Genomic DNA, 56,139 nt, shown 5'->3' on the forward strand with positions numbered 1-56,139 from the left:
CCGCACCGGGGTGCGGGTGGCACGCGGGGAGTCGGCGGGAAGCATGATCGCGCACAGGATGGCGCCGATGAGCATCAGCAGTGCGGTGCCGCCGAACGGTGCGCGCCAGGTCCACTCACCGAGCGTCGCGCCGAGGAGGGGGCCGACGGCCAGGCCGATACCGAGCGCGGCCTCGTACATCATGATCGCGCTGTGGCGGTCGCCTTTGGCGGAGGAGACGATGAAGGCCAGGGCGGTGGCGAGGAACAGCGCGTTGCCGAGACCCCACAGCACGCGGAGTGCGATGAGCTGGTCGATGTCGCTGGCGAGGACCGAGATGCCGGAGGCGAGGACGATGCACACCAATCCGACGGTGAGCGTGCGCTTGGGGCCGAAGCGGTAGGCCGACCAGCCGGTCACGAGCATCGCCACACACTGGACGCCGACGTACACGCCGAACAGCAGCGTGAGCTTGTTCGGGGGAGCGTTGAGCGCCTCGGCGATGCTGTGCAGGATCGGATCCACCAGGCCGATGCCCATGAAGGCGATGGTGGCGGCGAACGCGGTGATCCACACGGCGCGCGGCTGCATGCGGAACATCTCGAGGAGCGAGGCGTGCTTCTCCGGGGTTGCCGATCCCGGCGTGGATGCGGCCTTGTCTTCGGTGACGGTCATGAATGTCCTCTGAATCGGGCGGTGGGACAGGGGGATTGCGCTGACGGACGGCTCGGTGTTGAACCGGGGGTCAGTGGTCGGCGGTGGTCGTCGCGGGTTGTGCGGGACGTGCCGGTTGTCGGTCCAGCGCGTCGCGCAGGGCGGCCAGAGCCGGTGCGGCCGCCTCGAGCGCCTCGAGATGCTCGGGGCTCAGGTCCGCCAGGGCGTCGGTCAGGGCGACGTCGCGGCTGAGGCGAATCCGCTCGACCACATCGCGTCCGTGCTCGGTGAGGCCGACCAGTACTGCTCGCCGGTCCGCGGGATCGGGTCGGCGCTCGACGAGGTCGTGCTTGGTGAGTCCGTCGATCACCGAGGTGGCGGTGGGCATCCGGATGGCCTCGCGCTCGGCGAGCTCGCCCATCCGCATCGGACCGTGGTCGGCCAGGGTGTTGATCGCGGACGTCTGCGCCGCGGTGAGTTCCACGACGGGTGCGTGCCGCCGCAGGGTGATGTAGAGCCGCGTGATCGTCGGCCGGAGGGCCGAGGCGAGCTGGACGGGATCAGTGGCGGGCACGTTTAGAAACTCTAATACTTAGAAGATCGAACGAAAAGTTGAGACGGGTGTGAGATCGGCGACACGAATCCGGAAGGGATACGTGAACGCCACCTCCCGGAAACCGGGTTTCCGTGTGGAGGTGGCGTTATCGTCGATGACTTGCAGTCCGCCGCCCGGGCGTCACCTCGGACCGCCGGCCGCGAGGGTCGTCGCCCCGGGGCGGTGCGGAGCGTCGTTCAGAACCGTCCGCCGGTGCCGATCCGCCCCGAGGACCCGGACCCGCCGAACGAGCCGGGACTGCGCCCTCCCGAGCTGAATCCGCCGCCGAATCCGCCCGAGTGGCCGCCGCCGCGGTAACCACGGCCACCGCTGATCGTGCCCCGCAGGAAGCTGTCGACGAGGATGCCGCCCAGCACTGCGCCCGCGGTCGACCCGCCCGACCGCGGTTGCTGCGACTGCTGCCAGTTCACGACGTCGCCCTGCGCGGCCATGAGGGCCCGGTCGGCGAGCGCGCCCGCCTGCCGGGCCGTCGAGATCGCCGCGACGGGATCGGTTGCGGCGGCCTCCTGTGCGGTGGCGAGGAGCCGTTGGGCCTCCGCAAGTCGCGTGCGGGCCGTCGCCTGCACGGCGCCGCGGCGGGTGCCGATGAAGTCCGCCGCCGCGGTGACCTTCGCACTCGCCGATTCGAGCGCGGCGGTCAACACCTGTGCGCGCCGGGTGCGTTCGGCCGCGGTGTCGCGGGCGGCCGCGAGGGCTTCGTCGAGATCGGCATCGGCGTCGACGAGGGCGGCGAACGTGCCGAGGGGATCGGCGTCGAAGCCGGTGCGTGCGGCGGCCAGCGCGGCGCGGGCCGCCTCGGTCGCCGACGCCAGCGCCGGCCCGCCGTCGGCGGTGAGTGCGGCGGCCTCGACGAGTTCCGCGTCTACCTCGTCGATGAGTGCGGGCATGCGCATGCGTGCGGTCGCGATGTTCGCGTCGGCGTGGTCGATGGCGTCGAGGAGCGTGGTGGCCTGCTCGATGGAGCCCTCGGCCGAGCGGATGGCCGCGACGGCGGGACCCTGCTGGCCGACCGGCGCCGCGACGGCCGCGCGGCCCTGATCGGCGGCCGCCTCGGCGAAGTCGATCTGCTGTCGTGCGAGCTCGACGTTCGACAGGATCGAGGTCAGGGTCTGTTCACCGTGCTTCTCGATGAGGTCGGCGAGCTTCTTCTCGGCCGGTTCCAGCCGCGCCCGCAGCGCGATGAGCTGCTGGGTGATCGAGTCGAATCGCGGCCCGGCGTTGATGAGCAGATTGCGCATCGCATCGAACGCCTCGACCTGATCGTCGAGTGCGGTGTCGGCCGCCGTGCAGTCGGTGATGATCTGCACGAGCATCGACCGCTGCTCGTCGACGGTCTCCGGGATGTCGTCGTCGAGTCGCTGACGGATCCGGAAGGACTCTGCGAGTGCCCGCTTGGCGCGTTCGACGATGTCGCTGAAGGGTGCGGTCTCGACCGGCCCGAACTCGTCGCGGGCGAGTCGCAGTTCCTCCTCGCTGGTCCGGATCGCGTTGTCGAGATCGGTCAGCACCTCGCGCGACCACGGGTCGAGCACGTCGAGGGGCTGCTGGGCGAGCTGGTCGACGGTCAGTTCCTGCTCCCGCAGCGTGTCGACCCCCTGCTCGATCCGGCGGCGCTTGCGGCGGCGCGAGTACAGGTACGCGCCGCCACCGCCGACGACCACCGCACCGCCGACCACGCCCGCGGTGATCAGGCCGGCGTTGCTGGGCTCGAGGGCGTTGGACAGCCCGTTCGCCGCGGCGAGCCCGGCCCCGGCCCAGTTGCCGTCCTTCAGCTGGGGCACGACATCGTTGTGGGCGACGTCGTCGAGGGTCGACTGGTCGAGTCCGCCGATGTTGTCCAGCGCGGTCAGCCGGTAGGCCCGGTCCTCGGTGGCGACGGCCAGCAGGACGTCCCGGTCACCGAGCTCGCTCAACGTGGCGGTCTGATCCGCCCACCGTTCGCTGGTGAAGCCGTCGAAGCCGCGCACGTACACGATCCACAGCTGGACGCCGTGCTCCTCGTACAGCTTGTCGATGGCCTCTTCCAGCTCCGCCCGTTGTCCCGGCGTGATCACCTCGGCCGGGTCGACCACGAAGGCGGGCAGGCGGGCGGGAGGCTCCGCGGCGGCGGTGGGCGCACTCACCGTCCACAGGAGGAGGGCCGTCAGGAAGCCCAGGAGGAGCCCCAGGGTCCCGAGACCTGCGCCGGTGCGGCGTGTCATAACGAGCGTCGACTTCCCCCGGGGGACCGGTACCCGATGCATGGTCACCAATCTAGTCAGGCGCCCCATCCGGGGAGAGCATGGCCGCGGCGGGTCGCATCCGTTCCGATGTCCGCTCACCGACGCGAGTCGCGCCAGCGGCACAGCGCCTCGACGGCGGTGAGATCGTAGTCGGGTCCGGTCACGCCGACGGTCAGCAGCGTGACGCCCTCGGCAGCCAGCGCCTCGGCGTCCCGTAGGAGCTGGTCGGTGTCGCCGGAGTACTGCAGTCCCGACGAACGCTCGATGGTCTCCGGGTCGCGTCCCACCGCCGCGCAGTGTTCGGCGAGGACCGCGGACTTGTGCCGGTAGGCCTCGACGTCGTTGAAGCCGTGCCAGATGTCGCCGTGCTCGGCGATGTAGCGCAGGGTCTTCTTCTCGCCGCTGCCCCCGATGAGGATCGGGATGTCCCGGGTGGGCGCGGGGTTCAGCTTGGCCAGGCGCGACTTGATCCGCGGCAGCGCCGCACCGAAGTCGTTCAGGCGCGACCCGACCGTGCCGAAGTCGTATCCGTACTCGTCGTAGTCCTTCTGGAACCAACCCGCACCCACACCGAGGATCAGCCGGCCGCCGCTGATGTGGTCGACGGTGCGCGCCATGTCGGCGAGCAGTTCCGGATTCCGGTACGAGTTGCACGTGACGAGTGCGCCGATCTGGACCCGCGAGGTCTGTTCGGCCCACGCGCCGAGCATGGTCCAGCACTCGAAGTGGGCGCCCTCGGGATCGCCGTACAGGGGGTAGAAGTGATCCCAGTTGAACGCGATGTCGACACCCGCGTCCTCGGCGCGGCGGACCGCGTCCCGGATCAGGCCGTACTCGGGAGCGTGCTGGGGTTGGATCTGGACACCGATACGAATGGGAAAGGCCATGGGCACCAGTCTGCCTGCTGAGGCTGCCGGCGTCGATGGCCGAAGCGGGCAGCCGTGGTACCACTGACCTCGTGACACCCCGACCCGCCGCACCGCCCCTCGACGAGCTCCGCCGCCGTACCAGCGCCAAGTGGACAACCCATCCCGACGACGTGTTGCCGCTGTTCATCGCCGAGATGGACTATCAGCTCGCGCCGGTGGTGGCCGAGGCCATCATCGACCGCGTCCGCGCGTCGGACCTCGGCTACGCCGGCGATCCGGGCCGCGTGGGAACCGCTTTCGCGGACTTCGCCGCGCGGCGGTGGGGCTGGCAGGTCGACGCCGGCGACGTCGCCCTCACCACCGACGTCGGCGTCGTGATCGTCGAGACCCTGCGTGCGGCCATCCGACCGGGCGACGGCGTCATCCTGATGCCGCCGGTGTACCCGCCGTTCTTCGAGCTCATTCCCGAGGCCGGCGGGACCGTGGTGAAGGTGCCGCTGGTCGAATCCCCGCGTTGGCGCATGGACCTCGACGGGATCGAGAGAGCGCTGGCCGCGGGCGCGCGGGTCGTCCTGCTCTGCAGCCCGCACAACCCGGTCGGGCTCGTCCACGACCGGGAGGATCTCGCGCGACTCGCCGAACTCGCCGCGAGCCACGACGCGATCGTCGTCAGCGACGAGATCCACGCCCCACTCGTGCATCCCGGCGTCGAATTCGTCCCGTTCCCGGCGGTCGGCGACGCCGCGCGCGAGATCGGCATCGCAGCACATTCGGCGAGCAAGGCGTTCAATCTCGCCGGTGCCAAGTGCGCCCTGTCGGTCGCGACCTCGGAACGCACGCGGGCGATCGTGGAGCGGCAGCCCGAGGAGGTGCGCTACCGCACCTCCATCCTCGGTCGCGCAGCCACCGAGGCCGCGTTCGTCGACGGCGAGGATTGGCTCGACGCCACCCTGGAGGTGATCGGGGAGAGCTTCGACCTCTTGGAGGAGCTTCTCGCAGAACATCTTCCGTCGGTGCATTATCGGCGGCCGCAGGCGTCGTACCTCGCCTGGCTCGACTTCCGCGACACCGGACTGGGCGACGACCCCGGCCGGGTGATCCTCGATCGGGGTCGGGTCGCGTTGCACTACGGCCCGGCCTTCGGAGAGCCGGGAAAGGGCTTCGCGCGAGTGAACGTGGCCTGCTCTCCCGAGGTCCTCACCGAGGCGATCAAACGCATCGGTCGGGTCGTCGACGACGCGGCCGACTCCTGACGACCTGCTATGAATCTCAGGGTGGGCGACGACAGACCGGTGGACCGGGCAGCGGAGTGGGATGAGCGGTACGGCAACGCCGACCGCCTGTGGACGGCCGACGTCAACCCGGCTCTCATCGTGGAGACCGAGGGGCTGAGCCCCGGCACTGCGCTCGACGTCGGCTCGGGCGAGGGCGCCGACGCCCGGTGGCTGGCCGAGCGCGGCTGGCAGGTGACCGCCGTCGACATCTCCCAGGTGGCCCTCGACCGCGCCCGAGCGATCAGTGGCGACCTGCCGATCGAGTGGGTGCGCGCCGACCTCGTCGACGACCCGGTGCCGGGGAGAGACTTCGAACTCGTTGCGCTGCACTATTTTCCGATACCGCTCGCCGAGATCGACGTCGCGCGCAAGCTTGTCGGCGCCGTCGGCCCGGGTGGGACGCTGCTCGTCGTCGCGCATGCCCCGGAGGGTGTGCGGGCCCACGGGTTCGACCCCGACGCTTACGTCCAGCCCGGCGACTTCGGCGGACTCCTCGGTGCCGGCTGGGAGGTCCTCGCCGACGAAGTGCGCCCGCGGGGCAAGGCGGCCGGTCGCGGGCACCACACCCACGACGTCGTGTTCCGGGCACGACGACCGGCCGCCTGACGACCCGCCGACTCAGTCGAGGGCGCCGAGGACCGCCTCCGCCATGTGCTGATGCCCCTTGGCGTTGGGGTGCAGACGGATCGCGCCGACCGGGTTCGAATACGGCTCCATCCACCTCGTCAGTTGCGACTTGCAGGAGTCGTGGCCGACGCTCGGGGTGTAGGTGTCGACGAACTCCACCCCCTTGGCCAGCGCCTGGGTCCTGAGCATGTCGTTCAGCTGGACCTCGAGCCGGTTGAGGAACGCGGTGTCCTCGGCCGAGAACGGGTTCTGCAGCGGGCAGTTCCCCTGGCTGGGGTAGACGGCCGGGTAGGCGAGTACGAGGATGCGGGCTCGGGGCGCCCGTGCCTTGACCCCGTCGATCACCCCTGCGATCTTGGGCCCGGTCAGCAGGATCTCGGCGGGGTAGCGCCCCGCGGTGCGCACCTCGCACGGAGCGAGCGGCGAACTCATCGAACCGCTTTGGGAACAGTCGGCAATCGCGCCGGAGTACACGTTGCCGTCGTTGTACCCGAGTTGCAGGGTCACGACATCCGTCGACGCGGAGAGCGCCGTGAACTGGCCTGGCTGCCCGGTGGTCTGGGATTCGGTCATGTGACGGGTCTGCGCGCCCCCGCAGCTCATGTCCGTGAGGTCGTAACCCTTTGCCTTGGCGACGAGCCGGGGGAAGTTCTTCTCCGACCGTCCGCATCCGGCCGGGGCTCCCGTTGCCGACGGGGATATCCCGACGCCCGCGGAGAAGGAGGCGCCGAGGGTGACGTAGTTGGGCTTCGGCGTGTCCGCGGTCGAGACCGCGGCGGTGCCCGTGCCCGCGATTAGTGCGGCCACGGAGGCGAGGGTCACGGCGAACAGAGATCTGTAACGGGATGGACGCATGTGTCGAGAGTGTCCGCATGTATGCAAAAGTGAACTAGCGGAGACGTATTCGTAAACCGATCGAGATCCTTCTGAGGCGTGTCCGATGCCGTGCCGAGACCTGCCAGCGGGCCGGACAACGGGATCACGAAAGTGCGCCATGTACCGGGCCGATCGAGTTTACGGTGACGGTGGCGAAGGTCGGCAATCCCGTCGTCCCCCGTCTTTCGAGTCCTGACGGGGGTCTCATGACCAAGACATCAATGCGTGGACTGCTGGCGGCCGTCCTCGCCGGCGGGATCATCACCGGCGGCATGTCCGGTGCAGGAGTCGCTCACGCCGACGGCGGCGGAGTGGAACTGGAGGGCGTGTCCAACGGGGACTGCACCGCCACCATCAAGGTCACCAATTACACGAACTCCACGTTCTTCCAGCCGGACTGGTGGTTCGCCGAGGAGAACGATCCGGACATGGTCAACAGGACGGACATTCCGGCGACCATGGAACCGCCCTGGCGGGAGGAGTCGGGAATAGCCTGGCCCATCGCCCGGTGGGTGGGTGATCCGCCGCTGAGATCAGGCCTGGCGCCCGGGGTTCCGGAATGGGACAGCAACAACAATTACAACCGGAACGCACAGCCCGACGGATTCCTCACTCAGCAGACCATCGACCTGAACGCGGTGTCCGGGGCGCCCGGACCGTCGGCAGACGGGACGAAGACGATCTACTTCCGGATCAAGACCGGTCCGCAGGAGGGCGATCGACTGCCGAACCCTCAGCAGCTGGTCGTCACCGGATGCCAGAAGCCGGGCGGCCCGCTCGACTTCGGTTCCCTCGATCTCGGGGCGCTGGTTCCCTAGCCGGCCGCGCGCTGCGGCCTCAGCGGCACACCGCACCCTGCGACGCCGAGGTGACCAGCTTCGAGTACTTCGCGAGAACACCGCGTGTGTAGCGGGGCGGCAGGGGAGTGAACTCTGCTGCCCGTGACGCCAGTTCGTCGTCGTCGACGAGGAGATCCAGGCGACCCCGTCCGACGTCGAGTCGGATGGCGTCACCGTCACGGACCAGCGCGATCGGCCCGCCGTCGACCGCTTCCGGCGCGACGTGGCCGACGCAGAGGCCGGTGGTGCCGCCGGAGAAGCGGCCGTCGGTCATCAGCAACACGTCCTTGCCGAGGCCGGCGCCCTTGATGGCGCCGGTGATCGCCAGCATCTCCCGCATACCCGGTCCGCCCTTGGGGCCCTCGTAGCGGATGACCACGACGTCGCCCGCGGTGATGGTGCCGTCCTCGAGTGCGTCCATCGCGGCCCGCTCGCGGTCGAACACCCGCGCCGTTCCCTCGAACACGTCGGAGTCGAAACCGGCCGACTTCACCACCGCGCCCTCCGGCGCCAGCGAACCCTTGAGGATGGTGATGCCGCCGGTCGGGTGGATGGGCGACCGGGTGGCCCGCAGCACCTGGCCGTCCGGGTCCGGCGGAGCGATGTCGGCAAGGTTCTCGGCGACGGTCCGGCCGGTCACCGTCAGGCAGTCGCCGTGCAGGAGTCCGGCGTCGAGCAGGGCTTTCATGATCACCGGGACGCCGCCGATCCGGTCGACGTCGGACATCACGTGCCGGCCGAACGGCTTCACGTCCGCCAGATGCGGCACCCGCTTGCCGATGCGCGTGAAGTCGTCGAGCGTCAGTTCCACCTCCGCCTCGTTGGCGATCGCCAGCAGATGCAGCACCGCGTTGGTCGATCCGCCGAACGCCATCACCACCGCGATCGCGTTCTCGAACGCCTCGCGGGTCATGATGTCGCGTGCGGTGATGCCGCGGCGCAGCATCTCCACGACGGCGATGCCGCTCTGACGTGCGAAACCGTCGCGCCGCTTGTCGGGTGCCGGGGGAGCGGCGCTGCCCGGCAGCGACATCCCGAGGGCCTCGGCGGCACTGGCCATCGTGTTCGCCGTGTACATGCCGCCGCAGGCGCCCTCACCGGGGCAGATGGCGCGCTCGATGGTGTCGACGTCCTCCCGGCTCATCAGCCCGCGAGCACATGCGCCGACGGCCTCGAAGGCGTCGATGATGGTGACCTGCCGCTCCGAGCCGTCGGACAGCCGCGCGTACCCGGGCAGCGTCGATCCGGCATAGAGGAAGACCGACGCGAGGTCGAGTCGCGCTGCCGCCATGAGCATCCCGGGCAGTGACTTGTCGCACCCGGCCAGCAGGACCGAGCCGTCGAGTCGTTCGGCGCTCATCACGGTCTCGACGCTGTCGGCGATCACCTCGCGCGAGACCAGCGAGAAGTGCATCCCCTCATGGCCCATCGAGATGCCGTCGGACACCGAGATGGTCCCGAACTCGAGCGGGTATCCGCCGCCTTCGTGCACGCCGTCCTTGACGGCTTTCGCCAGCCGGTCCAGGGAGAGATTGCACGGGGTGATCTCGTTCCAGGACGATCCCACGCCGACCTGCGGTTTGGCCCAGTCGTCGTCGCCCATGCCGACCGCGCGGAGCATGCCGCGCGCCGCGGTCTTCTCCAGACCGTCGGTGACGTCACGGCTACGGGGTTTGATGTCGACCTCGTCGGGCGTCGGCGTGTCGTCGTGTCGGTCGGGCCTGGCGCGCTCGGTCATGTGGCCCACGGTAGCGCCGCACAAACGAGATCGGGTTGCGTTCCCACGGCGATGGGAACGCAACCCGATCTCGAACGGTCAGCCGCGCAGTTCGCGCTTGAGCAGCTTGCCGCTCTGGTTGCGCGGCAACTCCTCGACGAACTTCACCAGTTTGGGCACCTTGAACGGCGCAAGGCGCTGCTTGACGTGCTCGATGATCTCGGCCTCGGTGACGGTGGCCTCGGCGCGCAGCACCACGACCGCGGTGATCGCCTCGATCCACTTCTCGTCCGGGGTGCCGATGACGGCGACCTCGGCGACGTCGTCGTGGGTGTAGATCGCGTCCTCGACCTCACGCGAGGCGACCAGGATGCCGCCGGTGTTGATGACGTCCTTGATGCGGTCGACGACGGTGATGTAACCCTCCTCGTCGCGGGTCACCAGGTCGCCGGAGTGGAACCACCCGCCGCGGAATGCCTCCTCGGTCGCCTCGGGGTTCTCCCAGTAGCCCTCGCACAACTGCGGTGAGCGGTAGAGGATCTCGCCGGGCTCACCGGCGGGGACGTCGTTGTCGTCGGCGTCGACGACGCGGGCCTCGACGAAGAACACCGGGCGTCCGCACGATGCCGGCCGGGCGTCGTGTTCCTCGGGTCGCAGAACCGCTGCGAGCGGGCCGATCTCGGACTGGCCGAAGCAGTTGTAGAAGCCGAGGTCGGGGTAGCGTTCGCGCAGTCGCTGCAGGACGGTGACGGGCATGATCGAGGCGCCGTACTGCGCCTTGCGCAGCGACGAGAGGTCGCGCTTGTCGAGATCGGGGTGGCTGGACAGCGGCACCCACACGGTCGGGGCCAAGAACAGCGAACCGATCCGGTATTCCTCGACCTGGCGGAGGATCTCGGGGATGTCGGGGGCCGGCATGAGACGCACCGTCGCGCCGACCGCGAGGTAGGGGAGCATGAACACGTGCATGCCGGCCGAGTGGTAGAGCGGCATGCAGATGAGCGGGTTGTCTGCGGGGTCGAGATCGAGCGCGATGATCGACGAGGTGTACTCGTGGATGAGCGCCCGGTGGGTCATCATGGCGCCCTTGGGCTTCGACGTCGTACCCGAGGTGTAGAGCAGCTGGACGAGGTCGCTGTCGGCGACCTCGGTCTCGAGGTCCGGGACGTCGCCGGTGGTGGCGATGGCGACGAGTGAGTCGTCGGCGTCGCGCAGGGGGATCACGAACTCGGCGGGCACGACGTCGATGACGGCGTCGAGGTTCTCGGCGAGGGCGGGGTCGACGAGGACGGCACGGGCTCCGGACTGCTCGAGCAGGTAGCTCAGCTCACCGGCCCGCAGGGCGTAGTTGATCGGCACGTGGACCAGGCCGGCGCGCGCCGCGGCGAGGTAGCCGATGACGTACGCGTGCGAGTTGGTGCCGTAGCCGGCCACCCGGTCGCCCTTGACGAGGCCGAGGGAGAGCAGGTGCGCGGCGGCCCGGGTCACGGCGTCGTCGAGCTCACGGTAGGTGAGGGCCTCGTCGCCGAAGTGAAGGGCGGTGCGGTCGGGGAATCGGGCGGCGGTGCGCCGGAGCACTCCGTCGACGGTGTTCGAGGTGGGGGTCATCACACCAACAGGATGACTGTTGCCTGATCGACGCGTGAACGCACCCCCGTTGCCCTCGAGGCTCTGGGCATCGTGGGCAACGGGCATCGTGGGCAATGGGCATCGTGGGCAATGGGCATCGTGGACAATGGGCATCGTGGGCAACGGGTGCAATGGCCTTCATGGCACTGCCCGGGGTGGTGTCATGCCCCCAGGGTTCAAGTTCGAGTTCACTTGAAATCAAGGGGCGATTCCTCTGGCGACGTGTCCGATCGGTATGCGAACATATGTTCTATGCGGGTCGAGCGGCGCGAGCGGGAGGAGGCCTCGATCCTGCACGCCGACCTCGACTCGTTCTACGCCTCGGTCGAGCAGCGGGACGATCCCGCCCTGCGAGGACGCCCCGTCCTGGTCGGGGGAGGCGTGGTGCTGGCCGCCAGCTACGAGGCCAAGGCGAGGGGAGTGCGCTCGCCGATGCCCGGCCACGAGGCGCGCCGGCTCTGCCCGGACGCCGTCGTGGTCCGGCCGAGGTTCGACGCCTACATGGAGGCCAGCCGCGAGGTCTTCGACATCTTCCACGACACGACGCCTGTCGTGGAGGGCATCAGCGTCGACGAGGCGTTCCTCGATGTGGGCGGGCTCGGACGCGTCAGCGGGTCCCCGCAGGACATCGCCACGACGATCCGCCGCCGCGTCCGCGACGAGGTCGGTCTCCCGATCACGGTGGGCGGCGCACGCAGCAAGTTCCTGGCCAAGGTCGCGAGTGCGGTCGGCAAACCCGACGGACTGCTGATCGTCGCACCGGGCACCGAGCTGTCCTTCCTGCATCCGCTGCCGGTCCGCAGGTTGTGGGGCGTCGGACCCGTCACCGAGGCCAAGCTCCACGACGCCGGCGTCGAGACGGTGGGCGACATCGCGGCACTCGGACAACGTGCTCTTTGCTCGCTCCTCGGCCCCGGAGCCGGCCGGCACCTGTTCGCGCTGTCGCTGGCACAGGACCCCCGTCGCGTCGAGACGGGTAAGCGCCGCCATTCGATCGGCTCCCAACGCGCCCTCGGACGCCGGCCGAAGTCCGGCGCCGACCTCGAGGCGACGATCGTGGCCATCGTCGAACGGCTCGGCAAGCGGCTCCGGACCGCGGAGCGGGTGTGCCGCACGGTCGTCCTCCGGCTGCGATTCGACGACTTCACTCGCGCGACACGATCCCGCACGCTGCCCGAGCCCACCGATCGCACCGACATCGTCATGGCGACGGCGAGGGGGTTGCTGGCCGAGGCGATGCCGACCATCCGAGACCGCGGGTGCACGCTCCTCGGGCTGTCGCTGACCAACCTCGACCCTCGCGACAGCATCCAGTTGACGCTCCCGTTCGACACCGACAGGGTCGCGGGGAGCGTCTCGAGCGGACCGGGCGTCGGGGTTCGGCTCGACACCACCATGGACCTGTTGCGGGAGCGATTCGGCCGCGACTCTGTCACCCGCGCCGTGCTGATCGGCCGCGACCACGGCGACGACGCCCCGATGCTCCCTGACTAGGGATTTCGTAGCGAAAATGCGCGCCATGTCCCGTTGTTCTCTACGAATCGTCGCGAGAATGCATCAGCCGGAGTACGACGGGGTCGCGCGCACTAGAGTGTCAATCCATGACGCAAGTAGACGCCACCAATCCCGATCTGGTGACCGTCGGGGTCCCGACGCACTGGTACAACCTCGCCGCCGAGCTCGACACCCCGATCCCGCCCCACCTGCATCCCGGCACCAAGGAGCCGGTGGGACCCGACGACCTGGCCGCGCTGTTCCCCAGTGGTCTCATCGCCCAGGAGGTCTCGTCCGAGCCGTACATCGAGATCCCGGAACCGGTCCGTGAGATCTACAAGATGTGGCGGCCCTCCCCGCTGATCCGCGCCCGCAAGTTCGAGAAGGCGCTCAACACCAAGGCCCGCATCTACGTCAAGTACGAGGGCGTGAGCCCGGTCGGCAGCCACAAGACCAATTCGGCGGTGGCGCAGGCGTACTACAACAGCGTCGACGGCGTCACCAAGCTCACCACCGAGACCGGCGCCGGTCAGTGGGGCAGTGCGCTGGCCTTCGCCGGCGCCCAGTTCGGCATCGACGTCGAGGTGTGGCAGGTCCGCGCGTCGTACGACTCGAAGCCCTACCGCGGCTTCCTGATCCGCACCTACGGCGGCACCCTGCACCCGAGCCCGTCGGACCTCACCGAGTCGGGCCGGGCCATGCTCGCCAAGGATCCGAACACCACGGGCAGCCTGGGAATGGCCGTCAGCGAGGCGGTCGAGGTCGCCGCCTCCGACCCGGACACCCGATATGCACTCGGCAGCGTGCTCAACCACGTCGTGCTGCACCAGAGTGTCATCGGCCAGGAGGCCGTCGATCAGCTCAACGCGGTCGAGCCCGGTGGCGCCGACGTCGTCTTCGGTTGCGCCGGCGGCGGTTCCAACCTCGCCGGGCTGTCGTTCCCGTTCCTGCGAGAGAAGATCCACGGCCGCTCCAATCCGCGCATCGTCGCGGCCGAGCCGGCCGCGTGTCCGTCGATCACCCAGGGCGAGTACCGCTACGACCACGGCGACGTCGCCGGCCTCACGCCGCTGCTCAAGATGCACACGCTCGGAATGGATTTCGTTCCGGACCCGATCCACGCCGGCGGCCTGCGCTACCACGGCATGGCGCCCGCACTCAGCCACACCGTCGAGCTCGGACTGGTCGAGGGTGTCGCCATCACGCAGAAGGACGCCTTCGCGGCGGGTGTGACGTTTGCGCGCTCGCAGGGCATCGTCCCGGCACCGGAGTCGACGCACGCCATCGCCGCGTGTGCCGCGGCCGTCGCCGACAGCGACAAAGAGCAGGTCGTCGTCATCGGCCTGTCCGGTCACGGACAGCTCGATCTGCCGGCCTACGCGGAATTCCTCGACGGCAGGATCTGATGTCGCCGGCGATGCGGACGGTCGGCGTCGACCTGTCCGCATCGCCGGACAAGACCGCGGTCGCGGTCCTCGAATGGTTCGACGACCGCGCCGAAGTGGTCGAACTGGGGGTCGGATGCGACGACGCCGCGATCCGGCACCTGGTCGACGGTGCGACACGTGTCGGCATCGACTCGCCCTTCGGCTGGCCCGATGACTTCGTCGAGTTCGTTGTCGCACATCACCGTGGCGGCTTACCGGGTGGGCGCGGCCTCGACGAGATCTCCCGGCGCCGTCCTCTCGCGCTCCGCCGCACCGACCTGTGGGTCGCAGCGTCCGGCCTCGGTCGCCCGCTCAGCGTGTCGGCGGACCAGATCGCACACGTCGCCTTCCGCTGCGCGGGCCTACTCGCCGACCTCGGCGTCGAGGACCGGGTGGACGGTTGGGCCGTCGAGGCCTACCCGGCCGGGGCGCTGAAGCGGTGGGGACTCACCTCGCGCGGCTACAAGCGTTCCGCCAACCGATCCGTGCTCGCTGAACTCGTCGACGCCCTGTGCTCCGCGGCGCCCTGGCTCGTTCTCGGTCGGCACGACGGCCTCATGCGTACCGACGACGATGCTTTCGACGCGGTGACCACCGCTTTGATCGCACGGGCTGCGGAACTGGGCCTGACCACACGGCCATCGGCTGACGACCTCACGGTCGCGCTGCGGGAGGGGTGGATTCACGTGCCCGAATGCGCGCTGGACTCCCTGGCGTGCGGATAGGGGCGGGCCGCGAGCCGCGTCGACCTGCCGCAACTCACACCAACATCTTCCGCATCAGCACTCGCGGGAATCCGTTCAACACCGAGGTCGTGTCCGCGGCCTTGGTGAACCCGTGCTTCTCGAACAACCCGCGGGTCCCGACATAGGCCATCGTGAGATCGACCTTCGCCCCGCGGTTGTCGACGGGGTAGCCCTCGATCGCCGGGGCGCCGTTGGATCGCGCGTACTCGACCGCGCCCTCGAGCAGCGCATGTGAAATGCCCTTCTTCCGGTGGCCGGGTCGCACCCGGATGCACCACACGCACCACACCGGGAGGTCGTCGACGTGCGGGATCGTGCGATTGCGGGCGAACGTCGTGTCTGCGCGCGGTGACACCGCCGCCCAGCCCACGACCTCCTCTGTCTCCCCGCTCGTGTCATACGCGAGGACGCCGAGCGGAATCCCGCTGTCGCACAACTGCTTGACGAACTCGCCTCGCTGCTCGCGCTGCAACTGCTGGTTCTGCTTGCTCGGTATCCGGTAGCTGAGACACCAGCAGACGTTGGAGGTCGGCTTCTTGGGACCGACCATCGTCGCGATGTCGTCGAAGACGGTGGCGGGCCGGACGTCGATCGTCATGCACCCACTGTCGCGAGGCTCGTCCGGGATTTCAAGGGACAGAACCGGTCCGCGTTCAGCGGCTCGTTCTCGATCCGTACACCGTGCGATACCAGACGGCGGTGAGGATCTCGATGGCCGTCTCGTCGTCGGGGATCGACCCGGCGACCCCGCCCCGGACGGCGAGCCAGGACCAGCACGACGATTCGAGCATGTTGACCAGGACGGTCGCGAGCGGTTCGAGGGGGATGCCGATGTCGTACCCGCCGCGCTCGGCGCCGTGCAGGCCGGCGAGCACCTGCTTGATGCCGGCAGCGCGTTGCGCATGCCAGCGGTCGCGGAAGTCGTCGTCGAGCATCGACATCTGGAACAGGCCGATGATCTCGGGCAGGTACTTCTTGTAGGTGGTCCAGTAGGCGGTCACGGCCTGGCGGACCCCGTCCTCGGGGTCGGTGTTCTTGCTGGCGAGCGAGGCCTCGACCACCTCGTTGCTGAACTGGTCCAGCAGCGCCTCGAGCAACTGATCCTTGTTGTCGTAGTAGTTGTAGAACGACCCCGTCGAGCGGCCCGCGGCCTGTGCGATGTCGGAGATCTTGGTGTTCAGGTAGCCCTTCTCGGCGAAACAGCGTCGCGCTGCGTCGAGGAATGCAGCCTCCGTTTGACGTCCCTTGTTCGTCGGCGGCACCGCGCACTCTCCTTCCGCGGGGCGGTTCATCTCATCGAATCACGCAACTGCGTCCGGTTCGCGGACGTCTCGTCGGAGACTGTGGCCCTTGTCATATTCTGAACCTGAATCTAGCATCAGAAAATCCGCGCGGGAACAGCCTGGGGAGGGACTCCGCGCAGGACGTCGCCTGTCACGCCCTCCCGACCACAGCTCAGGAGTGGAGCCCATGGAATCGTTCATCCAGCACCGGAAGGGCCGCACGCCGCGGCAGGTCCACCGCGACGTCGAAGACCTCAAGGACGACGAACTCGGCCGCTACGGCTTCACCGGCCGCACCGCGCACCTCTACCGGCGCAACGATCCGACGCAGTTCCGCGCGGTCGGGACCCACACCGGCGTTGACAAGTTCGTCACCGAGCTGACCCCGACCGATCAGATCGATCCGGCGGGCGAGCCGTTGCTGATGTTCTACAACGACGACTGCCGCATCTCGCTGAGCCGACGCAGCGAGGCAGCGCCGTTCTGGTTCCGGCCGGTCGACGGCGACGAGCTGTTCTTCGTCCACGAGGGCACCGGCTACTTCGAGACCGAGTTCGGCCGCCTGCCCTACCGCCCCGGCGACTACCTCTACATCCCGAAGGGCTGCACGTACCGACAGGTCCCCGACAACCCGTCGCTGCTGCTGATCATCGAGGCGGTCGAGGAATTCCGGGTGCCCGAGCCCGGTGTGCTCGGACGGTTCTTCCCGTTCGACTCCTCGCTTGTCGTCGTGCCCGAGGCGGAGGCCTTCGAGGGTGACGGCCGCGACGAGTACGAGGTCCGGTTCCGCCAGCGTGACGGCGAGACGACCCTGTACTACCCGTTCCACCCGCTCGACGTCGAGGGCTGGCGCGGCGACCTGTTCCCGTTCACGTTCAACATCGAGGACTACGACGTCATCACCTCGGAGTCGGTCCACCTCCCGCCCACCGTGCACCTGTTCATGCAGGCGACCGGCGTCTACGTCATGAACTTCCTTCCGCGACCGGCGGAGTCGCGCAAGGGTGCCGAACGACTGCCCTGGTACCACCGCAACACCGACTTCGACGAGATCGCGTTCTTCCACGGCGGCAAGCTGTTCGGCGTCGACATGCCGCCCGGCTTCATCTCCCTTGCGCCACAGGGCCTTCACCACGGCATCCCGGAACGGGCCCGCGAACGGTCGCGGCGCAAGTTCGACGAGTTCGACCGCGTCGAATGGAAGGTCATCGCGATCGACACCCGACGCCGCCTGATCCCCACCCCCGTGATGACCGGTTCGGCCGATTCCGCGGCCGCCGAGGTCCCCGAAGGAGCCCGCGCATGACGGCCACGCTGCCGCGTCACGAGTACGAACGCATCCCCTACCTCGTCGTCTTCGACGACACGTCGGCCTACAAGGACACCTACGGCGGGGTCACCGAGAGCGTCGTCCTCGAGAGCTACCTGCTCAAACCCGTTGGGGTGCCATCAAAGAACGTCATCATTTTCATGCACCCCATCGGCGGTGGCGCCTACCTGCCGATGACGAACGCGCTCGCGCGGGCCGGCCACCACGTCATCTACTGCAACAGCCGATACCGCGGCGTCGACAGCGCGCTGATCATGGAGAAGGTCGTCCAGGATCTGGGAGCCTGCGTGAAGGACGCCAAGGAACGCCTCGGCTACGAGAAGGTCATCCTGGCCGGCTGGAGCGGTGGTGGGGCGCTGTCGCTGTTCTATCAGCAGCAGGCGCAGCGCGCGACGATCACCGAGACCCCGGCGGGGGAGCCGCCGGACCTCACCCGGCTCGACCTGCCGGCCGCCGACGGCATGATGCTCCTCGCGGCACATGTCTCGCGCCACGGGACGTTGACCGAGTGGATGGACCCGTCGATCCTCGACGAGAACGACCCGGACAAGCGAGATCCCGAGCTCGATCTGTACAACCCGGACAACCCGAACCAGCCGCCGTACAGCGCCGAGTTCCTGGAGCGCTACCGTGCCGCGCAGATCGAGCGGAACCGGCGGATCACCGCCTGGGTGAAAGAGCAGCTCGCCGAGCTCCGCGGCCGCGGCGAGCCGCTGATGGAGCGCGGGTTCATCGTGCACGGCACCATGGCCGATCCGCGGTGGCTCGATCTCTCCGTCGATCCCAGCGATCGCGAACTCGGTTGCTACCTGGGCGATCCGCGCATCGTGAACATGGGACCGGTCGGTCTTGCCCGCTTCTCGACGCTGCGGAGTTGGCTGTCGCAGTGGAGTTACGACGACGCCAACGGCGACGGGCCGCGCTGTGCAGCCGATCTCGAGGTTCCCACGCTGGTCATCGGCAACTCGGCGGACAACGCGTGCACGCCCAGCCACACCAAGAGGCTGTTCGACGCGGTCGGACACCCGGACAAGACGATGCACACCATCGTCGGTGCGACGCACTACTACTCGGGCCGCGACCAGATCCCCAAGCTCAAGGAGGCGGTCGGGATCATCACCGAGTGGCTGGGGGAGCGCGGCTGGGCGAACTGATCCGTACCGGACCCGGCGCGTCCGAGATCCGCCCCTGATCTCCACCCTCGGCAGCGCAGCGGATGCCATGACGTCATCCGCTGCGCGCTGGAGGGCGGATTCGGGGCGGCTTCCCAGGCCCCGGCTCAGCCGAGCAGCTTCTTCTGCACCTTGCCCATCGCGTTTCGGGGAAGCGAGTCGACGAACCGGATCTCGCGCGGGCGCTTGTGATTCGACAGTTCGCCGGCGACGAACTCGATGAGTTCGGTGTCGGCCACCTCATCACCCACCACGTAGGCGACGATCCGCTGGCCGAGGTAGTCGTCGGGGACGCCGATCACCGCGACCTCTCGTACCGCCGGGTGGGCGAGCAGCACCGTCTCGATCTCGCCCGCCCCGATGCGGTAGCCGCCCGACTTGATGAGGTCGGTGGCGCGCCGGCCGACGATGCGGTGCATACCGGACGGATCGATGACGGCGACGTCGCCGGTCGCGAAGAACCCGTCGTCGAGCCAGGATTCGGTGGTCGCCTCCGGCCGGTTGAGGTAGCCCGAGGACATCATCGGTCCGCGCACGTGGAGGTCGCCGACGCTCTCGCCGTCGTGGGGGACGTCCTCTCCGCCTTCGCGGAGTCGCGTCTCGACCCCGGCCAACGGCAGTCCGACCCACCCGGGCCGTCGTTCGCCGTCGACGCGGGTGCTCACGGTGATGAGCGTTTCGGTCATGCCGTATCGCTCGACGATCTCGTGCCCGGTCAGGTCGCGGATCCGCTCGAAGACGGGCACCGGCAGGGGCGCGCTCCCGGAGACCAGCACCCGCGCCGACGAGAGGGTCCGGGCCGCGTCGGGGTCCGCGCCGACCCGGCTCCACACCGTCGGCACCCCGAAGAACATCGACGCCCCGGATTCGGCGGCCGCGGCATACCCCGGCGCGGTCGGTTTCACGGTGTGGATCAGCCGGCCGCCGCGTCGGAGCGGGCCGAGCACACCGAGGATCAGCCCGTGCACGTGGAACAGGGGGAGGCCGTGGGCGAGCGTGTCGTCGGCGGTCCACAGCCAGGCGTCGGCGAGCGCATCGAGTCCCTCGGCGATCGCGTGGCGGGTGATCGGCACGCCCTTCGGCAGTCCGGTGGTACCGGAGGTGTAGAGGATCAGGGCCGTTGAATCGGCGCGCGGTTCGGGGTGCCGGTGCCACGACTTCGCGTACCGGCGGACCGGGACGATGGGCAGGGTGGTCTCATCCGGGGCCGGACCGAGCCACGCCTGTGCACCGGAGTCGGAGAGGATGTGCTCGAGTTCGCGCGGCCCGGAGTCGGGCGGCACCGGCACGACGGGGACGCCGGCGATCAATCCGCCGACGACGGCGAGGACCGTGTCGACGGTCGGCTGCGCCAGAACCGCGACGGTTCGCGCTCCCGCTATCCGTTCGGCGACGGCGGTCGCGGCGCCGACCATATCCTCGCGGGACAGGTGATCGTCGCCGATGCGGACGACTTCGGGATCATCCGGGGCTGTGGGGGTCAACGTCGGCAACAGCACTTCTCCAGGGTGCCATGTCGCGGACCCGTTTCCGCGGAAGCACTCTCGGCCCGCGTGGTCACCCGTCGCGGGCGAGTCGCTCGGCGCGTTCCTTGATGCCGCGGAGCATCCTGCGTTCCATGATCAGCGATCCGGGCTCCATCGGGATCATCCCGAGTCTCCTGGCGAGCCCCGGCAGACGAAATCGGTTGCGGCTGATCAGTCGAGTGCCGTCGCCGTGGGGCACCAGCGTGAACGACCACAGCCAGTTGCCGTCCGCGGTCAGGGTCGCGTACGCGCGGTTGGGTTCTGCGACGACGACTTTCGGAGCGCGCGGCGCATCACCGATCGTGTCGCCGACGACGGGGTGCTGGTACTCGGGGAGTATCCGGTCGACGCTGTGCATGTCCAGGCCGAGCAGGTTCTCGATCCAGTCGTAGGTGTACGCGCCGCCTCGCGGGGACGGTCCCATCTGGACGAGCCACGGGTAGACGGCCTCCGGCGGCGCGTCGACGGTGATCGCCCGCGTGGCGATGCCGTCGGCGTCGGGGAGCAGTTCGTCGCCGGGCAGTGTGGCGGTCGCCTCGTCGACGGTCGCGCCCCAGGTCATCACCCACGGGCGGACGAACGCCCGGTAGGTCTCGGCGAGCGCCGCCGCTCCGAGGAGGCCGGCTGCGAGTGTGAGCGGACGGGTCTTCAAGTGGTCCTCCGTGCGGCGACAGGGATCGGTGACGCGGTGTGCGGGTCGCGGTGTCGAAGGGCTCGACGCCCGAGAACTGCGAGGGCGATCTCCACGAGCCGATCACCGTGATCACGGGCCGGCGGAAGAAGATCTGCAGCACCGTCAACTGTACGGCGATCCCCGCGATGAGCGACGCGCCGCCGGAGAAGACCTCCGGTGACGCCCCATCGTGCACGCGAGAGCCCGGGCTGTCGAGGTTCGTCCATACCGGCCGACGCCGGTCGACGATCCGGGAAGTGACCGCACCACTCCGGTCTCGGCCGTGGCCGACGCCGCGTCGTGGCTACAAGGGCACCATCGCGGGTGTCGATGCCGCTCCCTAGGGGCGCACCCACCCGTCGGCCATGAACTCCACCAGCAACTGCGCCTTGTTGCCGATGGGTCGTCCGGCCTCCTCGTAGCGCCGGACCACCCGCCGGTAGTGCTCGCGCACGGTGCTCTCGGCGATGCGGTGGATGTGCGAGGTCTCGCGGAGGGTCGCGCCGAGTGTGTAAGTCTTCAGGATCTCGCGCTCGCGTTCGGTCACCCGTACACGGTTGGCGGGTGCGGCCGCCGACGATTGCGCCGGTGGTCCGACGACGGTGGCCAGTGCCTGTTCCAGCGCCGTCTCGGCGCCGTGTGCGCGCGGCGAGATCCGGATCTGGTCACGGCCGACGAGACCGTCGCCGACGAAGACGGTCTGGACGTTCCGCAAGCGGGGTGCCCGCCGGACCAGGTTGAGGACCCCGGCGGACCGGACGATCAGCAGGGCGGGGTTGCGCAAGGCGGACAGTTGCGCGGGCTCGACCAACGTCGCGTCGTACCCGCAGCCCTCCACGAGGGCGACGAGCGCGGCGTCGTAGATGTCGCCTTCGGCGACCACGGCGACGGGTCTGCGGGCGGACGAGGATGGTGCCGGTGTGGGTGCGGAGGTCGGTGACGTCTGTCCGACCGAGGCCAGGTGAGACGGCACCGTGACCTCTGGGGTCTCCTGGGGTCGTTGCAGTTCGTCGAGAGGGGCTGACATCGATACGGTCCTCCTGTTGACACGGTTTGTCAGGAAACCGGCCTCGGACATCGCCGTGGGGCCGATCGACTCATGCCCCGAAGCCGTGATCGACCTTTCTCGCGATCATGTGCAGACGTCTGCGAATGCGTTCCTCCGCAAACTCCTACTTCTCCAGACTTGCGAATCAGATGTGGCATGTCACGTTTTTTGCGACCTGATTGATAGGCAATGGGTACTGACGCGCTCGAGAAACCGAGTTGTGTGCGTGATCACGCACGATTGACGCGTTTCAGGCAAAATCATGCACATGCCGAATCGTCTGCGAGTACTGGTGGCCTCGCCCCTGGGCCACGTGGTCGCGGCTCCCCTCGAGTCTGCTCTGGACTCCGCCCACATCGCCGTGGCCACCGACGAGGACGAGTTCGTCAGGTCGGTCGTCGGCAACGTCAGGTTCGACGTCGTCGTCTCCGATCTCATCTGGAACCGGCCGGAGATGGAGTGGACCTTCGACGGCCTCGACGCCATCGGGATCCTCGCCGAGCACGACCGACACGCGCCGGTCATCCTCGCCACCCAGGGGTACGGGTTGGAGCAGGACCACCTCGACGAGGCGCGACTGCGGAACGAGGTCGTCGGTGTCATCGCGAAGTCCGACGGGTTCGCCACACTGATGAACTCGATCCGGGCGGCGGCGCTGGGACAGTCCGTCGCCGAGAAGGTGGAGCCGCCGCGACGCAAGCCGCTCTACGAACTGCTGACCGGTCAGCGCGGGCACACCGCCGGCCGCCTGGCCGGCGCGATCGCATCCGGAAACGCCTCCGACGGCGCCAGTCTGGCACGGGCGGCGAAGGTCTCACCCAACACGGCGAACAAGGTGACGAGCCACTACCTGGGGCCGATCATCGAGGCGCGGGGCGAACATCCCGCGGCATCGCCGATGACACAGGCCGCCGTCTACCGGTGGTGCGGTCTGCACGCCCGCTATCTGATCAGTTGGTGCCGCCGGCACGGACATCCCGACGTGCTGGCCCCGATGCCGTGAGTTCCGAGCGGGCCGGGGTGAATCCGGGGTCGTGCACCGACCGGAGGAACCACTCGAGGATCTCGACCCCGGCCAGCGCCCCGGTCCCGGCGGTCACCTCGAGGCCGGGGATCGTCCAGCCGAGGCTTTCGAGTTCGCCGTGGCGCGGTCGGATCGCGAGATCTGCGTAGGAGAGCAGGTCGGTGTCGAGTCGGCCGTCACCCGCGGCGTGGAGCCGCGCGTCCGCGGCGAGCAGCTCGTCGTCGACGAGCCTGCGACGCACTTCCGCGACCGCCGAGGACTTGGTGAGCGCTCGCGGCGTCGTGTAGATCTTGCGCCCCTGCTGCGACGCGGTCCAGCCACGCCGCTCGCACCACTCCCGCCAGTCGGGGAGAAACGCCTCGGGCTGGGCGTCCGGTTCGACGACGAGGTAGCAGAACAGGTCATCGGCGGTACGCAGCGAACGCACCCACGAGTCGTCGATCCGTCGGCGCAGTTCGGTGAGCATCTCGTCGAGGCCGGCACCCGACGCGATCACCACGCGTTCGATGTGTCGCCGCCAGTCGGCATCGTCCTCGCCGTCGACGAGGATGCGGCCGCCGTTGCTCACCACCGCATGACGGAACGGGGCGCCGGGCAGCGTGATGCGCTCGTACTGCGCGGGTGACCGCGTGGTGGTCGGGACCACCGGCACCTCCGCGGCGAGCTGCGCGAGGAGTTCGACGGCGGTGGTGGTCATGTACGACAGCGGCCCGCCGCGGTAGATCTCGACACACACCGTGTCGAGGCGGGCGAACTGGTCGGCGCCCATCGCGGCCTCGGAGTAGATCAGCGTGCGGTCGAGGTCGGTCGCCACAAGGGCGCTCGCCGGACCGACACCAGCGCTCACGCGTCTTCCTTGATTAGTCCGACGCACGAGTACGCGAGGTCGGGAGAGACCTCCACCGGTACGCCGCGTTCGGCCGCGAGCAGGCGGATGTGCCGGTGTTCGGGCAGGTCGCCCTCGCGCACCAGGACACGCCACGGCACTCGCCGCAGGAGCACGCGCGTGGTCTCGCCGACGCCCGGCTTGACCAGGTTGACCGACGACAGCCCGTATTCGAGACGGATCTGTTCCACCGACCTCCATCCCGCCCAGGTCGGGGTCCTGCTCTCCGGCGTCATCGCGGCCAGGCGGTCGCGGACGCGGTCGCGAACCGCCTCGAACTCGGCGCTGACGGAATCGAGGAACTGCGCGGAGACGTCGTGTTCGGCGAGGTGCCGGTAGAACTTGGCGCCGTGGAACTCGCCGGGACCGATGTGATCGGCGTTCAGGACAGTGCGCGACACCAGTCCGGAGACCGTGGAGTTCAGGCAGGCCGAGGCGATGAGGAAGTCGTCGCGCGTGCCGTACAGCGTGGTGCACGATCCCGGGTCGGCGAGTACGGCCAGCTCGTCGTTCAGCCGCGGACGGTCCGGGAGTCGCGCGTACTCGGCGAGCGCCGCGGTGAGTTCGCGCTGGATGGCGCCCTTGCCGGTCCATCCGTCGACGAAGACGATCGACTCGCCGGAATGCCGGGCCACGATGTGATCGAGCGCCACGGTGTCGATCCCCCGGTCGCGCACGATCGAGATCGTGTAGTGCTGCGGCTCGATGCCGTGCACGGTCTGCATCCAACGCCGGATGAGGATGCCGACGGGGGTGCCGGCGCGGGCGAGGGAGACCAGGGTCGGAGCCGGAGATCGTTCGGCCAGAACGAGTTCCGAGACGACGCCGACCGCTTCGGCGAGCCGGCGTGCCGAGGTGCGGAGCGTCTCGTGGAAGAGTTGTCGGTACTCCGGGCCGGGTTGGTACTCGATCGGCAGCGACTCGGCGTAATGGGCCTGCCCGGACTGGATACGGCGCTCGCGCTCGCGAAGATCGCCTTCCAGCGCGACATCGGACAGATCCTTGAGCAGCCAGGTGACCTCGTCGGGTGCGTAGGAACCGAACTGCGGCCCGCACAGCGGCGGAGTCCGTGTGGCGTCGAATGCGGTCATCGTGAGATCTCCTGAGACGCGGGCGTCGCGGCCGGGTGCTGCGGGGCGGCGGGCAGGATCGTCAGGGTCACCGGATGCCCGGCGGCGGTGAGCACGTCGAGCAGGCCGCCGGGGGCGCGGAGGTCCGCGGTGTCGGCGGGTGTGTCGACGACCAGCACCACCTGCGGATCCGGGAACACGGCCGACGACACGTTGTAGACGAATCGCGGCGTTCCCGGGTCGGATTCCGGTGCGTGGAAGCGGAATCCGCGGCGCAGGGGATAACCGGGGACGTCGTGCACCTGGGCGGGGGACCGGGTCGTGGTCTGGTAGCCGGTCGCGAAACCCCGTCGCTCGATGCTCTCGGCGATGCACAACGGCGCGTACATGAGCTCTTCGTGACCGATCACCACGACGGGGCGGCCCGGCTCGAGGTGCGCGGTGATCGTCTCGGCGACGGAATCTGCGGCGCGATGGAACGCCGCGGAATCGTCGCGCAGGAATCCGTGCCGCCCGCCGTCGGGGACGTCGTCGGGCCAGTCGAGTTCGATCTCGGTGACCGGGGCGCGTTGTGGCGCCACCGGATTCAGGTCGTCGGATGCCAGCTCCCAGACCTCGTCGAGCAGCGTCGGCGGGAGCGACACCGAACCCTGGGCGAGACTGACGTAGGCGACCTCGACCCCGAGTTCGGCTGCGGCCTTGTCGCATTCGGCGCGTTGGTCGAGGGTGCGCATGTCCACCAGCGACGCGACGACGAATCGCGTCCGGGGGTGGGACCCGATGACGGACTCGATCGCGCGGACGGCGGTGGTGCCGGTGGAGATCTCGTCGTCGACAAGGATCAGCGTCTCGTCGCGGGTGCGGGCGTCGAGGAACGCGGGGTCGCCGGGCTGCAGGAGGTGGGTGGTCGCATGCGAATGCCCTTCCTCGAACGTTCCCGACACCATCACCCCCGGCAGATGACGACGCGTCGAATGGAGATAGCGCGAGGCCGAGATGGCCTCGGCCACGCAATGGCCCAGTCCCGTGGCGGTCTCGGCGAAACCGAAGACCACGGCGTCGCGGGCGGCGTCGGTCCCGATCCGGTCGATGATCGCCGCACCGAGGTCGTCGGCGGCACCGCGCACGCGGCGGACAGGTGTCGGGATGTGCTTGCCGAGCACCGTCGACACGAGCAGGTGTGCGCGCCTGCGGTTGTGTCGGAGACCCAGAACGACGAGGTCGCGCAGCCGATGACCGGCGTGGCCGCCTCCCTCGGCGGTGACCTCTACACCGAAACGAGCGGTGACCCAGTCGGGTTCGCGTTCCGCTGTGGTGACCTGAACTGTCACCGGGACACCGCTCCCTGTCGGGCGAGCGCGGTCAGCAGGTCCACGAAGGTGACGCCCTGCCGGGTCACACCGAATGCGGCGGCACGATCCATCACGCGTAGCGCCCAGTTCCGATGTGGCTTCAGCTCGTTCATCTTGTTCCGATACGACGACGCCCGCACACCGCCGGAATCGGCGGCGAGGATGTCGAGCGCGTCGTGGTACTCCTCATGGGTCACCGCGGACAGGGCATGCACCGCCGCGACGTGGGCCGGATGGATGACGGTCTTGCCGTGCAGGCCGTTCGCGCGGTCGAGGGTGATCTCGCGGAGCAGTCCGTCCATGTCCCGGCTCACCAGTTGCTGCCGGAAGTACACCGCATCGCTCTCGCGGAACGGCGTGTGGCGCAGCAGCGGCTGGAAGAGCCGCTCGTGGTCGGCGAAGTACTCCCACACCGGTCCGGTCACGATGAAGCCGGACTCGTCGGTGCGTCCGAGATGGTTGACGATCCCGGCGATCACGTCGGCGGCCACCCGTACGTCATAGATCGTGAGGTCACGGTCGCGGCGGATGCCGAAGTAGCCACAGATGTCGGTGGCACCGATCCGCACGGCGAGCACGTTCGAGCGGAACGCGGCGAGGTGTGCCGCGATGGTCGCGAGTTCCTCGTCGCGCGTCTCGCGATGGACGACCGATGCGGACTCGAGCACCGGCATCACCCAGAGATGCTGTCCCAGGGCAGAACTCGCCTGCCGGACCGCATCGATGGCCGCACCGGCGTTGGCGGCGGAGAACTTCGGGATCACGAAACCGGTGAGCGCGCTCGGAGCACCGTTCGCCCGGTCGCGCAATGCCTCGACGATCGACGAGATCCGGTCGGCCGAGCGCGGGCGGACGAACAGCAGAACCGGGTCACCGGGATGGTCGGAGATCTCCTGCAACGCGGAGACGGCGTGGCCGATGGCGTCGGCCTCCTCGTGATCGGCGACGGCGTCCTCGAGGTCGATCACCATCGAGACCACCCCCTCGGAGCGCCGCCTGCGGATGACGCCCGCGAGGTCGGGGCGCGTGGCCGGCACGTACAGCGTCGCGCCCAAACCGATCGCCAGCCTCTGTGCGGGCCAACTGCGGTCGATCGGCTCCGGAGGGCGACAGAACAGGGACTCGATGACCGACTGGCCGAGATGGTCGAAATGTCGGAGTGTTCCGGGTTCGAGTCGGGCGTGATCGTGACTTGCGGCGATCGTCATCGTGCGGCCACCTGTCCTCTCATCCGGGAGATGATCTCGATGATCCGGTCGTCCACGGCGCGAAGCTGGGTGAGATAACCCCAGTAGTCGGGGTGGACGCGATCGAGGTCTCCCTTCGCACGCTCGATCCGGTCGGCCTGAGCATCGAGGACAGAACCCCATTCGTCAACCAGGGAATGGTTCACCGCGAACAGCTGGGCGTCGCGCAGACGGAACCGGACACGCTGCTCGGCCGCCTGCGGGTCGGCACGGACGTCGCGGAGCACCCGAACCCGTTCGAAGACGGCGTCGACCGCATCCTCGGCGACCGCGAGATCGTCGCGCGCGGCGTCGGCCTGCTGGATGGCCTGGTCAGGGGCATCGGCGAGCATCCTCCGGGCGTCGGAGATGGCGGCGTCGGCATGCGCAAGGCGCTCGTAGACGGTGGTCTCGGTGTTTTGCAGGTCGGCCGAGCAGTCCGCGCTGAACTCGCGCCGCAGGATCGACAGCATCTCCGGCACCCGGGCCCGGCGGTTGGCGATGGCACTGCGTCGCGTTTCCACCGACCGGATGACCTGACGGGCCCGCTCGGTGTACGTCGGCGCCTCGGCCAGGACCTGTTCCAGGTTCGTCGCCGCGGCGATCACCGATCTCGCCGCGGACTGCCGTTCGGGCAGACCCGTGGCCTGCTCGAAGGTGCGCAGCGCCCGGCCGAGCGCGTCGGTGGCGTCGGTCACCGTCTTCAGTCGACCGAATGACGGACCGGCGTTCTCGAGCGCGGTCATCGCCCGGTTGGCCGCGACCTTGGCCTCGTGCTCCTTGGACTGGGCCGACTGCATGGCGCCGCGGGCCTGCATCAGGGCGGCGGAGTTGGCGTCGGCGAACCGGCGCATGGACGCCGTGACACCGCGCAAGTCGTGGGTCACCCGGTCGATGTCCTGCTGACGGATGCGTGCGCCTTCGGGCGGAGAGGCGATTTGGAGGTACTCGGCGGTGATCCGCGCGTGCTCCTCGCGCAGCGCCGACCACGCGGCCCGTAGGGGTGTGCGGGGATCGAGGGCGGCCGCTGCACCCACCGCCGGGTCGATGTCAGCGAGGACGGATTCGGACTCGAGGAACGCCGATGTCATTTGTTCCGACGATGCAGGTGGAGCGGAATTCGTGCGTGAATCGTTGCGGAACCAACGACGTACGAAATTCCCGGACACGCTCTGATGCTATCGGCTGGATTTCATCCGCGTCTGTGGCCGCAGCCACCGGCTCACGGCGGGGTGGGCACCGATCACGGCGGGTGCGCGGACGTGGCGTCGATTGGCTTACGTGGGGCGGTCGGCAGGCGGCCTCCCCGGCGAGAGAGGCACGTCGAATGCAATTGGTACAACGCTCCAAACGTGTGGTCGAGGCGAGGCTGAACAACACCGCGGTTCGTGCGTTGAGCGGATCGATGGTCGCCTATGAGGGGCAGGTCGCGTTCAAGTCGGCCGGCTTCGGTGGAGGCGACGGGGTGCTCGCCGGCCTGAAACAGCGGGCGACCGGTGAGGGCCTGTCGCTCATGGAGGCGTCGGGCACCGGTGTCGTCTACTTCGCGCACGACGCCGCGGAGACCACGATCATCGAACTGAACAACGAGACGCTGCAGGTCGAGTCCGAGCAGCTGATGGTGCTCAACGGGAACCTGCAGACCAACGTCACCTTCGCAGGCCTGCGCGGCGCGTCGTCGGGTCAGGGTTTGTTCACGACGACGGTCACCGGGCACGGACAGGTGGCGCTCATCTCCAACGGTGGGCCGCTGATCCACCTCGAGGTGTCACCGCAGTATCCGCTCGTGGTCGACCCCGACGCCTTCGTCTGTGCGCGTGGGCAATTGAGCCAGTCGTTCGTGACCGACGTGTCCTGGCGGTCGGTGATCGGCCAGGGCAGCGGCGAGGCATTCTCGCTGCGCTGGGACGGTACCGGCGTCGTGTCGATCCAGCCGGCCGAGCGGTGAGGGCGAGGTAGATCGATGTTCACCAAGGTCAACAGCAAGGTCGTCTCCGTCGACATCGGCCGCACCGGCCCCGTGGTCGCCCGCAAGGGCGCGATGCTCTTCTACAAGGGCGAGGTCCTCTTCCAGCCGCATCAGATCGCCGGCGGCGGGATGGGCGGCGGAATGCCGGGCATGGGGGCGATCGGAGGCATGGCCGGCCGCATGCTCGCCGGCGAACACGAGTCGACGATGATCGCGCAAGGCAACGGCGAGGTGCACTACGGCTACCGCGGCATCGAGGTCCACATCGTCGATCTCGGCCAGGTCGGCGGCACCATCCGCGTGGAGGCCTCGCGGCTCCTCGCCTACGGCGCGAACCTGCAGGCATCGGTGGTCTCGGTGGCCTCGCAGGGAGGCGGCGGAGGCGGAGGCGGCGGTGGCCTGTTCGGCGCGCTGCGTTCCGCGGCGGCGGGCGTCGTCACCGGACAGGGCATGTTCACCACCCAGGTGTCCGGTCCCGGACAGGTCGTGATCCTCGGACACGGTGGGGTCTTCGAGCTCGAGGTGTCGCCGCAGAAGCCGCCGGTGACCGTCGATCCGCAGGCCTTCGTCGGCGCGTTCGGCCAGGTCACCACCACTCTGAGATCGACGGTCAGTTGGCGCAACGTCGGCCGAACCGGCGGCGAGGCAATGCAATTGGAATGCGCCGGCCAGGGAGTCGTGTACGTGCAGGCATCGGAGGAGAAGCTGTGAGCCAACTCAACACCGTGTGGAGTCCGATGAATCTGCCGTCGGACGACAATGTTCCCGACAACAACTACTCGTTCTGCATCGACCTGAATCCCGCGCAGCCGTGGTTCATGTCCAAGGGCGCGATGATCGCCTACTACGGGCAGATGCAGTTCACCGCGCTGACGCACGGTCTGCAAGGACAGCTGCTGCAGATGGTGGCCCAGCAGTTCTCGGCGCCGCTGTACCTCGGGGACTACGTCGTCGCCGAAGGCCAGGGAAAGCTGATCATCGGCGACCGCGGCTACGACATCAACGCCTACGACCTCGAGGACGGCAACCTCACCATTCGGGCCGCGAACCTCCTTGCGTTCCAGCCGCAGTTGTCGCTCAACCAGTCCATCGTGCCGGGCTTCCTCACCATCATCGGAACCGGCAAGTTCCTGGCGTCGTCGAACGGGCCCGTGATGTTCGTCGAACCGCCGGTGCGGGTGGACCCCGAAGCCCTCGTCGGGTGGGCCGACTGCCCGTCGCCGAGCCACCACTACGACCAGGCATGGGTGAACAGTTTCATCACCGCGGCCGGGATGCGGCTGGGCATCAACTCCGGTGAGGAACGCCAGTTCGACTTCACCGGCTCCGGAACCGTTCTCGTCCAGTCGAGCGAGAAGGTCCGCGACGACTCGACGGTGGTTCGCACCATCCAGGGGCAGCTGCCCGGTCTGTCGACCTCCGGTCTGCAACAGATCAACCAGCAGATAACCCAACAGCTCACCCAACACCAGGGCTGATTACGCGACGGCAACTGCGCCGCAGGTCGAGATGACCTGCGGCGCAGTGGTGTCTGCGGCCGGGGATTCGTCGGCTCGGCGACACCGTCGGTCAGCAGTAGGTGTCGCGTGGCGATACCTACTGCTGAATCGTCGTCGTTTCCCCCGGGCCGACGTCGTTGTCGGTACGCCGATACGACGAAGGGCCGGCGGGTCGAAAACCCGCCGGCCCCTCGAGGGATTGCAAGCCGTCAGACCGAAGCGGTCTCGTTCGCCTGCCGCTTACGCCGCACGATGCTCGACACGAGTGCCGCGACGATCAGGACCAGACCGATGAGGCCGGTGATGATCTCGGGGACGTGCGTGCCGATGGAGTAGAGCAGGATCAGTGCCAGGGCACCGATCGCCCAGTGGGCGCCGTGCTCGAGGTACTCGTATTCCGACAGCGTTCCCTTGCGCACCAGGTAGACGGTGAGCGAGCGGACGAACATCGCGCCGATGAGGCCGAGGCCCAGCGCGATGAGGATCGGGTCCGCGGTGATCGCGAACGCGCCGATGACACCGTCGAACGAGAACGACGCGTCGAGAACCTCGAGGTAGAGGAACAGGAAGAAGCCGGCCTTGCCGGTGGCCTTGGCCAGGTCGCTCGGACCGGAACGACCGTTGGACTTCTGGGCCTCCTGCTCTCCCTCGGACGAGTGCGCGAGTTCTTCGACCTCGTCCTCGACCTCGACGTTGAAGAACTCGCCGAGCCCGTTGACCAGGATGTAGGTGATCATGCCGAGCGCGCCGGCGATCATGACCGTCGAACGCTCGTCCTCGGGCGCGATGAACGACGCGGTGAGCACGAGCAGGCCGATGGCGATGACGACCTCGAGCATCTCGAGCTTGCCGATGCGCTCGAGCGGCCGTTCGATCCAGGTGAGCCAGGTGAGTTCCTTCTCCTCGAAGAGGAAGCCGAGGAACAGCATCAGCAGGAACATGCCGCCGAAAGCCGCGATCTGCGGGTGTGCGTCGGTGATGATCGTCTCGTAGCTCGGGTCGTTGGTGCCCGGGAAGTACGCGGCGTCACCCGGCGGCGGGTTCAGCGCGAGGTCGAGGGCCTCGACCGGGTTGAGACCCGATGCGAGCCAGACGATGACCAGCGGGAACACCAGCCGCATACCGAAGACGGCGATCACGATGCCGATCGTCAGGAAGATCTTCTGCCAGAAGTCGCTCATTCGGCGAAGGACCGTGGCGTTGATGACCGCGTTGTCGAAGGACAGCGTGACCTCGAAGACACCGAGGATCGCGGTGAGGATCAGGGCCTCGACGCCGCCGTACAGGAACGCGACGACGAGCGCTGCGATCGTGACGACGAACGAGAGGCCGAATATTCGTACTACCACGTGATTGTGGCCTTTCTGGAGGAGCAGATGGACCGGCCGACAGCGTCGTCGGTGTATGTCATGACACGGAGATGCCGCACCCGTCGTGACGATGGGTGCGGCATCTACGAGGTGTGCTGCCGTTCAGTCAGGGTCGGTGAGGGTCAGACGTTGACGCCGAAGTCGCGGGCGATACCCGCGAGGCCGGAGGCGTAACCCTGACCCACGGCGCGGAACTTCCACTCGGCGCCGTGCCGGTACACCTCGCCGAAAACCATCGCGGTCTCGGTGGAGGCGTCCTCGGTCAGGTCGTAACGAGCGATCTCCGAACCGTTGGCGCGGTTCACGACGCGGATGAACGCGTTGCGCACCTGGCCGAACGACTGGCCCCGAGCGTCCGCGTCGTAGATCGAGACCGGGAAGACGATGGTGTCGATCTCCGGCGGAACCGAGGCCAGGTCGACGTTGATGACCTCGTCGTCGCCCTCGCCCTCGCCGGTCAGGTTGTCGCCGGTGTGCTCGATCGAGCCGTCCGGCGAACGGAGGTTGTTGAAGAAGACGAAGTGCTGGTCGGACAGGACCTTCTTGTTGGTACCGAGCGCGATGGCGCTGGCATCCAGGTCGAAGTCTGCGCCGGTGGTGGTGCGAACGTCCCAGCCGAGACCGACCGCGATCGCGGTGAGGCCCGGGGCCTCCTTGGTCAGCGAGACATTGCCGCCCTTGCTCAGGCTCACGCCCATGGTTGCGCCTTTCTGTTGGTACGTGGTCTGCATGCCGTCCGACGAGCCGGGATTGCCCGGGCACTCGGAGCGATCGACAACACTCTATGTGAAGGGTGTGTCACGGTCACTGCTTCAGACGGATGACCTGCGGTTTCGGCACGACTGCATCGAGTTGGAGGCAACGACCGGGCGCGGGACCGCCCGGTGGAGGTGGCACTGACCCCGCGGACCGACCCGACACCCCGGGGAGCGGCTGACGTCAGCGCACGTAACCGGTGAGCTGATACGTCTCCGGCGGCTTGACCACCGACGAGTACAGCGACACCTGCGTGAAGGCGCCCTTCTTCGGGGCGAACAGGTAGACGCCGACCGGGTACACGGCGTACTTGCCCGCGGCGCAGTTGGGGATGCACAGGTTGCGGTGTTCGGTGCCGTAGCCGACGGCGACGGCGTCGGTCCACGCCAGCCACCGGATGTCCTTCACGATGATCCCGGCGTCGGCGCAGAAGATCGAGGAGAGCGTCCTGGGCTGGACCTGTTTCGAGCCGTCGCATCCGCCGACCACGGTCACCACGGGGGTCGGCGCAGGAGCAGCGGACGCCGGGCCCGCCGTGCCGAACAGAGCGACGACGGCCGCAAACGCGGCGACCACGAGGATTCTGAAGCTGTTTCTACGCATGTGTCTCGCCTCCGAGATGCCGAGGTGGTCCCTGTCGGGCGCAAGACCCTCGATGTCGCATTCTCGACGGCTGGTCCCGGTCGCACCGGGGAATCCGCAGAGCACGGCACGGATGCGAACACGACGAAGCCCCGTCCGGTCGCTGGACCGGACGGGGCTTCGGGTGCTCGGAAAGCAGGTTACGAGGCTCAGGCCCCGATGATGAACTCCTCGAGCTGAGCGCGCGCGACGTCGTCGGCGAGCTGCTTCGGCGGGGACTTCATCAGGTAGGCCGAGGCCGGGATGATCGGGCCGCCGATGCCGCGGTCCTTGGCGATCTTCGCCGCGCGGATGGCGTCGATGATGATGCCGGCCGAGTTCGGGGAATCCCAGACCTCGAGCTTGTACTCCAGGTTCAGCGGCACGTCGCCGAAGGCGCGACCCTCGAGGCGGACGTAGGCCCACTTGCGGTCGTCGAGCCATGCGACGTGGTCCGAGGGACCGATGTGGACGTTCTTGTCCTCGACCTTGCCGGCGAGCGAGCCGGTCAGGTTGGAGGTGACGGCCTGGGTCTTGGAGATCTTCTTGGACTCCAGGCGCTCGCGCTCGAGCATGTTCTTGAAGTCCATGTTGCCGCCGACGTTCAGCTGGTAGGTGCGGTCGAGGGTGACGCCGCGATCCTCGAACAGCTTCGCCATCACGCGGTGGGTGATGGTGGCGCCGACCTGGCTCTTGATGTCGTCGCCGACGATCGGGACGCCGGCGTCGACGAACTTCTGCGCCCACTCGGGGTCGGAGGCGATGAACACCGGCAGGGCGTTGACGAAGGCGACGCCCGCGTCGATCGCGCACTGCGCGTAGAACTTGTCGGCCTGCTCCGAGCCCACCGGCAGGTAGCTGACGAGGACGTCGACCTCGGCGTCCTTGAGGGCCTGGACGATGTCGACGCCCTGGCCGTCGGCCTCGGTGATGGTCTCGAGGTAGTACTTGCCGAGGCCGTCGAGGGTGTGACCGCGCTGGACGGTGACGCCGGTCGGCGGCACGTCGGCGATCTTGATGGTGTTGTTCTCGCTCGCGAAGATCGCGTCCGAGAGGTCGAAGCCGACCTTCTTGGCGTCCACGTCGAAGGCGGCGACGAACTCGACGTCGCGAACGTGGTACGGGCCGAACTTCACATGCATCAGACCCGGCACGGTGGAGTTCTCGTCGGCGTCCTTGTAGTACTGCACGCCTTGCACCAAGGATGAAGCGCAGTTTCCTACGCCCACAATGGCAACGCGCACCTTATTGGGCTCACCCATGGTCGGGCTCTCCTTCTTGTCGCGGCATCGCAGTCGTTCCCTGCGCCACCGTTGTTTTCACTTGCTCGGCAACTCCGAGCCGTTTTCATCCCGGCTCGGCGTCGAGCTCGGTTCTTCGAAATCGTCATCGGATGGCCCGGGGTCGGTCGTCGACCCCGGATCGTCGTGTGACAGCTCGTCCCCGACGCTCTCCGCCCCGGTGGTGTCCGAGGTGAGGTTGTCGGAGTCGAACGGGCTGAAAGTCCCCTTCTCCTGACGGGAGCTCTCTGCCGCGATCAGTTCATTGAGCCAGCGGACCTCCCGTTCGCTGGACTCGAGGCTGAGCTGATGCAGCTGGCGGGTGTAGCGGTCGACCGAACGGTTGGACCGTCGCAGGAGCTCGCGCAACCCTTCGCGGCGTTCTTCGACCTGCCGGCGGCGTCCCTCGAGGATGCGCATGCGCGCGACCGCGGGGGTCCGGCTGAAGAACGCCAGATGAACACCGAAACCGTCGTCGGTGTAGTTCTGCGGACCGGTGTCGGCCACGAGTTCGGCGAACCGCTCGCGGCCGGCGTCGGTGAGTTGGTACACCCGACGCCCCCGCCGGACCTTTCCGCCCGAGGGGGCGTCGGCCTCGACGATGTAGCCGTCGGCCTGCATCCGGCGCAGGGTCGGATACAGCGAACCGTAGGAGAAGGCACGGAAGGCCCCGAGGAGGCCGGTGAGCCGCTTGCGCAGCTCGTAACCGTGCATGGGGGATTCGAGGAGCAGGCCGAGAATCGCCAACTCGAGCATCGGTCACCCCCCTCGGTTCGTGTGTGCAGATCATGTCTCGGGGCGTTCTGACGGTTGGACATACCGCTCCGATGTGTTCGCCAATGTATCGCACCGATATAACCGTGTCCACGATGGGTGGCGAAGGCCATAGACGTGCGGGATGTCGCGGCCGATCCCGATCCGCTGGACCGGACCGTCACGCCGACGACAAACGCGTGACCACGTACGCTTGAAACCGTGCAGCGCCAGATCGTCGACTACGCCCTCCAGCGGCGTACTCGGCTGTCCGCGGTCCATTCCGGGCGGACGGCCGTCGCCGACGTCTGCGACGCGAGTCCTTATCTCCTGCGCGCGGCGAAGTTCCACGGGCGGCTCAGCGATGTGTTGTGCCCGATCTGCCGGAAAGAGCAGGTCACCCTCGTCTCGTGGGTGTTCGGCGAGCGGCTGGGCCAGGTGAGCGGATCTGCCCGCAGCAACGAGGAGATCGCCCGGCTGGCGACCACCGCCGAGGAGTTCACGGTCCACGTGGTCGAGGTGTGCCGGACGTGCAGCTGGAACCATCTGGTGCAGTCATACGTTGCCGGGCTGCCGCCCCGGTCCACGCGACGGACCCGGCGAGTGGCCAAGTAGCAGTGCGCCCACCAGCGGTTTTCCAGCCGTCGACGCGCGTGCTGTCACAGTGGAATGGCAAAGGCTTTGAAAAGTGGCCGGGGCCGGCGACGCGAGACGTCGCCGCGCCCGGTTGGAAAGGTGGACGATGAGCGAGGTACGCGGTTCTTCGCCCACGCCGCGAGGGACGGGTTCCCGATCCGCCCGCGGTGGTAGCAGCAGCGGTCGGGGCCGGTACTCGGCGGCCGCCGAGGCGGCCGCGCGGAACAAGCGTTTCGCCTGGGCACTGGGTGCGGTCGGCGCCGTCGTGCCGGCGATCGTGCTGGTCCTGATCGTCGCGTTCGCCTGGACCTATCTCACCGCCGAGATCCCCGAGCCGGAGGTCAGCCAGAAGGCGACCATCGTCGACACCTCGGGTCGTACCATCGCCGAGGTCACCCAGCCCGACGGCAACCGCACCGTCGTCCCGTACGACGAGATCCCCGAGGTGATGATCCAGGCGATCGTCGCCGCCGAGGACCGTGAGTTCTGGACGAACAACGGCTTCTCGCCGCGGGGTCTCTCACGAGCGGTCATCGGCCAGATCACCGGCGACACGTCCGCCGGCGGTGGTTCGACGATCACCCAGCAGTACGTGAAGAACGCGATCGTCGGCGACGAGCGCAGCTTCAGCCGCAAGTTCAAGGAACTCGCGATCGCGGCCAAGATGAACGAGCGGCATGGCTGGACCAAGGAGAAGATCCTCGAGGCCTACCTCAACACCATCTATTTCGGTCGGGGTGCCTACGGCGTCGCCGTCGCGACCCAGAAGTACTTCAACAAGTCGATCACCGATCCAGCGCGCGCGAAGAAGAACCCGCTCACCTTCGAGGAGGCGGCGCTGCTCGCGGGCGTCATCCGCGCGCCGTCCTACTACGACCCCGAGACCAACCCCGAGGCCACCGAGGCCCGCTGGCGCTACGTGGTCGACAGCATGGTCACCACCGGCGCCATCACCAAGCAGCAGGCGGCCGAGGCGAAGTTCCCGAAGACCGTCAAGCCGCGCGCCGACGCCACCGACGTGACCCCGGGCCCCAACGGGCTCATCAAGCGGCGGGTGCTCGAGGAACTCGACACGATCGGCATCAGCGAGCGTGAGTTGCGCACGGGCGGGCTCAAGATCACCACCACGATCGACCCGCAGGTGCAGAACGCCGTGGTGCAGGCGGCCTGCCGGAAGAACAAGATCTACAAGTGCCCCAACGGCAAGCTCAACGGCGAGCCCGAGGACCTGATCGCGTCGGTGGTCTCCATCGACCCGCAGACCGGCGGCGTCCGGGGCTACTACGGCGGGGACGACGCCGAGGGCTGGGACCTCGCGCAGGCAGGCCTGCAGACCGGGTCGTCGTTCAAGGTCTTCGCGCTGGTCGCCGCTCTCGAGCAGGACATCCCGCTGTCGAAGGTGTACAGCTCGGCTCCCTTCGAGGCCACCGGCGGTCTCGTCGTCGAGAACTCCGACGGCGAGAGCTGCGGTTCGTGCAACCTCGCGACCGCGATGAAGATGTCGCTGAACACCGTGTACTACCGCCTCATGATGGACCTCGAGAACGGCGCCCGCGACGTCGCCGACGCCGCGCATCGTGCGGGTGTGGCCGAGTCCTTCGGCAACATCGAGAAGACCCTGCAGGAGCCGAACGGCGAACCCGAGGGCGGTGTCGTGCTGGGGCAGTACCAGTCCCGCGTCATCGACATGGCCTCGGCGTACGCGACGCTCGCCGCGTCGGGCGTCTATCACGAGCCGTACTTCGTTCAGAGGGTCGTCGACGCGAAGGGTGACGTGCTCTTCGAGCGCAAGCCCGAGGGCAAGCGGGTCTTCCCGGCGAAGGTCGCCGACAACGTGACCGCCGCGCTTCAGCCGATCCCGGCCTACTCGAATGGCAACTCGCTGTACGACTCGACGCTCGGAGCGCGCCCGGCGGCCGCCAAGACCGGCACGGTCCAGCTCGGTGACACCGGCCAGAACAAGGACGCCTGGATGGTCGGGTACACCCCGCAGCTGTCGACCGCTGTCTGGGTGGGCACCAACGACGGCACTGCGCTGAAGAACTACAACGGCGCCTCGATCTACGGCTCCGGTCTTCCCGCGTCGATCTGGAAGGCGGCCATGGACGCCGCGCTCGAGGGCAAGGAGATCAAGCAGTTCCCCGAGCCCGAGGAGGTCGGCGGCGTGGCCGGTGTCCCGTACGAAGCGCCCGCGACGACCTACGCACCGGCCCCGTCGACCCGCGATCGCGGTCCGTCGTTGCCGACGTTCGACATCCCCGACCAGGGCGGTGACGGCAACCTGACCCTGGCGCCGGGCGTCACCATCCCGATCCCGGGAGCCCCGCGGGGCGGCGGTGGCGGTAATGGCGGTAATGGCGGTAATGGCGGAGGTGCCGGTGGTGGCGCTGATGGTGGTGCCGGTGGCGGAACCGGTGGCGGCGCTGATGGTGGTGCCGGTGGCGGAACCGGTGGCGGTGCCGGCGGTGGTGCGGGCGGCGGAGGAGTCCCTGAACCGCCGATCGGCTGACCAGGACACCTCGGCTGACGCCGAACCCGCCTGGGACAGCCCGGTACCTCGCGCACCCGACACCCGCGTCGACTCCGAGCGTGTGCTTCCCACGCGCACCGATTCCCTCGTCCGTGAGGCGAGTTCGGTGGTGGGCGGACCGGTCGGCGCACATGCGGTCATCGGCCGCAGCCGTCATCTCACGCCCCTGCGCGTGCTGTTCGCGCTCGCACTCTGCGGGTTGATGCTGGGTTGGTTCGGAAAGGCCAGCTGTCTGCAACAGACCCCGGTCGCCGACAGCGCGGCGGGGGCAGGCGCCTCGATGCGTCTGGACTGGGACGATCAACGGCAGTTCACCAACCTCTGCTACAGCGACGTCATCAGCCTCTACGGCGCGGAACGGTTGAACATCGGCGCGCTGCCCTACCGGGACTACTGGTTCCAGGAGGACTCCGACGGCGAGACCATCAAGCGGTACATGGAGTACCCGGTGCTGACCGGGATGTTCATGTACGGCGCCGCACAGCTTTCGCGAGGGTGGGTCTGGGCCACCGAGAACTGGGGAGTGCCGGGCGCCCTGGACGTGGTGCTGTTCTTCACGATCGTCGCGCTCGGCCTGACACTGTTCTGGCTGGTCACGATCTGGGCGACCGCGCTCACGGCGCGAACCCGGATGTGGACGGTGTGGCTGGCGGCCCTGTCACCGCTGGTGTTCGTGCACGCGTTCACCAATTTCGACGCCATCGCCACCGCGGCGGTCGCCCTCGCGCTGCTGGCATGGTCCCGCGAGCGACCCTGGCTCGCCGGAATCTGCATCGGACTCGGCGCCGCGGCCAAGCTCTATCCCGCGCTGCTGCTCGTCGTGCTCGGCGCGCTGTGCCTGCGTAGCGGGCGGGTGCGCGAGTTCGGCGCCACCGCGGCGGCCGCCGCGGCCGCCTGGCTGCTGGTCAACCTGCCGATCCTCATTCCCTACCCCACCGGCTGGTGGGAGTTCTTCCGGTTCAACGCAGACCGTTCGGCCGACGCCGACACGATCTACCGGATCCTTGCCGACTCGCTCGGTTTCACATGGAACATCCACCATCTGAACGCGTTGTCGGTGGGCTTGACGGTGCTCGTCCTGGTGGCGGTCGCCGGGATCGGCGTGGGGGCCCCGCGCCGGCCCCGGGTGGCGCAGCTGGCGTTCCTCGCCGTCGCCGGATTCCTCCTCGTGAACAAGGTGTGGAGCCCCCAGTACTCGCTGTGGCTCGTGCCGCTCGCGGTGCTGGCAATTCCGCACACGCGGTTGTTGCTCACGTGGATGACCCTCGACGCGCTCATCTGGATTCCGCGCATGAGCCTCTTCCTCGACGCGGAGAGGCGGTGGCTGCCCGACCAGTGGTTCACCGTCGCGGTCGTCGTGCGGGGACTGATGGTGATCCTGCTGTGCGCGGTGGTGGTCTGGCAGATCTGGCACCCCGGAGACGACCTGGTGCGCCGCGGCAACGACGGTCGCCGGTACGACGACCCCGCCGGCGGTGTGTTGGATGCGGCGCCGGACCGCATGCGGATCAGTCTGGGGCGCAACCGGTCACGAGATCCCGAGCAGAGCCCGCCGGAGAGGGTCGCTGTCGCGGGGACCTGATCCCGCGCGCCGGCGCCCTCCCGATCTCGGAGAGATCCCGGTCCGACCGGAACCGATCCGGTCTCAGCCGCGTCCAAGGGACCATGAATCCCACCCAGCTCCCCGCCCCTGAAGATATCTCCGACTGGTTGGCCGCCGGCGATCGTGCCGCCGAGTTGTCCGCCGAGTCCGTGGCCGTCGACGCGCAGTGGTGGTCGGAGGCCCTCGCCGAGTTCGATCTGCCGAATCCTCTGCTCGGCAACGAGATCGGACGCCGTGATCTCTTCGGCCTCGGGTCCGTCGCCGCGGATTCGCCCGACGACGCGATCGCGTTGCTGTGGAACGTGATCGCGTTCTGTCTCGGCCGGCGGAACTCCGACGGGCGCAAACGGATCGCCGCGGTCGCCGCCGACCGAAAGCGCATCGGTCGGCTCCTGCAGGAGGCGGCACTGGCGGCTCGGGAGGACCCGGGGGCCGCGTTCGCGATGCTGCGACCCGACAAGGGCGGCAACGTGATCGAGCGACTCGGGCCGGCCGGCTTCACCTGGTACCTGTACTTCGCCGGTGCGGGTGATCCGGAGCATCCGAGTCCCGTCCTCGAGACCAAGGTGGCGAGATCGCTACGGAGGGCCGGATGGAAAGGCCTCCGCGACTCCACCTGGACCGCCGCCGATTACGTGGTCTACTCCAAGCTCGTCGACCGGTGGCGCATCGAACTCGGTGTCGACCGCAACGACGTCGTCGTCAACGGGCTCTTCGCGATCACCCCGCCGACCGGCTGGGACCATCCGTGGCAGGCCTGGGAACGCCAGACCTGGGAGAAGGCGAACTGGGTGCGTGGTCCGTTGTCCACCGACGACCTGCGCACCGTCCACCGCTGGTTGCGGACCTTCTCGGCACTGGCACCGAGATCGGCCGAGGCGCAGTCGGAGTTCCGGGATCTGGGGAAGAAGATCAACGCGGCCCTCGACGGCGAGCCGGGCGAGATCCACGACGGGTTCGACGACGAACACGTCTACGGCGGCCACCTCGGCCGACGGTTCTGAGGGTTCGACCGGACGCCGGGTGGGTATCGTCCGGACATGAGTGAGGCAGACACGAGTGGGCCGGGCGAGAACATCGCGGACAGCACCGCCGAGGCGGTCGGCAAGGTGGGGGAGGCACTCGAGTACGTCGAACGTGCTCGCGGGCACCTGTACAGCTTCCACCAGCTCATCGGGCATGCGGACCTGCTCCTCGGCGAGGCCGTCGACGCTCTGCGGGAGGACGGGCACGAGGAGATCGCCGAGACCCTGCAGACAGAGATGGTCGGCCGCAATGTGCTCGACGGGCGCTGGACCTTCCAGATCATGGAGGAGTTCGACGACACCTATTGGCAGCCGTTCCGGGACCACACCGACCACATCCGCAACGAGCTGACCGACGGTGTCCGGCACCTCCAGGAGGCGAGGATGAAGGAGAGCCGCCGTACCCACGGCCATCCGGACCACACCAAGGAGCCGCCGGGCAAGGACTCCTCCGACTCAGGCGGACATCCGCTGTAGGAGAGCTTCTTTCGCGGCGGGCCACTCGTCGTCGGTCATGGCGTAGAGCGCGGTGGTCCGCCAGCCGTCACCGAAGCGCCGGTGCTTGCGGAGCAGCCCCTCGAAGCGCGCGCCGAGCTTCTCGATCGCGGCGCGCGACCGCGCGTTGAGCTCATGCGTGTGCCACGTGATGCGAACGGCCCCGCACTCCTCGAAGGCATGGCGCATGAGCAGGTACTTGGCGGTCGGATTGACGACGGTGCCCTGCACATCGTCGGCATAGAACGTGTAGCCGATGCAGACGCTGAGGTTGGCGGGGTCGATCTCGTAGAAGCTCGTCGAGCCGACGACCCTCCCGTCGAGGTTGTCGACGACCGCGAAGGCCACTCGCGACTCCGGGTCGGCGAGCGCGGTCTCGACATACCGGCGCGCGGAGGGGAGGTCGACCGGGACATTCGGCGACCACCGGAACCGAGCCGGGTCACCGACGACGGTGGCGAGTTCCGCGGCGTCGTCGAGGGTGAAGGCGCGCAACGTCACACGCTCGCCGACGAGGGGACCGCGCCCCAGCCACGAACTCATGTCAGGCTCTCCCCGTGAATGTCGGTGGGGCGGTGGTGGCTTCGACGCGGTTCGCGTCGATGGGGCGCCGCAACCTCGAGGCCAGCGGCTCGCGTAGCGAGGTGCGCGCCAACGTCGCGATCAGGTAGACCAGCAACGCCGCGTGCACCCACACCGAGCCCGCGACGCCGGTCAAGATCCACCACGGGAGCGGATCGCCTGCGTCGCGGATCGGGAACAGACGGAAGATCGTCAGGTCCAGCGCCACGTCGGTGGCCAGATAGATCACGATCACCTGCCAGCGGACCCTCATCAGCACGAAGAAGGGCAGCAGCCACAGCGTGTACTGAGGAGAATGCACCTTGTGGAACAGCATGAACCCGGCGAGCATCGCGCCGCTCACGCCGATCCAGGGGAAGATCCCGTCCCGCTTGTACACGCGCCATCCGAGATACATGGCCACCGCGAACGATGCCAGGACCAGCAGCGGGGACAGCACACCCACCAGTGAGTGATAGGTGTCGGTGGTCCCGGTGAGATAGCGCAGGCCCCAGTACCAGATCGAATTCGTGTCGACGTCGGCCTTGCGCCGTCCCTGGAACGACAGCGCCGCCTTCCACCCCTCGAAGCCGAGCACCATGAACGGCAACTGGATCGCCACGACGGTCAGCACCGCCGTTCCGGCCACCCAGGCTGCACCGGCCCAGTCCAAGCCGCGCCGCGCGGCGTCCCGCACGTCGACGGCACCGCCGGTGAGGACGTAGGCCGCCAGCGGCAGCACGAAGATCCCGGGATAGAGCTTGAGGCAGAACCCGATCGAGAGCAGGACCGCGGCGAGGATCGCGCTGGTGCGGAGTCCGAGTCGCCGGCGGCCGGTGTCGGGGTCGGCGGAGGCGCCCCATGCCATCACCGCGATCGCCCCGACCGCGGTCGCGACCACCGGCAACTCCCAGTTGTGGAAGGAGTACAACACCAGCGGTGGCGTGGCCGCCCACAACAGCGCCCACCACCGGACCATCAGCGCGAGCATGACGGTGATCGCGAACCCGAACGGCGCGAGCAGGAGCGCCGACTGCGTGAAGAACGCGGTGTCGGTGTGGGCCCCGATCGCGCCGAGGTACATGAACAGGCCGGACAGCACCGGGTATTCGACGACGCCGCCGAACAGGGTCCCGTCGGGATTGATCCCGCCGTGGATGTACGGGAAGACGTGGTTGTTGATGTCGCGGCCGAGCCACAGGTACATCAGGTCGGAGTAGCAGGGGATGAGTCCGCCGTCGCCGGCCGGCCAGTTGCGGCTGCGGCCCTGCGCGTCGAAAGGGGCGCCGCCGCAGGCGACCTTGGCCTGGTAACTCCAGAACATCGTGGCGGCGGTCGCCAGCAGCGACACCAGCACGATCACCGCGGTCTCGCCGCGACCCGACAGACGACCGATGCGCCGAGACGGGGTGGTCAGCGGCTCCGACATGGCCAACAGAGTAGGTCGTCGCGCTGCGCGGCGCGCAAGCCGCACCCGCCTGCACGCCCTGGTGACGACTGACCTGCGGTTTCGGAGAATATGCCCTGGTCATGTATCTTTGACAGGTTGCCGACGCAGGCGACCCTCCTGCCACGGACAGTCCGTGGCCGACCTAGCCCATAGGAGGTGATGTGGTCTTATGCGTCACTACGAACTGATGGTCATCCTCGATCCGAATCTGGACGAGCGCACCGTCGCACCCTCTCTCGATACCTTCCTCAACGTTGTCCGCCAGGACGGCGGCAAGGTGGATGCTGTCGACATCTGGGGCAAGCGCCGTCTTGCTTACGAGATCGCCAAGCACAGCGAGGGCATCTACGCCGTCATCGACATCAGCGCCGAGCCCGCCACGGTCAGCGAGCTCGATCGTCAGCTGAAGCTGAACGAGTCGGTTCTGCGCACCAAGGTCCTGCGGAAGTAGTCCACAGGGTTTCTGGAACGTCTGAAGACGTCGGTACCGGGTTCTAGGGTTGTCCTCGAATCCGGTGCATGTCGATCAGCGAGTGCCCACCAACGACCCAAGGGGAAACACACATGGCAGGCGACACGGTCATCACCGTCATCGGCAATCTGACCGCCGATCCGGAACTGCGGTTCACTCCGTCCGGGGCAGCGGTTGCCAACTTCACGGTGGCTTCCACTCCTCGCACGTTCGATCGTCAGACCAACGAGTGGAAGGACGGCGAAGCGCTGTTCCTCCGCTGCAACATCTGGCGTGACGCCGCGGAGAACGTGACCGAGAGCCTGACCAAGGGAACCCGGGTCATCGTGCAGGGACGCCTCAAGCAGCGGTCTTACGAGACCAAGGAAGGCGAACGCCGCACGGTGGTGGAACTCGAGGTCGATGAGATCGGCCCCTCACTGCGTTATGCCACCGCCAAGGTCAATCGTGCCTCGCGCGGCGGTGGTGGCGGTGGATTCGGATCGGGCGGCGGCAGCCGCGGCGGTTCGGGTCAGCCGGTGGCCGACGATCCCTGGGGCAGCGCACCTGCCAGCACCGCCGGATCGTTCGGCGGCGGGGACGACGAACCACCTTTCTGAACACTCTTGGGTTCACGCACGAAAGTGCCTGAGCCCGAAGGCAAGACTGGAGCAATACACACATGGCAAAGGCAAAGGCCAGCCGGAAGCCTCGCGTCGAGAAGGTCACCAAGACCAAGGCGTGCGGCTTCTGCAAGGACAAGAAGGCCGTCATCGACTACAAGGACACCGCGCTTCTGCGTCGCTTCCTGTCCGACCGCGGCAAGATCCGTTCGCGCCGCGTCACCGGCAACTGCGTGCAGCACCAGCGTGACATCGCGGTGGCCGTGAAGAACTCGCGTGAGGTGGCCCTGCTGCCCTTCACCTCGACCAGCCGATAAGCGGAAAGGATCAGTTGACATGAAGCTCATCCTCACCGCCGCCGTGGAGAACCTCGGCGAAGCCGGCGACATCGTCGTGGTCAAGGACGGCTACGGCCGCAACTACCTGCTGCCCCGCGGCCTGGCCATCAAGGCCACCCGCGGTGCCGAGAAGCAGGTCGAGGGCATCCGCCGGGCGCAGGAGGCCCGCGAGGTCCGCGGTCTCGAGCACGCCAACGAGCTGAAGCAGGCCATCGAGGGCCTGGAGAAGATCTCGCTGGACGTCAAGACCCACGACTCGGGCAAGCTGTTCGGCTCGGTGACCGCAGCAGACGTCGCCGGTGCCATCAAGTCGGCCGGCGGCCCCGTCGTCGACAAGCGCAACGTCGTCCTGCCCAAGGGACACATCAAGTCCACCGGCAGCTACCCGGTCACCGTCAACCTGCACCCGCAGGTCGCCGCGACCGTTCAGCTGGACGTCGTCGCCGCGAGCTGACGCACCGCATCTGACGCAACAGGGCCGGGTGGAAGAGATTCCACCCGGCCCTGCTGCATGTCCGGAGTCCTTCTGTGCGGGTCTACTTCGGTGCCGGGGGAGAGGCGGGCAGCTGATTCCAGTACTGGAGCCTCGGCGGCAGGTAGCGCGGTGCCGGGTTCGGGCTGTGGGCGACGGCGCTGGTGCCCGGTCCCAGGGTGTCCCAGGACGGGAAGAAGAACTTGTGCCACGCAGGCGTGAAGATCAGCGCCCGCGCGCCGGTGCGGCAGGCGACGACGTCGGGGCGTGGGACGGTGCACGTGACCCCGGCGATCGTGACGCGCTTGCCGACCCCGAGTACCGGAGGCCGGAAGCCGGCACGCGACCCCCAGTGGTAGGTGTCGTCGGGCATCACCCACCAGGGGCCCTGTTGGTCGCCGGCGATCGCGGCTCCCGACGCCCCGCGCGGAGCGGTCGCCGGATGCCCCTTGCAGCCGACGTAGCGGTAGCCCTGACCGATCTGGCACATCCACCGACCGGCGGTGAAGAACGATCGGCCGTTGTCGGCGTAGGCGAGCGACCGATAGGTCGTGGGATCGACGGGTTGGTAACGGGCGAGATCGAACTCGACCGGGAGAGTCGGTCCGGCCGGTGCGGCTACCGCCGGCGGTGCCCCGATCGCCACTCCGCCCGCCGCCACGAATGCAGCGAGCGCGCCGACCGTTCTGCGGATGATCCGGCTTCGCAACCCCAACCTCGACACGTCGGCAATTGCATCACATTGCCGGTGTCTCCGTCTGCGATCCGGCGACAAATCGACGGCCAGGGCCAGGGGTCGCGGCGCGCGGACCAGTGGTAATGAGAGTCACTCAAAGAGTTCACCGAATGATCCACCACAGAGGGTGGTGGGAGCGGACGCAACACGCCCAAGGTGCGACGCGCCGATGAGCGGCAAAGAGTTTTCAGTTTCTTGATTGTGGAAACATCTCAGGCCCCTGACCTGGGAGTTCAGTGTTGTACACACCTGAATTCCCAAAGTGTTCCACAACGGCTGCACAAACGCTCCCCCGTCCACTCACACCCCATCCACAAGTCCTCCCCAGATTCATCAACAGGTGGGTTTGAGTCGACGCCACCGACCCCCTAGTGTCACGCGACAGCGTCTCCGTTCGTCCGGAGCACGACGCCGTCGGTGGATGTCGGTGCGACCGGATAGGAAAGAGACAGACATGCACGAGGTCGACACCGGGGACTCGCGAGGTGGCCAGCCGGGGCCGACACCACAGAGGTCGTGTCCGTCCCTGTGTAGGGGATGGATCGAGCGTTGCGAGAGGTTAGACACGCGTGGCTGTTGTGGATGACCGCGGGCACGGTCCCGCCGCTGGTGACCGGAACAAGAAGAAGGGCCGCGACGGCGACGTCCTCCCGGCCGAGGACTTCGGTCGTCAGCCCCCGCAGGATCTCGCCGCCGAGCAGTCGGTGCTCGGCGGCATGCTGCTGTCCAAGGACGCCATCGCCGACGTCGTCGAGAAGATCCGCACCCAGGACTTCTACCGTCCGGCGCATCAGGCCATCTTCGAGGCGATCCTCAATCTCTACAGCAAGGGCGAGCCCGCCGACGCCGTCACCGTGGCCGCCGAACTCGAGCGGGCCGGCGAGCTCAAGCGCGTGGGCGGTGCTCCCTATCTGCACACCCTGATCTCCACGGTCCCGACGGCGGCCAATGCCGGCTTCTACGCCGAGATCGTCGCGGAGAAGGCGATCCTGCGCCGCCTCGTGGAGGCCGGCACCCGCATCGTCCAGTACGGTTACGCCGGCAGCGACGGTCAGGACGTCGCCGAGGTCGTCGACCGTGCCCAGGCCGAGGTCTACGAGGTGACCGAACGTCGCCAGGCAGAGGACTACGTGCCCCTCGAGGAACTCCTGCAGCCGACGATGGACGAGATCGACTCCATCGCCTCGCGCGGCGGCATCTCGCTCGGTGTGCCCACCGGCTTCGCCGACTTCGACAAGCTGACGAACGGCCTGCATCCGGGCCAGATGATCATCGTGGCCGCACGACCGGGTGTCGGCAAGGCGCTCGCCCTCGACACCCCGCTGCCCACTCCGACCGGGTGGACAACGATGGGCAAGGTCGCCGTCGGCAACGAGCTGCTCGACGCGCACGGCCGGCCCACCAAGGTGGTCGCTGCGACGGACGTGATGACCGACCGTCCGTGCTACGAGGTCGAATTCAACGACGGCGCGGTGCTCGTCGCCGACGAGCAGCACCAGTGGGTCGCCGAGATCGACGGTGAGCGTCAGCTCGTCACCACCGGAGGCCTGCGCGCACACGTCGGCTGCGCGGTCATCCGCAACACCAAGGCGCTCGACCTGCCGCGCAAGCGTTTCGCCTACGGCCCCTACACAGTTGCGGCGCTGGCCGGAATGGCCTTCGACGATCCCGAGATCGGGATGCGCATCGACGCCGAGGGGCCCGTCGACGTCATGACCCTCATGGCCGACCTCGGCGGCCGCATCCCGTACGAGTACCTGCGCGGGTCGGTCGCTCAGCGTCGGGCCTTGCTCGCCGGCATCCTCGACGCGCGCGCCACCGTCGACGACGACGGCTGGATCACGGTTCCCGCGGCCACCCGTCACATGACGGCCGTGATCGCGGACCTCGTCGCGGGACTCGGGTACAGCTACAAGCGTTCGGCGACCGGATGGCTTCGCGTGGACGCCGACGACGATGTCTTCACCGTCCATCACAAGGCGGTGCGCCACAAGGAACTCCGCCGCAAGGCCGGGGTTCGGCGCGTCGTCGCGGTGCGGCCCGTCGACTCGGTTCCGGTGCGGTGCGTGCAGGTCGACAACGCCGAGCACATGTACCTGGCCGGAGAGGCGATGGTGCCCACCCACAATTCGACGCTGGCCATGGACTTCCTGCGGTCGGCGGCCATCCACCACAATCTGCCCGCGGCCATGTTCTCCCTCGAGATGAGCAAGACCGAGATCGTCATGCGCCTGCTGTCGGCGGAGGCGAAGGTCAAGCTCGCCGACATGCGTGCAGGCACGATGAGCGACGACGACTGGACGCGGCTGGCGCGGCGGATGGGCGAGATCTCGGATGCGCCGTTCTTCATCGACGACTCGCCGAACCTGACGATGATGGAGATCCGCGCCAAGGCCCGCCGCCTCAAGCAGAAGCACGACCTGAGAGTCCTCGCGGTGGACTACATGCAGCTGATGACGTCGGGCAAGAAGGTCGAGTCCCGCCAGCAAGAGGTCTCGGAGTTCTCGCGTCAGCTGAAGCTGCTGGCCAAGGAGCTCGAGATCCCGGTGATCGCGATCAGCCAGCTCAACCGTGGTCCAGAGCAGCGCACCGACAAGAAGCCGCAGGTGTCGGACCTCCGCGAGTCCGGATCGCTGGAGCAGGACGCCGACATGGTGATCCTGTTGCACCGTCCCGACTCGATCGAGCGCGACGATCCGCGTGCCGGTGAGGCCGACATCATCGTCGGCAAGCACCGTAACGGCCCCACGGCGACGATCACCGTCGCGCACCAGCTGCATCTCAGCCGGTTCGTGGACATGGCGCGCGGTTGACCCGTTCGGGTTGACGGGCTGTGCCTCTGGTCACAGTTCGCCAATTCACGATTGCAAAGGTTCTTCACTCTGTGCTGAAGTGATCAGCGTCGGCGCGCGGCGTCGGCGCTGATCGTCGTTCGGGGGGGGGGGGGATGACTCGTGTCGAGGCGCGTTCTGCGCAGAAGTGCAGCGGTGGGCGGCGTGATTGCTGCCGGGTCGCGATCGTGATGGCAGGGCCGGTGTCGTCCGCTGGCGGGCACGGGGGTTCTCTGCTGTGCTCGCCGCCGGCAGCGGCCGAGAAGGCGTGGCTGACGCCTGGAGCGCCTCGCACTTCGATGCCGCTGCGGGCAACGGATCTTCGGAGCCATGCCATCCGTGTCGGCTTGTGGCAAGCGACCCACTATGACTCCGCCGACGGTCACCGTCGATCCGGTGGCTCTCGCCTGACCACATTCCACGATCGGGTCGTCTGCACATTCGACAGGGAGACCCCTTGTATGAGAAAGCAATCCATACGCCTGGGTGGCGTCGGGGTGGCCCTCGCCGTCGGGACGGGCGCATCGGTGCCCGGGGTCGGAAGCGCGTCGGCGGCGCCGTTGATCACCTGTGCGGGCGCGATCTGCACCAACCACGGCGACACCTGGGGCATCGGGTACGGGAGACACCAGTGCACCAACGGCTTGAGCTATCCGTCGATCGCCGTCGTCCCGCCGCACGGGACGGCAGCGGTGCTCCCGGCCAACTGCGGTCCGGCGACCCCGCTGTACCGACCGGTTCGACTCACCATTCATCCGACGGGGGAAATACGATGAAGCGCTGGAGATTCTTGGCAGTCCTGACGGCGACTGCCGGTCTGGTCGTGGCGCCTGCCGTGACCGCTGATGCCGCTGTGCCGAAGGTGCGTGCCGGCATGGAGATCAACGTCGACGAGACGCTGATCACCGCGTCGAGCTGCACATTGGGAGCCGTTGTCTCCGAGACGAAGGCGCTGACCGCCGGCCATTGCGGCAAAGTCGGACAGGTCGTGTACGACCGGGGTGGGGCCCCGATCGGAAAGATCACCGCCAACGAGATCACCCGCAAGCTCGACATCGCCGTCATCACCCTCGCGTCGCGTGTTGCGACGAAGCCGGATGTCGTGGAGTGGAACGCTGTTCTCGAAGCCGGACAACCCATCTCGAAGTTCGGTATCACCACCGGCCACGGCACCGGGCAGATCATCGATTCCCGGCCCGAGCTCATCACCTCGCAGGGCTTCTCCCTCGCGCCGCCCTTCTTTCTGGAACAGGACACCTACTCGGTGAAGACCACGCTGCGATCCCAGAGCGGCGACAGTGGTGCGGGTGTCCGCGACGCCGACGGCCGAGTGGTCGGGATCCTGTCGTCGGGCGACGACAAGCACACCTTCATCGCGCCGGTCTCACGGCTGCCGATGCGACTGCGCTAGCCGAGCCGGGGTTCGTCAGACCCGTTGCACGACAACGGCTGCGCCGAGACCCAGGCCGCCCGGGATGACGAGCAGCGCGAACTCCCCGTCGACTCGTGCCAGCTGATCGAGCGCATTCACCAGGATGGTGCCGCCGCTGGCGCCGAGCGGATGGCCGGTGGCGACCGACCCGCCGCACGGGTTGACGATGTCGGGGTCGAGCCCGAGCTCTCGCTCGACCAGCAGCGGTGAGACCGCGAACGATTCGTTGGCCTCGACCACGTCGAGATCCGCGGCGGTGATGCCGGCGCGGGCCAGCGCGTCGCGTGCCTCCTGCACCCCGGCGGTGAGGCGCGGCGACCGGACGGCGGCCTGGGTGGCGGCCAGGATTCGGCCGATGGGACGCATACCCGTGGTCGACGCCGCGCGGGCCGATCCGAGTACCGCCGCGGAGGCGCCGTCGGAGAGCTGGGGTGCGGTGCCGATCGTGTGGAGGCCGCCCTCGGGGCGCCGGGAGTCGGGGATCTGTCGGGCGACCAGGTCCCATGACGGGTCCTCGCCGAACAGGGTGGGCAGCGCCGCGAAGTCCTCGAGAGTCGCGTCGGGACGCGCACCCTCGTCGCGGTCGAGGACGACGGCGTCGTCCGAGCCGATCGGGATGACCGAGTCCGACGCCGGTGCGGCGGCCGAACGGTGGTGTGACCGGACGGCATAGGCGTCGAGGTCGCTGCGCGTGAGGCCGGCATCGGCGGCGTTGAGATCGGCGGCGACGCCGATCGTCACGTATCCGGTGGCATTCTGCAGCTCGCCCTCGAATGCGAAGGCCGGCTTGTCGAAGAGCATCGGAACCCGCGACATCGACTCGACGCCCCGGCGACGACCAGGTCGTGCATACCGGAGGCCACCTTGGCCGCCGTGGTGCCGATCGCGTCGAGACCCGAACAGCACAGCCGGGAGACCGCTCCGCCCGGGACGGTGTCCGGCCACCCCGCCCACAGTGCGGCTGCACGCGCGACGTCGCCGCCCTGTTCGCCGGCTGCGGTGCTGGTGCCGATGATCATGTCCTCGACGAGGTCGGCGTCGAGGCTGCGCTGTTGCATGGCCCGCAGCAGCGTGGCCAGCAACTCGTAGGCGGAGACGTCTGCGAGAGTCCCGCCGCCACGCCGCAGGCGTCCCTTCGGGGTGCGGACGGCGTCGTAGACGAGGACGTCGGATGCGAACTGGGACAACGAGTTCTGCCTTCCCGAACCGGTGATCGGCTGGACGAGGTGACGGGGGAGGGGCTCAGAGGCCGACCGCGGCGGCCGGGTCCTCGGCGTCGCGCCAGCGGCGCAACTCCTCACCCGACGCCCAGGTCGAATGCGTGCCGCTCGAGATCCGCTCCGGCAGTTGCAGTTTGCACACCGGGCCGTCCGAGACCCGGGCAGCGTCGAAGACGAGGCAGTACGACGCGTCCTCGTTCATGTCGGTCGTCAGGGTGACCAGGTATCCATCGTCCTCGGAGGTGCTGCCGACGCGAGGTGCCATCGAGGTCTCGCTGCCGTACACGCCCTCGCCGAAGGAGACCTGCTCTTCGCGTCCGGTCTCGAGGTCGTGCTTGACGAGACCGTTGAACAAGAACCAACCCGGCTTGCCGGTCGCGGCGTAGACGTAGCGGTGGCGGCGGCCGCCGAGCGAGCCGTTGATCATGCCGAACTCGGTGATCTGTTCGCTCAGCGGCTCTTCTTTCACCGCGCCGGTGCTCAGGTTGAAGCGCCAACGGTGCAGCCGGGTCTGCAGGTTGTCGAGCGCGAGGTAGGAGAACACCTTCTCCTCGAACGTCTTCGCCTTGCGCTGCGGTTCGGGTTCGCCCTGGTAGAAGCCGTCCATGACGATCTCGTCGCCGTCCTCGTAGGCGTTGACGAAGTGCAGGACGTAGGTCGGGTCGGCCTCGAACCACTTGATCTCGGACGTCTGCCCGCGCCGGGGGATCACCGCGAACCGGGAGGGGATGTCGCGGAAGAAGCGAGGTGCGTGGATGCCGTGCTCGAGACCGGCCGGATCCCAGAACATCGGCAGGTCGTTGAGGATGGCGTAGTTCTCGGTGAACGCCATGTCGTGCGGAAGGCGCGGCCCGGGCAGCGGGATGTCGACGTAGTGGGCGAGGTCGTTGTTCTCGTCCACGACGCCGTACTTCATGTACGGCGCCTCCTTGCTGTAGTTGAAGAACAGCAGCTCACCGGTCGCCTCGTCGACCTTGGTGTGCGCCGAAACGCCCCAGTGATACGGGAACTTGCCGTTCCAGTCTTCTTTGCCCAGCGTCTCGGCCGTGTAGGGGTTGAGGCGGTAGAGGTCGCCGCACTGCCAGAAGCTGGTGAGGGCGGTGCCGCGGTGCACGATGACGTCGGTGCTCGACGCATCCTTCATCCGACGCCGAGAGCCCCAGCCGTCCTCGCGGATCGCCCAGTCGGGCATCTCCATCATCCCGGCCCACAGGGCGTGACCGGCCTCGTTCTCGGCGAGGAGGCCATCGGTGCGCACGAAGCGGTTGCGGTAGAACGCCTTTCCGTCGCGGAAGCCGACGACGTGGATCATGCTGTCGCCGTCGAACGGGTGGTAGTTCTTGATCGCCGGGTGCAGCGGGTTCTCGGTGTTGCGCAGGTACACGCCGTCGAGATCGGTGGGGATCTCGCCCTCGACGACGGTCAGGTCGTCCGCTTTCCACTCGTCGAGCAGATCAGCGGCGCGACCTACGACAAGATCGACGACCAGGGCCTGCACCTGAGCTTCCGCGACGACGAGGGCAACGTGACCGAGACCCGCCTCCTCGAGGTCGACAACGTGGTCATCTGCGCCGGCCAGGAGTCGGTGCGCGACCTCGTCGATCCGCTGACCCTCGCGGGCGTGACGACCCACGTCATCGGCGGCGCCGACCACGCGGGCGAACTCGACGCCAAGCGGGCCATCCGACAGGGCACCGAGGTGGCCGCCGGATCGACTGACCGCTCGGTCATCTCACCCCACTCGCGTCACCGCCGTTGCGTCCCGACTCCTCCACGGACCCGGACGCAACGGCGGTTACGATTGCGCACATGCCGGTACCGCCGCCTTCTGAAAACGCCCGCGCCGTCGTCACCGGGGCCTCCTCCGGCATCGGACGCGAGCTCGCCCGGGTCCTCGCCGCCCGCGGCCATTCGGTCATCCTCGTCGCCCGCCGCGGCGAACTCCTCGAAGAACTCGCCGTCGAACTGCGCAGCAACCACGACGTCGCCGTCGAGGTCCGCGCGGTCGATCTGTCCGACCCCGCCAGGGTCGAGGTCCTCGCCGCCGAGTTCGCCGGACGCGAGATCTCGGTCCTGTGCAACAACGCCGGCATCGCCACCTTCGGGCCGGTCGCCGAACTCGACCCCGACTACGAGCGCGCCCAGGTCCGGCTGAACGTCAACGCCGTTCACGATCTGACGCTCGCGGTGCTCCCGCAGATGGTCGAGCGCGGCGCCGGCGGCATCCTGATGGTCGGTTCGGCCGCGGGCAACATGCCGATCCCCAACAACGCGACGTATGCGGCGTCGAAGGCCTTCGTCAACACGTTCAGCGAGTCGCTCCGTGGTGAGGTCTCCGGTCAGGGCGTGCACGTCACACTGCTGGCCCCCGGCCCGGTGCGCACCCACACCCCGTCGCCCGAGGAGGCCTCGATCGTCGACAAGGTGGTGCCCGACTTCCTGTGGCACAGCTCGGCGAAGGTGGCCGAGATGAGCCTGGATGCGTTGGAGCACAACAAGATGCGCATCGTGCCCGGCACTCTGTCGAAGGCGATGTCGGTGGCCGGCGGCTACACCCCGCGCGCCATCGTGGCGCCGATCGTCGGCGGCTTCTACAAGAAGTTCAGCGCCGAGTGACGATCCGACACCGCGCCGGGTGAGCGCTCACGAAGCCCACACCGCCGGCGCGCTCACCGCTTCCGGCGACGCCCCGTCCCGAAGATCGCCCGGCTGAACTCCCGACCGGCGGCGCTGGCCGCCGACCGCAGGAAGCTCTGCATCGGCTTGCTCGTGAGCACCTCGGTGAGGATGCCGGGCTCCTCCGGAGCGGGCTTCGGCGCCCTCGGGGCGGGAGCGGGCGCCGGGACCGGCGCCGGTGCGGGAACGGGGATGGGCGCGGGCGCCGGGGCATCGGCGGCCTCGCCCGGGGACAGGGTGTTCGCGGCGAGCTTCTCGTAGGCGGACTCGCGGTCGATCGTCTGCCCGTACTTCGCGTACAGCGGGCTCGCCTTGGCGGCCGCGGTGATCGCCTCGTCGCCGATCGCCTCCATCGACGACCGCGGTGCGCGGACCACGGTCCACGCAACCGGCGTCGGCGCACCCTTCTCCGACAGCACCGTCACAACGGCCTCGCCGGTGCCCAGCGAGGTCAGCGCTTGCTCGAGCTTGTAGACCTCGGAGACCGGATAGGTCTTGACCGTCTTCTTCAGCGCCTTCTGGTCGTCGGGGGTGAAGGCGCGCAACGCGTGCTGGATGCGTGCGCCGAGCTGCGACAGCACCTCGTTGGGGATGTCGGTGGGCAGCTGCGAGCAGAAGAACACACCCACGCCCTTCGAGCGGATCAGTTTCACCGTCTGCTCCACCTGGTCGACGAACGCCTTCGACGCGTCGTCGAACAGCACGTGCGACTCGTCGAAGATGAAGACGAGCTTGGGCTTGTCGAGGTCGCCGACCTCGGGCAGGTACTGGAACAGGTCGGCGAGAATCCACATCAGGAACGTGGAGAACAGCACCGGGCGCGCGGACTGCGCGCCGAGCTCGAAGAGGGTGACGATGCCGCGGCCGTCCGGGGCGAGGCGGATGAGGTCGGCGGGCTCGATCTCTGGTTCGCCGAAGAACGTGTCGCCGCCGTCGGCCTCGAGGTTGGTCAGGGCCCGCAGGATGACCCCGGCCGTCTGCCGCGAGACGCCGCCGATGTTCTTCAGCTCCTCCTTGCCCTCGTCACTGGTGAGGAACGCGATGACCGACCGCAGGTCCTTCAGGTCGAGCAGCGGCAGCCCCTTCTTGTCGGCCCAGTGGAAGATGAGTCCGAGGGTGGATTCCTGCGTGGCGTTGAGGCCGAGCACCTTGGAGAGCAGGATCGGTCCGAACGACGTGATCGTCGCGCGGATGGGTACGCCGATGCCGGTCGAGCCGAGCGAGACGAACTCCACCGGGTACGACGTGGGTTG

General features: G+C 68.2%; 53 protein-coding genes and 2 pseudogenes (2 of these 55 running past the window's edge). 26 read left to right on the top strand and 29 right to left on the bottom strand.

Going from position 1 to position 56,139, the window contains the following annotated elements; all coding sequences use genetic code 11:
* The 4 genes from E1P53_RS12700 to E1P53_RS12715 all read right to left on the bottom strand — a co-directional run.
* Positions 1-654, bottom strand: partial view of an MFS transporter gene (locus E1P53_RS12700; protein WP_131734485.1) — the 5' portion only. The gene continues 621 nt to the left of window position 1, outside the view; 654 of the gene's 1,275 nt are visible here — the first part of the coding sequence; the start codon lies at positions 652-654; its stop codon lies beyond the left edge, outside the window.
* Between the two features lie 70 nt (positions 655-724).
* Positions 725-1,207, bottom strand: coding sequence for a MarR family winged helix-turn-helix transcriptional regulator (locus E1P53_RS12705; protein ID WP_131734486.1), 483 nt, complete (start codon positions 1,205-1,207; stop codon positions 725-727).
* Between the two features lie 218 nt (positions 1,208-1,425).
* On the bottom strand, positions 1,426-3,450 hold the full coding sequence (locus E1P53_RS12710) for a TPM domain-containing protein (RefSeq protein ID WP_131734487.1): 2,025 nt from the start codon (positions 3,448-3,450) through the stop codon (positions 1,426-1,428).
* A gap of 116 nt (positions 3,451-3,566) precedes the next feature.
* Positions 3,567-4,358: an LLM class F420-dependent oxidoreductase gene (locus E1P53_RS12715; protein ID WP_006901123.1), complete on the bottom strand. Its 792-nt coding sequence runs from the start codon at positions 4,356-4,358 to the stop codon at positions 3,567-3,569.
* A 35-nt stretch (positions 4,359-4,393) separates the two neighbouring features.
* On the opposite strand from E1P53_RS12715, the gene E1P53_RS12720 reads away from it, so the two are divergent.
* Positions 4,394-5,593, top strand: a complete 1,200-nt coding sequence (locus E1P53_RS12720; protein WP_131734488.1) for a MalY/PatB family protein — start codon at positions 4,394-4,396, stop codon at positions 5,591-5,593.
* Between the two features lie 9 nt (positions 5,594-5,602).
* Positions 5,603-6,220 (top strand): class I SAM-dependent methyltransferase, encoded by a 618-nt coding sequence (locus E1P53_RS12725; protein ID WP_006901125.1) that lies wholly within the window; start codon positions 5,603-5,605, stop codon positions 6,218-6,220.
* Between the two features lie 12 nt (positions 6,221-6,232).
* Here the strand turns inward: E1P53_RS12725 and E1P53_RS12730 are convergent, their stop codons facing one another.
* Complete coding sequence (locus E1P53_RS12730; RefSeq protein ID WP_244941174.1) at positions 6,233-7,048, bottom strand: SGNH/GDSL hydrolase family protein; 816 nt, start codon at positions 7,046-7,048, stop codon at positions 6,233-6,235.
* 275 nt (positions 7,049-7,323) lie between these two features.
* Between E1P53_RS12730 and E1P53_RS12735 the strand changes: the two genes are divergently transcribed.
* Complete coding sequence (locus E1P53_RS12735; protein WP_312028728.1) at positions 7,324-7,935, top strand: hypothetical protein; 612 nt, start codon at positions 7,324-7,326, stop codon at positions 7,933-7,935.
* Positions 7,936-7,954: 19 nt separating this feature from the next.
* Here the strand turns inward: E1P53_RS12735 and ilvD are convergent, their stop codons facing one another.
* Positions 7,955-9,694 carry a dihydroxy-acid dehydratase gene (gene ilvD, locus E1P53_RS12740; protein WP_109237961.1) on the bottom strand — a complete coding sequence of 580 codons (1,740 nt, stop codon included), beginning with the start codon at positions 9,692-9,694 and terminating at the stop codon, positions 7,955-7,957.
* A 78-nt stretch (positions 9,695-9,772) separates the two neighbouring features.
* Positions 9,773-11,281: an acyl-CoA synthetase gene (locus E1P53_RS12745; protein ID WP_109237962.1), complete on the bottom strand. Its 1,509-nt coding sequence runs from the start codon at positions 11,279-11,281 to the stop codon at positions 9,773-9,775.
* 273 nt (positions 11,282-11,554) lie between these two features.
* Between E1P53_RS12745 and dinB the strand changes: the two genes are divergently transcribed.
* The 3 genes from dinB (at position 11,555) to E1P53_RS12760 (ending at position 14,948) form a co-directional block, all read left to right on the top strand.
* Positions 11,555-12,796 (top strand): DNA polymerase IV, encoded by a 1,242-nt coding sequence (dinB, locus tag E1P53_RS12750; protein ID WP_131734489.1) that lies wholly within the window; start codon positions 11,555-11,557, stop codon positions 12,794-12,796.
* 107 nt (positions 12,797-12,903) lie between these two features.
* Positions 12,904-14,202 carry a TrpB-like pyridoxal phosphate-dependent enzyme gene (locus E1P53_RS12755; protein ID WP_131734490.1) on the top strand — a complete coding sequence of 433 codons (1,299 nt, stop codon included), beginning with the start codon at positions 12,904-12,906 and terminating at the stop codon, positions 14,200-14,202.
* On the top strand, positions 14,202-14,948 hold the full coding sequence (locus E1P53_RS12760; RefSeq protein WP_131734491.1) for a DUF429 domain-containing protein: 747 nt from the start codon (positions 14,202-14,204) through the stop codon (positions 14,946-14,948). The genes E1P53_RS12755 and E1P53_RS12760 overlap by 1 nt, the downstream gene beginning before the upstream one ends.
* 34 nt (positions 14,949-14,982) lie before the next feature.
* On the opposite strand, the gene E1P53_RS12765 is transcribed toward E1P53_RS12760, so the two are convergent.
* Together E1P53_RS12765 and E1P53_RS12770 are read right to left on the bottom strand one after the other, a co-directional pair.
* On the bottom strand, positions 14,983-15,567 hold the full coding sequence (locus E1P53_RS12765) for a GNAT family N-acetyltransferase (RefSeq protein WP_131734492.1): 585 nt from the start codon (positions 15,565-15,567) through the stop codon (positions 14,983-14,985).
* A 55-nt stretch (positions 15,568-15,622) separates the two neighbouring features.
* Positions 15,623-16,231 carry a TetR/AcrR family transcriptional regulator gene (locus tag E1P53_RS12770; RefSeq protein ID WP_006901135.1) on the bottom strand — a complete coding sequence of 203 codons (609 nt, stop codon included), beginning with the start codon at positions 16,229-16,231 and terminating at the stop codon, positions 15,623-15,625.
* A gap of 208 nt (positions 16,232-16,439) precedes the next feature.
* Between E1P53_RS12770 and E1P53_RS12775 the strand changes: the two genes are divergently transcribed.
* Positions 16,440-17,558, top strand: a complete 1,119-nt coding sequence (locus tag E1P53_RS12775; RefSeq protein WP_131734493.1) for a homogentisate 1,2-dioxygenase — start codon at positions 16,440-16,442, stop codon at positions 17,556-17,558.
* The gene (locus tag E1P53_RS12780) at positions 17,555-18,736 is read left to right on the top strand and encodes an alpha/beta hydrolase (protein ID WP_006901137.1); all 1,182 of its coding nucleotides are present in this window, start codon (positions 17,555-17,557) and stop codon (positions 18,734-18,736) included. The genes E1P53_RS12775 and E1P53_RS12780 overlap by 4 nt, the downstream gene beginning before the upstream one ends.
* Positions 18,737-18,861: 125 nt before the next feature.
* Here the strand turns inward: E1P53_RS12780 and E1P53_RS12785 are convergent, their stop codons facing one another.
* The 3 genes from E1P53_RS12785 to E1P53_RS12795 all read right to left on the bottom strand — a co-directional run bounded on the left by E1P53_RS12785 (position 18,862) and on the right by E1P53_RS12795 (position 21,980).
* Positions 18,862-20,253: an acyl-CoA synthetase gene (locus E1P53_RS12785; RefSeq protein ID WP_131734494.1), complete on the bottom strand. Its 1,392-nt coding sequence runs from the start codon at positions 20,251-20,253 to the stop codon at positions 18,862-18,864.
* 58 nt (positions 20,254-20,311) lie between these two features.
* Positions 20,312-20,932: an SRPBCC family protein gene (locus E1P53_RS12790; RefSeq protein WP_131734495.1), complete on the bottom strand. Its 621-nt coding sequence runs from the start codon at positions 20,930-20,932 to the stop codon at positions 20,312-20,314.
* 361 nt (positions 20,933-21,293) lie between these two features.
* Complete coding sequence (locus E1P53_RS12795; RefSeq protein ID WP_181954832.1) at positions 21,294-21,980, bottom strand: helix-turn-helix transcriptional regulator; 687 nt, start codon at positions 21,978-21,980, stop codon at positions 21,294-21,296.
* A gap of 283 nt (positions 21,981-22,263) precedes the next feature.
* Between E1P53_RS12795 and E1P53_RS12800 the strand changes: the two genes are divergently transcribed.
* Positions 22,264-23,004 carry an MSMEG_1198 family transcriptional regulator gene (locus tag E1P53_RS12800; protein ID WP_006901142.1) on the top strand — a complete coding sequence of 247 codons (741 nt, stop codon included), beginning with the start codon at positions 22,264-22,266 and terminating at the stop codon, positions 23,002-23,004.
* Here the strand turns inward: E1P53_RS12800 and E1P53_RS12805 are convergent.
* From E1P53_RS12805 to E1P53_RS12825, 5 genes are all read right to left on the bottom strand, one after another.
* Positions 22,952-23,794 carry an HAD family hydrolase gene (locus E1P53_RS12805; protein ID WP_051997225.1) on the bottom strand — a complete coding sequence of 281 codons (843 nt, stop codon included), beginning with the start codon at positions 23,792-23,794 and terminating at the stop codon, positions 22,952-22,954. The genes E1P53_RS12800 and E1P53_RS12805 overlap by 53 nt on opposite strands.
* Before the next feature lie 74 nt (positions 23,795-23,868).
* Positions 23,869-25,002, bottom strand: a complete 1,134-nt coding sequence (locus E1P53_RS12810) for a cysteine protease StiP family protein (protein ID WP_006901144.1) — start codon at positions 25,000-25,002, stop codon at positions 23,869-23,871.
* Positions 24,999-26,312 carry a phosphoribosyltransferase family protein gene (locus E1P53_RS12815; RefSeq protein ID WP_131734496.1) on the bottom strand — a complete coding sequence of 438 codons (1,314 nt, stop codon included), beginning with the start codon at positions 26,310-26,312 and terminating at the stop codon, positions 24,999-25,001. Before E1P53_RS12815 ends, E1P53_RS12810 begins: the two co-directional genes overlap by 4 nt.
* Positions 26,309-27,541, bottom strand: coding sequence for an HpcH/HpaI aldolase/citrate lyase family protein (locus E1P53_RS12820; RefSeq protein WP_131734497.1), 1,233 nt, complete (start codon positions 27,539-27,541; stop codon positions 26,309-26,311). Before E1P53_RS12820 ends, E1P53_RS12815 begins: the two co-directional genes overlap by 4 nt.
* Complete coding sequence (locus E1P53_RS12825) at positions 27,538-28,650, bottom strand: hypothetical protein (protein WP_131734498.1); 1,113 nt, start codon at positions 28,648-28,650, stop codon at positions 27,538-27,540. The genes E1P53_RS12820 and E1P53_RS12825 overlap by 4 nt, the downstream gene beginning before the upstream one ends.
* A 236-nt stretch (positions 28,651-28,886) precedes the next feature.
* Here E1P53_RS12825 and E1P53_RS12830 point away from each other — a divergent pair, with 236 nt between their 5' ends.
* Genes E1P53_RS12830 through E1P53_RS12840 form a run of 3 tightly spaced genes read left to right on the top strand, consistent with a single transcriptional unit; the run spans position 28,887 to position 31,006 of the window.
* Positions 28,887-29,507 (top strand): AIM24 family protein, encoded by a 621-nt coding sequence (locus E1P53_RS12830; protein ID WP_006901148.1) that lies wholly within the window; start codon positions 28,887-28,889, stop codon positions 29,505-29,507.
* A gap of 15 nt (positions 29,508-29,522) precedes the next feature.
* Complete coding sequence (locus tag E1P53_RS12835; RefSeq protein WP_131734499.1) at positions 29,523-30,239, top strand: AIM24 family protein; 717 nt, start codon at positions 29,523-29,525, stop codon at positions 30,237-30,239.
* Entirely contained in the window at positions 30,236-31,006 is a 771-nt protein-coding gene (locus E1P53_RS12840; RefSeq protein WP_131734500.1) for an AIM24 family protein, read from the top strand. Before E1P53_RS12835 ends, E1P53_RS12840 begins: the two co-directional genes overlap by 4 nt.
* Before the next feature lie 230 nt (positions 31,007-31,236).
* Here the strand turns inward: E1P53_RS12840 and E1P53_RS12845 are convergent, their stop codons facing one another.
* The 5 genes from E1P53_RS12845 to E1P53_RS12865 form a co-directional block, all read right to left on the bottom strand.
* Positions 31,237-32,376 carry a DUF475 domain-containing protein gene (locus tag E1P53_RS12845; RefSeq protein ID WP_006901151.1) on the bottom strand — a complete coding sequence of 380 codons (1,140 nt, stop codon included), beginning with the start codon at positions 32,374-32,376 and terminating at the stop codon, positions 31,237-31,239.
* Between the two features lie 143 nt (positions 32,377-32,519).
* On the bottom strand, positions 32,520-33,095 hold the full coding sequence (locus E1P53_RS12850) for a TerD family protein (RefSeq protein WP_006901152.1): 576 nt from the start codon (positions 33,093-33,095) through the stop codon (positions 32,520-32,522).
* Between the two features lie 241 nt (positions 33,096-33,336).
* On the bottom strand, positions 33,337-33,756 hold the full coding sequence (locus E1P53_RS12855; protein ID WP_131734501.1) for a hypothetical protein: 420 nt from the start codon (positions 33,754-33,756) through the stop codon (positions 33,337-33,339).
* 188 nt (positions 33,757-33,944) lie between these two features.
* Positions 33,945-35,036: an inositol-3-phosphate synthase gene (locus E1P53_RS12860; protein ID WP_040527064.1), complete on the bottom strand. Its 1,092-nt coding sequence runs from the start codon at positions 35,034-35,036 to the stop codon at positions 33,945-33,947.
* A 57-nt stretch (positions 35,037-35,093) separates the two neighbouring features.
* A complete protein-coding gene (locus E1P53_RS12865) occupies positions 35,094-35,810 on the bottom strand; it encodes a PadR family transcriptional regulator (RefSeq protein ID WP_131734502.1) in 717 nt (238 codons plus the stop codon).
* A gap of 219 nt (positions 35,811-36,029) precedes the next feature.
* On the opposite strand from E1P53_RS12865, the gene E1P53_RS12870 reads away from it, so the two are divergent.
* The 5 genes from E1P53_RS12870 (at position 36,030) to E1P53_RS12890 (ending at position 42,078) form a co-directional block, all read left to right on the top strand.
* Positions 36,030-36,422 carry a DUF5318 family protein gene (locus E1P53_RS12870; RefSeq protein WP_131734503.1) on the top strand — a complete coding sequence of 131 codons (393 nt, stop codon included), beginning with the start codon at positions 36,030-36,032 and terminating at the stop codon, positions 36,420-36,422.
* A gap of 127 nt (positions 36,423-36,549) precedes the next feature.
* Positions 36,550-38,952, top strand: a complete 2,403-nt coding sequence (locus E1P53_RS12875; protein WP_131734504.1) for a transglycosylase domain-containing protein — start codon at positions 36,550-36,552, stop codon at positions 38,950-38,952.
* A complete protein-coding gene (locus E1P53_RS12880) occupies positions 38,870-40,555 on the top strand; it encodes a glycosyltransferase family 87 protein (protein ID WP_244941187.1) in 1,686 nt (561 codons plus the stop codon). The genes E1P53_RS12875 and E1P53_RS12880 overlap by 83 nt, the downstream gene beginning before the upstream one ends.
* Positions 40,556-40,638: 83 nt before the next feature.
* Positions 40,639-41,580, top strand: coding sequence for an 8-oxoguanine DNA glycosylase OGG fold protein (locus E1P53_RS12885; RefSeq protein ID WP_131734505.1), 942 nt, complete (start codon positions 40,639-40,641; stop codon positions 41,578-41,580).
* 36 nt (positions 41,581-41,616) lie between these two features.
* Positions 41,617-42,078, top strand: coding sequence for a hypothetical protein (locus E1P53_RS12890; RefSeq protein WP_131734506.1), 462 nt, complete (start codon positions 41,617-41,619; stop codon positions 42,076-42,078).
* Here E1P53_RS12890 and E1P53_RS12895 read toward each other — a convergent pair.
* Complete coding sequence (locus E1P53_RS12895) at positions 42,058-42,639, bottom strand: GNAT family N-acetyltransferase (protein ID WP_006901161.1); 582 nt, start codon at positions 42,637-42,639, stop codon at positions 42,058-42,060. The two genes, E1P53_RS12890 and E1P53_RS12895, sit on opposite strands and share 21 nt — an antisense overlap.
* Position 42,640: 1 nt before the next feature.
* Positions 42,641-44,086 (bottom strand): glycosyltransferase family protein, encoded by a 1,446-nt coding sequence (locus E1P53_RS12900; RefSeq protein ID WP_131734507.1) that lies wholly within the window; start codon positions 44,084-44,086, stop codon positions 42,641-42,643.
* Positions 44,087-44,276: 190 nt separating this feature from the next.
* Here E1P53_RS12900 and rpsF point away from each other — a divergent pair, with 190 nt between their 5' ends.
* The 4 genes from rpsF to rplI all read left to right on the top strand — a co-directional run bounded on the left by rpsF (position 44,277) and on the right by rplI (position 45,973).
* A complete protein-coding gene (gene rpsF, locus E1P53_RS12905; RefSeq protein WP_006901163.1) occupies positions 44,277-44,558 on the top strand; it encodes a 30S ribosomal protein S6 in 282 nt (93 codons plus the stop codon).
* Positions 44,559-44,671: 113 nt separating this feature from the next.
* Positions 44,672-45,178, top strand: a complete 507-nt coding sequence (locus E1P53_RS12910; RefSeq protein ID WP_006901164.1) for a single-stranded DNA-binding protein — start codon at positions 44,672-44,674, stop codon at positions 45,176-45,178.
* Positions 45,179-45,240: 62 nt separating this feature from the next.
* Positions 45,241-45,498, top strand: a complete 258-nt coding sequence (gene rpsR / locus E1P53_RS12915) for a 30S ribosomal protein S18 (protein WP_131734508.1) — start codon at positions 45,241-45,243, stop codon at positions 45,496-45,498.
* A 19-nt stretch (positions 45,499-45,517) separates the two neighbouring features.
* The gene (gene rplI, locus E1P53_RS12920; RefSeq protein ID WP_006901166.1) at positions 45,518-45,973 is read left to right on the top strand and encodes a 50S ribosomal protein L9; all 456 of its coding nucleotides are present in this window, start codon (positions 45,518-45,520) and stop codon (positions 45,971-45,973) included.
* 82 nt (positions 45,974-46,055) lie between these two features.
* On the opposite strand, the gene E1P53_RS12925 is transcribed toward rplI, so the two are convergent.
* On the bottom strand, positions 46,056-46,724 hold the full coding sequence (locus E1P53_RS12925) for a hypothetical protein (protein WP_131734577.1): 669 nt from the start codon (positions 46,722-46,724) through the stop codon (positions 46,056-46,058).
* 572 nt (positions 46,725-47,296) lie between these two features.
* On the opposite strand from E1P53_RS12925, the gene dnaB reads away from it, so the two are divergent.
* The 3 genes from dnaB to E1P53_RS12940 all read left to right on the top strand — a co-directional run bounded on the left by dnaB (position 47,297) and on the right by E1P53_RS12940 (position 50,969).
* The gene (gene dnaB, locus E1P53_RS12930) at positions 47,297-49,540 is read left to right on the top strand and encodes a replicative DNA helicase (protein WP_131734509.1); all 2,244 of its coding nucleotides are present in this window, start codon (positions 47,297-47,299) and stop codon (positions 49,538-49,540) included.
* A gap of 479 nt (positions 49,541-50,019) precedes the next feature.
* Positions 50,020-50,334, top strand: a complete 315-nt coding sequence (locus E1P53_RS12935; RefSeq protein WP_181954833.1) for a hypothetical protein — start codon at positions 50,020-50,022, stop codon at positions 50,332-50,334.
* Positions 50,331-50,969, top strand: coding sequence for a trypsin-like serine protease (locus tag E1P53_RS12940; RefSeq protein WP_131734510.1), 639 nt, complete (start codon positions 50,331-50,333; stop codon positions 50,967-50,969). Before E1P53_RS12935 ends, E1P53_RS12940 begins: the two co-directional genes overlap by 4 nt.
* Positions 50,970-50,984: 15 nt before the next feature.
* Here E1P53_RS12940 and E1P53_RS20790 read toward each other — a convergent pair whose 3' ends face one another.
* The 3 genes and pseudogenes from E1P53_RS20790 to E1P53_RS12950 all read right to left on the bottom strand — a co-directional run bounded on the left by E1P53_RS20790 (position 50,985) and on the right by E1P53_RS12950 (position 53,708).
* Positions 50,985-51,356 carry a beta-ketoacyl-[acyl-carrier-protein] synthase family protein gene (locus E1P53_RS20790; protein ID WP_244941188.1) on the bottom strand — a complete coding sequence of 124 codons (372 nt, stop codon included), beginning with the start codon at positions 51,354-51,356 and terminating at the stop codon, positions 50,985-50,987.
* A gap of 210 nt (positions 51,357-51,566) precedes the next feature.
* A pseudogene (locus E1P53_RS20795) lies at positions 51,567-52,291 on the bottom strand (thiolase family protein); the annotation flags it as partial.
* Complete coding sequence (locus tag E1P53_RS12950; protein ID WP_131734511.1) at positions 52,233-53,708, bottom strand: carotenoid oxygenase family protein; 1,476 nt, start codon at positions 53,706-53,708, stop codon at positions 52,233-52,235. The gene E1P53_RS12950 and the pseudogene E1P53_RS20795, both read right to left, overlap by 59 nt.
* Here E1P53_RS12950 and E1P53_RS12955 point away from each other — a divergent pair.
* Both E1P53_RS12955 and cmrA read left to right on the top strand, forming a co-directional pair.
* Positions 53,652-53,921, top strand: a pseudogene (locus E1P53_RS12955) (NADPH-dependent 2,4-dienoyl-CoA reductase); the annotation flags it as partial. The gene E1P53_RS12950 and the pseudogene E1P53_RS12955 overlap by 57 nt on opposite strands.
* A 98-nt stretch (positions 53,922-54,019) precedes the next feature.
* Complete coding sequence (gene cmrA / locus E1P53_RS12960) at positions 54,020-54,826, top strand: mycolate reductase (RefSeq protein WP_006898434.1); 807 nt, start codon at positions 54,020-54,022, stop codon at positions 54,824-54,826.
* A 53-nt stretch (positions 54,827-54,879) separates the two neighbouring features.
* On the opposite strand, the gene E1P53_RS12965 is transcribed toward cmrA, so the two are convergent.
* A protein-coding gene (locus E1P53_RS12965) for a helicase HerA-like domain-containing protein (RefSeq protein WP_131733698.1) crosses the window boundary here: on the bottom strand, positions 54,880-56,139 show its 3' portion. The gene runs 333 nt beyond the window's last position; 1,260 of the gene's 1,593 nt are visible here — the last part of the coding sequence; the start codon falls outside the window, past its right edge; the stop codon is at positions 54,880-54,882.

The organism is Gordonia paraffinivorans (genome assembly GCF_900683595.1).
Taxonomy (GTDB): domain Bacteria; phylum Actinomycetota; class Actinomycetes; order Mycobacteriales; family Mycobacteriaceae; genus Gordonia; species Gordonia paraffinivorans.

What these genes read in the sequence shown, in the direction of transcription:
- E1P53_RS12780 (WP_006901137.1), top strand. Translation starts at nt 17,555, where the DNA reads ATGACGGCCACGCTGCCGCGTCACGAGTACGAACGCATCCCCTACCTC.
- E1P53_RS12755 (WP_131734490.1), top strand. Translation starts at nt 12,904, where the DNA reads ATGACGCAAGTAGACGCCACCAATCCCGATCTGGTGACCGTCGGGGTC.
- dinB (WP_131734489.1), top strand. Translation starts at nt 11,555, where the DNA reads ATGCGGGTCGAGCGGCGCGAGCGGGAGGAGGCCTCGATCCTGCACGCC.
- E1P53_RS12725 (WP_006901125.1), top strand. Translation starts at nt 5,603, where the DNA reads ATGAATCTCAGGGTGGGCGACGACAGACCGGTGGACCGGGCAGCGGAG.
- E1P53_RS12745 (WP_109237962.1), bottom strand. Translation starts at nt 11,281, where the DNA reads ATGACCCCCACCTCGAACACCGTCGACGGAGTGCTCCGGCGCACCGCC.
- rplI (WP_006901166.1), top strand. Translation starts at nt 45,518, where the DNA reads ATGAAGCTCATCCTCACCGCCGCCGTGGAGAACCTCGGCGAAGCCGGC.
- E1P53_RS12860 (WP_040527064.1), bottom strand. Translation starts at nt 35,036, where the DNA reads ATGGGTGAGCCCAATAAGGTGCGCGTTGCCATTGTGGGCGTAGGAAAC.
- rpsF (WP_006901163.1), top strand. Translation starts at nt 44,277, where the DNA reads ATGCGTCACTACGAACTGATGGTCATCCTCGATCCGAATCTGGACGAG.
- E1P53_RS12890 (WP_131734506.1), top strand. Translation starts at nt 41,617, where the DNA reads ATGAGTGAGGCAGACACGAGTGGGCCGGGCGAGAACATCGCGGACAGC.
- E1P53_RS12805 (WP_051997225.1), bottom strand. Translation starts at nt 23,794, where the DNA reads ATGGGCGCCGACCAGTTCGCCCGCCTCGACACGGTGTGTGTCGAGATC.
- E1P53_RS12885 (WP_131734505.1), top strand. Translation starts at nt 40,639, where the DNA reads ATGAATCCCACCCAGCTCCCCGCCCCTGAAGATATCTCCGACTGGTTG.
- E1P53_RS12875 (WP_131734504.1), top strand. Translation starts at nt 36,550, where the DNA reads ATGAGCGAGGTACGCGGTTCTTCGCCCACGCCGCGAGGGACGGGTTCC.
- ilvD (WP_109237961.1), bottom strand. Translation starts at nt 9,694, where the DNA reads ATGACCGAGCGCGCCAGGCCCGACCGACACGACGACACGCCGACGCCC.
- E1P53_RS12720 (WP_131734488.1), top strand. Translation starts at nt 4,394, where the DNA reads ATGGCCGAAGCGGGCAGCCGTGGTACCACTGACCTCGTGACACCCCGA.
- E1P53_RS12760 (WP_131734491.1), top strand. Translation starts at nt 14,202, where the DNA reads ATGTCGCCGGCGATGCGGACGGTCGGCGTCGACCTGTCCGCATCGCCG.
- E1P53_RS12835 (WP_131734499.1), top strand. Translation starts at nt 29,523, where the DNA reads ATGTTCACCAAGGTCAACAGCAAGGTCGTCTCCGTCGACATCGGCCGC.
- E1P53_RS12820 (WP_131734497.1), bottom strand. Translation starts at nt 27,541, where the DNA reads ATGACGATCGCCGCAAGTCACGATCACGCCCGACTCGAACCCGGAACA.
- E1P53_RS12935 (WP_181954833.1), top strand. Translation starts at nt 50,020, where the DNA reads ATGAGAAAGCAATCCATACGCCTGGGTGGCGTCGGGGTGGCCCTCGCC.
- E1P53_RS12850 (WP_006901152.1), bottom strand. Translation starts at nt 33,095, where the DNA reads ATGGGCGTGAGCCTGAGCAAGGGCGGCAATGTCTCGCTGACCAAGGAG.
- E1P53_RS12900 (WP_131734507.1), bottom strand. Translation starts at nt 44,086, where the DNA reads ATGTCGGAGCCGCTGACCACCCCGTCTCGGCGCATCGGTCGTCTGTCG.
- E1P53_RS12800 (WP_006901142.1), top strand. Translation starts at nt 22,264, where the DNA reads ATGCACATGCCGAATCGTCTGCGAGTACTGGTGGCCTCGCCCCTGGGC.
- E1P53_RS12865 (WP_131734502.1), bottom strand. Translation starts at nt 35,810, where the DNA reads ATGCTCGAGTTGGCGATTCTCGGCCTGCTCCTCGAATCCCCCATGCAC.
- E1P53_RS12810 (WP_006901144.1), bottom strand. Translation starts at nt 25,002, where the DNA reads ATGACCGCATTCGACGCCACACGGACTCCGCCGCTGTGCGGGCCGCAG.
- E1P53_RS12825 (WP_131734498.1), bottom strand. Translation starts at nt 28,650, where the DNA reads ATGACATCGGCGTTCCTCGAGTCCGAATCCGTCCTCGCTGACATCGAC.
- E1P53_RS20790 (WP_244941188.1), bottom strand. Translation starts at nt 51,356, where the DNA reads ATGCGTCCCATCGGCCGAATCCTGGCCGCCACCCAGGCCGCCGTCCGG.
- E1P53_RS12765 (WP_131734492.1), bottom strand. Translation starts at nt 15,567, where the DNA reads ATGACGATCGACGTCCGGCCCGCCACCGTCTTCGACGACATCGCGACG.
- cmrA (WP_006898434.1), top strand. Translation starts at nt 54,020, where the DNA reads ATGCCGGTACCGCCGCCTTCTGAAAACGCCCGCGCCGTCGTCACCGGG.
- rpsR (WP_131734508.1), top strand. Translation starts at nt 45,241, where the DNA reads ATGGCAAAGGCAAAGGCCAGCCGGAAGCCTCGCGTCGAGAAGGTCACC.
- E1P53_RS12735 (WP_312028728.1), top strand. Translation starts at nt 7,324, where the DNA reads ATGACCAAGACATCAATGCGTGGACTGCTGGCGGCCGTCCTCGCCGGC.
- E1P53_RS12715 (WP_006901123.1), bottom strand. Translation starts at nt 4,358, where the DNA reads ATGGCCTTTCCCATTCGTATCGGTGTCCAGATCCAACCCCAGCACGCT.
- E1P53_RS12830 (WP_006901148.1), top strand. Translation starts at nt 28,887, where the DNA reads ATGCAATTGGTACAACGCTCCAAACGTGTGGTCGAGGCGAGGCTGAAC.
- E1P53_RS12710 (WP_131734487.1), bottom strand. Translation starts at nt 3,450, where the DNA reads ATGACACGCCGCACCGGCGCAGGTCTCGGGACCCTGGGGCTCCTCCTG.
- E1P53_RS12795 (WP_181954832.1), bottom strand. Translation starts at nt 21,980, where the DNA reads ATGTCAGCCCCTCTCGACGAACTGCAACGACCCCAGGAGACCCCAGAG.
- E1P53_RS12775 (WP_131734493.1), top strand. Translation starts at nt 16,440, where the DNA reads ATGGAATCGTTCATCCAGCACCGGAAGGGCCGCACGCCGCGGCAGGTC.
- E1P53_RS12880 (WP_244941187.1), top strand. Translation starts at nt 38,870, where the DNA reads ATGGTGGTGCCGGTGGCGGAACCGGTGGCGGTGCCGGCGGTGGTGCGG.
- E1P53_RS12895 (WP_006901161.1), bottom strand. Translation starts at nt 42,639, where the DNA reads ATGAGTTCGTGGCTGGGGCGCGGTCCCCTCGTCGGCGAGCGTGTGACG.
- E1P53_RS12910 (WP_006901164.1), top strand. Translation starts at nt 44,672, where the DNA reads ATGGCAGGCGACACGGTCATCACCGTCATCGGCAATCTGACCGCCGAT.
- E1P53_RS12940 (WP_131734510.1), top strand. Translation starts at nt 50,331, where the DNA reads ATGAAGCGCTGGAGATTCTTGGCAGTCCTGACGGCGACTGCCGGTCTG.
- E1P53_RS12855 (WP_131734501.1), bottom strand. Translation starts at nt 33,756, where the DNA reads ATGCGTAGAAACAGCTTCAGAATCCTCGTGGTCGCCGCGTTTGCGGCC.